At 68.2% G+C, this 51849-nt stretch carries 48 protein-coding genes and 1 pseudogene; 30 read left to right on the forward strand and 19 right to left on the reverse strand.

Annotation, left to right across the window (positions count from 1 at the left end; translation table 11 throughout):
• The first annotated feature begins 297 nt into the window (after window positions 1–297).
• From ABZ004_RS37670 to ABZ004_RS37695, 6 genes are all read left to right on the forward strand, one after another.
• Window positions 298–663 (forward strand): hypothetical protein, encoded by a 366-nt coding sequence (locus ABZ004_RS37670; protein WP_355686664.1) that lies wholly within the window; start codon window positions 298–300, stop codon window positions 661–663.
• A 56-nt stretch (window positions 664–719) separates the two neighbouring features.
• The gene (gene pgeF, locus ABZ004_RS37675) at window positions 720–1451 is read left to right on the forward strand and encodes a peptidoglycan editing factor PgeF (RefSeq protein WP_355686666.1); all 732 of its coding nucleotides are present in this window, start codon (window positions 720–722) and stop codon (window positions 1449–1451) included.
• Complete coding sequence (locus tag ABZ004_RS37680) at window positions 1448–2158, forward strand: YggS family pyridoxal phosphate-dependent enzyme (protein WP_355686668.1); 711 nt, start codon at window positions 1448–1450, stop codon at window positions 2156–2158. The genes pgeF and ABZ004_RS37680 overlap by 4 nt, the downstream gene beginning before the upstream one ends.
• Window positions 2159–2195: 37 nt before the next feature.
• A complete protein-coding gene (sepF, locus tag ABZ004_RS37685) occupies window positions 2196–2735 on the forward strand; it encodes a cell division protein SepF (protein ID WP_355686669.1) in 540 nt (179 codons plus the stop codon).
• Between the two features lie 38 nt (window positions 2736–2773).
• Window positions 2774–3079: a YggT family protein gene (locus ABZ004_RS37690; RefSeq protein WP_355686671.1), complete on the forward strand. Its 306-nt coding sequence runs from the start codon at window positions 2774–2776 to the stop codon at window positions 3077–3079.
• A gap of 177 nt (window positions 3080–3256) precedes the next feature.
• Complete coding sequence (locus ABZ004_RS37695) at window positions 3257–4027, forward strand: DivIVA domain-containing protein (RefSeq protein WP_185444573.1); 771 nt, start codon at window positions 3257–3259, stop codon at window positions 4025–4027.
• Window positions 4028–4183: 156 nt separating this feature from the next.
• Here the strand turns inward: ABZ004_RS37695 and ileS are convergent, their stop codons facing one another.
• Window positions 4184–7333 carry an isoleucine--tRNA ligase gene (gene ileS / locus ABZ004_RS37700; protein ID WP_355686737.1) on the reverse strand — a complete coding sequence of 1050 codons (3150 nt, stop codon included), beginning with the start codon at window positions 7331–7333 and terminating at the stop codon, window positions 4184–4186.
• Window positions 7334–7969: 636 nt separating this feature from the next.
• On the opposite strand from ileS, the gene ABZ004_RS37705 reads away from it, so the two are divergent.
• The 4 genes from ABZ004_RS37705 (at window position 7970) to ABZ004_RS37720 (ending at window position 10563) form a co-directional block, all read left to right on the forward strand.
• Window positions 7970–8425: a TraR/DksA C4-type zinc finger protein gene (locus tag ABZ004_RS37705; RefSeq protein ID WP_355686672.1), complete on the forward strand. Its 456-nt coding sequence runs from the start codon at window positions 7970–7972 to the stop codon at window positions 8423–8425.
• A 104-nt stretch (window positions 8426–8529) separates the two neighbouring features.
• Window positions 8530–9012 carry a signal peptidase II gene (lspA, locus tag ABZ004_RS37710; RefSeq protein WP_355686738.1) on the forward strand — a complete coding sequence of 161 codons (483 nt, stop codon included), beginning with the start codon at window positions 8530–8532 and terminating at the stop codon, window positions 9010–9012.
• Window positions 9013–9032: 20 nt separating this feature from the next.
• The gene (locus ABZ004_RS37715) at window positions 9033–9941 is read left to right on the forward strand and encodes an RluA family pseudouridine synthase (RefSeq protein ID WP_355686740.1); all 909 of its coding nucleotides are present in this window, start codon (window positions 9033–9035) and stop codon (window positions 9939–9941) included.
• Between the two features lie 4 nt (window positions 9942–9945).
• Window positions 9946–10563: a Type 1 glutamine amidotransferase-like domain-containing protein gene (locus ABZ004_RS37720; protein WP_355686674.1), complete on the forward strand. Its 618-nt coding sequence runs from the start codon at window positions 9946–9948 to the stop codon at window positions 10561–10563.
• Here ABZ004_RS37720 and ABZ004_RS37725 read toward each other — a convergent pair.
• Window positions 10556–11365 carry a class I SAM-dependent methyltransferase gene (locus ABZ004_RS37725; protein ID WP_355686676.1) on the reverse strand — a complete coding sequence of 270 codons (810 nt, stop codon included), beginning with the start codon at window positions 11363–11365 and terminating at the stop codon, window positions 10556–10558. The genes ABZ004_RS37720 and ABZ004_RS37725 overlap by 8 nt on opposite strands.
• A 111-nt stretch (window positions 11366–11476) precedes the next feature.
• Between ABZ004_RS37725 and ABZ004_RS37730 the strand changes: the two genes are divergently transcribed.
• Window positions 11477–12163, forward strand: coding sequence for a DUF998 domain-containing protein (locus ABZ004_RS37730; protein WP_355686677.1), 687 nt, complete (start codon window positions 11477–11479; stop codon window positions 12161–12163).
• Window positions 12164–12180: 17 nt separating this feature from the next.
• On the opposite strand, the gene ABZ004_RS37735 is transcribed toward ABZ004_RS37730, so the two are convergent.
• Window positions 12181–13773, reverse strand: a complete 1593-nt coding sequence (locus tag ABZ004_RS37735; protein ID WP_355686679.1) for an HD domain-containing phosphohydrolase — start codon at window positions 13771–13773, stop codon at window positions 12181–12183.
• Between the two features lie 80 nt (window positions 13774–13853).
• Between ABZ004_RS37735 and ABZ004_RS37740 the strand changes: the two genes are divergently transcribed.
• The 9 genes and pseudogenes from ABZ004_RS37740 to ABZ004_RS37780 all read left to right on the forward strand — a co-directional run bounded on the left by ABZ004_RS37740 (window position 13854) and on the right by ABZ004_RS37780 (window position 27631).
• Complete coding sequence (locus ABZ004_RS37740; RefSeq protein WP_355686681.1) at window positions 13854–16175, forward strand: LuxR C-terminal-related transcriptional regulator; 2322 nt, start codon at window positions 13854–13856, stop codon at window positions 16173–16175.
• A gap of 130 nt (window positions 16176–16305) precedes the next feature.
• A pseudogene (locus tag ABZ004_RS37745) lies at window positions 16306–16674 on the forward strand (alpha-amylase family glycosyl hydrolase); the annotation flags it as partial.
• Window positions 16675–17039: 365 nt separating this feature from the next.
• Window positions 17040–20588 (forward strand): DNA polymerase III subunit alpha, encoded by a 3549-nt coding sequence (gene dnaE / locus ABZ004_RS37750; RefSeq protein WP_355686683.1) that lies wholly within the window; start codon window positions 17040–17042, stop codon window positions 20586–20588.
• A 22-nt stretch (window positions 20589–20610) separates the two neighbouring features.
• Window positions 20611–21219: a hypothetical protein gene (locus ABZ004_RS37755; RefSeq protein WP_355686684.1), complete on the forward strand. Its 609-nt coding sequence runs from the start codon at window positions 20611–20613 to the stop codon at window positions 21217–21219.
• Window positions 21220–21266: 47 nt separating this feature from the next.
• Window positions 21267–22943 carry a DUF3352 domain-containing protein gene (locus ABZ004_RS37760; protein WP_355686686.1) on the forward strand — a complete coding sequence of 559 codons (1677 nt, stop codon included), beginning with the start codon at window positions 21267–21269 and terminating at the stop codon, window positions 22941–22943.
• Between the two features lie 373 nt (window positions 22944–23316).
• Window positions 23317–24399, forward strand: a complete 1083-nt coding sequence (locus ABZ004_RS37765; RefSeq protein ID WP_355686687.1) for a ThiF family adenylyltransferase — start codon at window positions 23317–23319, stop codon at window positions 24397–24399.
• Window positions 24396–25562 carry a hypothetical protein gene (locus tag ABZ004_RS37770; protein ID WP_355686689.1) on the forward strand — a complete coding sequence of 389 codons (1167 nt, stop codon included), beginning with the start codon at window positions 24396–24398 and terminating at the stop codon, window positions 25560–25562. The genes ABZ004_RS37765 and ABZ004_RS37770 overlap by 4 nt, the downstream gene beginning before the upstream one ends.
• A gap of 27 nt (window positions 25563–25589) precedes the next feature.
• A complete protein-coding gene (locus tag ABZ004_RS37775) occupies window positions 25590–26465 on the forward strand; it encodes a LysR substrate-binding domain-containing protein (RefSeq protein WP_355686691.1) in 876 nt (291 codons plus the stop codon).
• Complete coding sequence (locus tag ABZ004_RS37780) at window positions 26450–27631, forward strand: serine hydrolase domain-containing protein (RefSeq protein WP_355686692.1); 1182 nt, start codon at window positions 26450–26452, stop codon at window positions 27629–27631. The genes ABZ004_RS37775 and ABZ004_RS37780 overlap by 16 nt, the downstream gene beginning before the upstream one ends.
• Here ABZ004_RS37780 and recQ read toward each other — a convergent pair.
• Window positions 27620–29470: a DNA helicase RecQ gene (gene recQ / locus ABZ004_RS37785; protein WP_355686694.1), complete on the reverse strand. Its 1851-nt coding sequence runs from the start codon at window positions 29468–29470 to the stop codon at window positions 27620–27622. The genes ABZ004_RS37780 and recQ overlap by 12 nt on opposite strands.
• 67 nt (window positions 29471–29537) lie before the next feature.
• Window positions 29538–30374: a helix-turn-helix domain-containing protein gene (locus ABZ004_RS37790; RefSeq protein WP_355686696.1), complete on the reverse strand. Its 837-nt coding sequence runs from the start codon at window positions 30372–30374 to the stop codon at window positions 29538–29540.
• A 151-nt stretch (window positions 30375–30525) separates the two neighbouring features.
• Between ABZ004_RS37790 and ilvD the strand changes: the two genes are divergently transcribed.
• Window positions 30526–32376 (forward strand): dihydroxy-acid dehydratase, encoded by a 1851-nt coding sequence (gene ilvD, locus ABZ004_RS37795; protein ID WP_355686698.1) that lies wholly within the window; start codon window positions 30526–30528, stop codon window positions 32374–32376.
• A gap of 19 nt (window positions 32377–32395) precedes the next feature.
• Here ilvD and ABZ004_RS37800 read toward each other — a convergent pair whose 3' ends face one another.
• From ABZ004_RS37800 to ABZ004_RS37820, 5 genes are read right to left on the reverse strand one after another with little or no spacing between them, the layout of a single operon-like run.
• Window positions 32396–32707, reverse strand: coding sequence for a type II toxin-antitoxin system PemK/MazF family toxin (locus tag ABZ004_RS37800; protein WP_355686700.1), 312 nt, complete (start codon window positions 32705–32707; stop codon window positions 32396–32398).
• Window positions 32708–32944, reverse strand: coding sequence for a YlcI/YnfO family protein (locus ABZ004_RS37805; protein WP_355686701.1), 237 nt, complete (start codon window positions 32942–32944; stop codon window positions 32708–32710).
• Between the two features lie 27 nt (window positions 32945–32971).
• Window positions 32972–33361, reverse strand: coding sequence for a hypothetical protein (locus tag ABZ004_RS37810; RefSeq protein ID WP_355686703.1), 390 nt, complete (start codon window positions 33359–33361; stop codon window positions 32972–32974).
• Complete coding sequence (locus ABZ004_RS37815; RefSeq protein WP_355686704.1) at window positions 33361–33738, reverse strand: hypothetical protein; 378 nt, start codon at window positions 33736–33738, stop codon at window positions 33361–33363. The genes ABZ004_RS37810 and ABZ004_RS37815 overlap by 1 nt, the downstream gene beginning before the upstream one ends.
• A 17-nt stretch (window positions 33739–33755) precedes the next feature.
• Complete coding sequence (locus ABZ004_RS37820; RefSeq protein ID WP_355686706.1) at window positions 33756–34424, reverse strand: LON peptidase substrate-binding domain-containing protein; 669 nt, start codon at window positions 34422–34424, stop codon at window positions 33756–33758.
• A gap of 92 nt (window positions 34425–34516) precedes the next feature.
• On the opposite strand from ABZ004_RS37820, the gene hisD reads away from it, so the two are divergent.
• From hisD to ABZ004_RS37845, 5 genes are all read left to right on the forward strand, one after another.
• Window positions 34517–35863: a histidinol dehydrogenase gene (hisD, locus tag ABZ004_RS37825; RefSeq protein WP_355686708.1), complete on the forward strand. Its 1347-nt coding sequence runs from the start codon at window positions 34517–34519 to the stop codon at window positions 35861–35863.
• Window positions 35856–36974, forward strand: coding sequence for a histidinol-phosphate transaminase (locus tag ABZ004_RS37830; protein WP_355686710.1), 1119 nt, complete (start codon window positions 35856–35858; stop codon window positions 36972–36974). Before hisD ends, ABZ004_RS37830 begins: the two co-directional genes overlap by 8 nt.
• Window positions 36971–37570, forward strand: a complete 600-nt coding sequence (hisB, locus tag ABZ004_RS37835) for an imidazoleglycerol-phosphate dehydratase HisB (protein ID WP_344150957.1) — start codon at window positions 36971–36973, stop codon at window positions 37568–37570. The genes ABZ004_RS37830 and hisB overlap by 4 nt, the downstream gene beginning before the upstream one ends.
• On the forward strand, window positions 37567–38205 hold the full coding sequence (gene hisH / locus ABZ004_RS37840; protein ID WP_355686711.1) for an imidazole glycerol phosphate synthase subunit HisH: 639 nt from the start codon (window positions 37567–37569) through the stop codon (window positions 38203–38205). The genes hisB and hisH overlap by 4 nt, the downstream gene beginning before the upstream one ends.
• Window positions 38206–38328: 123 nt before the next feature.
• On the forward strand, window positions 38329–39726 hold the full coding sequence (locus tag ABZ004_RS37845) for an alkaline phosphatase PhoX (RefSeq protein ID WP_355686712.1): 1398 nt from the start codon (window positions 38329–38331) through the stop codon (window positions 39724–39726).
• Between the two features lie 67 nt (window positions 39727–39793).
• On the opposite strand, the gene ABZ004_RS37850 is transcribed toward ABZ004_RS37845, so the two are convergent.
• The 9 genes from ABZ004_RS37850 to ABZ004_RS37890 all read right to left on the reverse strand — a co-directional run bounded on the left by ABZ004_RS37850 (window position 39794) and on the right by ABZ004_RS37890 (window position 49378).
• Window positions 39794–41035 (reverse strand): ATP-grasp domain-containing protein, encoded by a 1242-nt coding sequence (locus ABZ004_RS37850; RefSeq protein WP_355686714.1) that lies wholly within the window; start codon window positions 41033–41035, stop codon window positions 39794–39796.
• A gap of 9 nt (window positions 41036–41044) precedes the next feature.
• The gene (locus ABZ004_RS37855; RefSeq protein WP_355686715.1) at window positions 41045–42319 is read right to left on the reverse strand and encodes an MFS transporter; all 1275 of its coding nucleotides are present in this window, start codon (window positions 42317–42319) and stop codon (window positions 41045–41047) included.
• Complete coding sequence (locus tag ABZ004_RS37860; RefSeq protein WP_355686717.1) at window positions 42316–43572, reverse strand: ATP-grasp domain-containing protein; 1257 nt, start codon at window positions 43570–43572, stop codon at window positions 42316–42318. Before ABZ004_RS37860 ends, ABZ004_RS37855 begins: the two co-directional genes overlap by 4 nt.
• Window position 43573: 1 nt before the next feature.
• Entirely contained in the window at window positions 43574–43960 is a 387-nt protein-coding gene (locus ABZ004_RS37865) for a hypothetical protein (RefSeq protein ID WP_355686719.1), read from the reverse strand.
• Window positions 43957–46338, reverse strand: a complete 2382-nt coding sequence (locus ABZ004_RS37870) for an FAD-dependent oxidoreductase (RefSeq protein ID WP_355686721.1) — start codon at window positions 46336–46338, stop codon at window positions 43957–43959. The genes ABZ004_RS37865 and ABZ004_RS37870 overlap by 4 nt, the downstream gene beginning before the upstream one ends.
• Window positions 46339–47694: a class I tRNA ligase family protein gene (locus ABZ004_RS37875; RefSeq protein WP_355686723.1), complete on the reverse strand. Its 1356-nt coding sequence runs from the start codon at window positions 47692–47694 to the stop codon at window positions 46339–46341. It abuts the gene before it with no gap.
• A complete protein-coding gene (locus tag ABZ004_RS37880; RefSeq protein WP_355686725.1) occupies window positions 47687–48073 on the reverse strand; it encodes a cupin domain-containing protein in 387 nt (128 codons plus the stop codon). Before ABZ004_RS37880 ends, ABZ004_RS37875 begins: the two co-directional genes overlap by 8 nt.
• A gap of 349 nt (window positions 48074–48422) precedes the next feature.
• Window positions 48423–48833, reverse strand: a complete 411-nt coding sequence (locus ABZ004_RS37885; protein ID WP_355686727.1) for a ferritin-like domain-containing protein — start codon at window positions 48831–48833, stop codon at window positions 48423–48425.
• Window positions 48830–49378 (reverse strand): cell division protein FtsK, encoded by a 549-nt coding sequence (locus tag ABZ004_RS37890; protein WP_355686729.1) that lies wholly within the window; start codon window positions 49376–49378, stop codon window positions 48830–48832. Before ABZ004_RS37890 ends, ABZ004_RS37885 begins: the two co-directional genes overlap by 4 nt.
• A gap of 132 nt (window positions 49379–49510) precedes the next feature.
• On the opposite strand from ABZ004_RS37890, the gene rimP reads away from it, so the two are divergent.
• From rimP to ABZ004_RS37910, 4 genes are all read left to right on the forward strand, one after another.
• Window positions 49511–50032, forward strand: coding sequence for a ribosome maturation factor RimP (gene rimP, locus ABZ004_RS37895; RefSeq protein ID WP_355686730.1), 522 nt, complete (start codon window positions 49511–49513; stop codon window positions 50030–50032).
• Window positions 50032–51024, forward strand: a complete 993-nt coding sequence (gene nusA / locus ABZ004_RS37900; protein WP_355686732.1) for a transcription termination factor NusA — start codon at window positions 50032–50034, stop codon at window positions 51022–51024. The genes rimP and nusA overlap by 1 nt, the downstream gene beginning before the upstream one ends.
• 24 nt (window positions 51025–51048) lie before the next feature.
• On the forward strand, window positions 51049–51312 hold the full coding sequence (locus ABZ004_RS37905) for a YlxR family protein (RefSeq protein WP_355686734.1): 264 nt from the start codon (window positions 51049–51051) through the stop codon (window positions 51310–51312).
• A 188-nt stretch (window positions 51313–51500) separates the two neighbouring features.
• Window positions 51501–51849 (forward strand): translation initiation factor IF-2 N-terminal domain-containing protein (locus tag ABZ004_RS37910; protein ID WP_355686735.1); only part of this gene is annotated, 349 nt, incomplete at its 3' end.

The raw sequence follows: 51849 nt of genomic DNA on the forward strand, positions 1-51849 counted from the left end.
GACCCAGCACAGCTGGCCGACGACGGGCCCGAGCAACTCGCCGGCCACCCACCAGCCGCCGCCCCCGCAGCGCCAGCCCCGCAAGCCGGAGAACGACGAAGACGACCTGGACATCCCAGACTTCTTGAAGTGATCACTACGGAAACGGGAGCCCTCGGGCTCCCGTTTTCTATTGCCCCGGCCGGTAGACGGCAGCAAGTACGCCGTACCGCGCCTCGCCCGGACCGGCGTCCTCGAGTGAGTCGAGCAGACCGTCGAGCTTCTCCATCAGCTCGGCCGCCTGGCCACCTGGACGAGGTGGTCGACGAGACCGATCCGGTCGCGGAGGAGGCGGCCTGGGCGGCGCGGGCCGAGCTGGCCGGTGGCGGGATGGCCCGGGTGGAGCGGTTGCCGGGCAATGTCGGGCTGCTCGAGATCCGGCCGCTGCTGTTCGATCCGATGCACGTCGGCGCCCGGGCGAGTGCGGCCATGTCATTGCTTTCGGCAACTGATGCACTGCTGATCGACCTGCGCCGCCGCCTGGGCGGATCACCGGACATGGTGCTGCAACAGCTCGGCCGGGCGACCGTAGTCGGTGAGTGCACCGGCGGAGGAGCGCATCCGCGCGCCGGGCGCTGGAGCACCTGGCGGCGCTGCCGGCCGGTCCGGAACGCCGGAGTGTGACCGACGAGGCGCGCGCGGAACTCGGTTCGACGGGGTTTGCTGGATAGCCTTCAGGGGTGTTCGGTTATGACGAGGTCCTCGAGGGTGTCCGCTTCGCCTTTACCGATCGCTTCGGGGGAGCGAGCCTGCCGCCGTACGGCGAACTGAATCTCGGCGCCCCGTCCGGCGAGGGCGAGGCACCGGTCAACGAGAACTACCGGTTGATCGGCGACGCGTACGGCGTCGGTCGCGACGGCGTCGTCCGGGTCAGCCAGGTGCACGGGCGTGACGTCCATGTGGTGCGGCCCGATGACGCCTTGCCGGTCTGGCCGCTGCCGACGGCCGATGCGCTGGTGACCACGCGAACCGACGTGACCCTGTGCGTCCGTGCGGCCGATTGCCTGCCGGTGCTGCTGGCCGACTCGGTCAACGGTGTCGTCGGCGCCGCCCATGCCGGACGACGCGGGATGTACGCCGGCGTCGTACCGGCCACGGTCGCGGCGATGCGCGAGCTCGGTGCGGGCCGGATCACCGCCGTCCTCGGGCCCTCGGCGTGTGGCAAGTGTTACGAGGTGCCGGCCGAGATGCGCGCCGAGGTCGCCGAGCAGGTGCCCGCGTCGTTCGCCGAGACGAGCTGGGGGACACCGTCGATCGACGTGGCCGCCGGGGTCGTCGCGCAGCTGGCGGAGCTGGACTGCGCGGTCATCGACGCGACCAGCTGCACGATCGAGTCCGAGAACCTCTATTCGTACCGGCGCGAAGGTGCGGTCAGTGGCCGGATGGCCGGACTGGTCAGGTTGCAGCCGTGAGCCGCGAGGACGAACTGCGGGCGAACCTGGCGTCGGTGCGTGAACGGATCCAGGCGGCCTGTCAGGCGGCCGGGAGGCCCGAGGGGTCCGTCACCCTGGTGGCGATCACCAAAACCTTCCCAGTCAGCGATGTACGGGCGCTGGCGGCCCTCGGCGTCACCGACGTGGGCGAGAACCGCGAGCAGGAGCTCAAGGCGAAGGCTCCCGAGTGCCCCGAGCTGGCCTGGCACTTCGTCGGCCAGCTCCAGTCGAACAAGGCCCGCTCGGTCGCGCGACTTGCCCGGGTCGTCCACTCGGTCGACAGAGTGTCGCTCGTCACGGCCTTGTCGAAGGCCGCGGTGGAAGAAGGCCGGGTACTGCGCTGCCTGCTGCAGGTGAGCCTGGCGTCGTACGGGCCTGCCGATGCGGCGACCGGGAGGAGCCGTGGTGGGATCGAGCCGGCCGACGTACCGGCGCTTGCCGCCGAGGTCGCGGCGGCGGACGGGCTCGAGCTCGGTGGAGTGATGGCGGTGGCCCCGCTGGGGTCTGACCCCGACGAGGCGTTCGCCGGGCTGGCCGGGGTAGCCTCCCGGTTACGCTCCGAACATCCGGCCGCCGACTGGATCTCGGCCGGGATGACCGGCGATCTGGACGCCGCGATCAGGCACGGAGCGACACACGTTCGCCTCGGGCGCGCATTACTCGGAACGCGTACTCCTCTGGGCTAGTGTCGACATCGATACTCGACAGAAGGGCTGGAGGGCCATGAGCGGCGCGTTGCGCAAGATGGGTGTGTACCTCGGCTTGGTCGAGGACGGCGAGCGCTACAACGCCCGCTACAACGCCCGCTACGACGACGAGTACGACGACGGTTACGACGAGTACGAGGACGAGGCCGTCGACGGGGAATCCCACGAGACCGAGCCGGAGCCCCGCGCCCGCGAGGCGGTGCGTGACGAGCAGGTCGGCACGGTCAGCAAGTTCCCAGATCGGCGTGGAGTCTCACCTTCCCCGGAGGTTACCGAGTTGGCCCGCATCACCACCGTGCACCCGCGCAGCTACAACGAGGCGCGCGTCATCGGTGAGCACTTCCGCGACGGCACGCCCGTCATCATGAACCTGACCGAGATGGACCACGCCGACGCCAAGCGGCTGGTGGACTTCGCGGCCGGCCTGATCTTCTGCTGCCGCGGATCGATCGAGCGGATCACCACCAAGGTGTTCCTGGTCTGCCCGCCGAACGTGACGGTGGCCGCGGAGGAGAAGGAAAAGATCGCCGCGGACGGGTTCTACAACCAGAGCTGACGCCCGGTTACCCCCGGTCTTCTACACTCTTCCCTGACATGGTTGCTCTCGGGTTCGTCCTCACAGTTCTGTACTGGGTGCTGCTCGCCTTCTTCCTGACGTTGGTGGCGCGCTTCGTGCTCAGTCTGATCGTCATGTTCGCGCCGCAGTGGCACCCGAAAGGGCCGCTCCTGCTGCTGTTCGAGCTGGTCTACTCCGTCACCGATCCGTTCCTGCGCCCGTTGCGGCGGATCCTGCCCCCGATCGGGGCCGGCGGCATCCGGATCGACCTGTCGATGCTGATGCTGTTCGTGCTCGTCTCGGTGGCGATGTCGATCAACGCGACCGCGATGAACTCGCTGTGAACCGAAGGGTGAGGACGATAGAACCTGGGTAGGACCTGACCCGGCGTCCAGGTGCCGGGAGCAGTTATCGCCCGCCCCGATTCCGCCAGAACACAACGAAGCGATAACGTGATCTACTGAGTCGCCGAGGTGCAGACCACGGGGACTCCGCCAAGACACAGACAAACGAGGTGAAAGATGCCGCTGACGCCGGATGACGTCCGCTCGAAGCAGTTCACGCCCGTCCGATTGCGGGAGGGCTACGACGTCACAGAGGTCGACTCCTTCCTCGACGAGGTGGAGGCCGAACTCGAGCGACTTCTCGCCGAGAACGAGGAGCTGCGGGCCAAGCTGGCCGCCGCTCAGCGCGCTGGATCGGGGCAGGAGCGCCCGGTGGTCGACCAGACCGCCGCGCTGCCGCCCGTGGTGCAGCAGCCCAAGCCCGCTCCCGTCGTGGTCGAGAAGCCCGAGGAGAAGCCACCGCCAGTCGTCGCTCCCGCTGTAGCGGCCGCGGGGGCTGCTGCGGCAGCAGGAACCGTCGGCGACGCCTCCAGCTCCGCCGTGCGGCTGCTGGAGATGGCCACCAAGCACTCCGACGACCTGGTCCAGGAGGCGAAGGACACCGCCGACAAGATCATCGGCGAGGCCCGCGCCAAGGCCGAGCGGCTGGAGAACGAGGCTCGCGGCAAGGCCGACCGGATGACCGGTGAGGCTCGCGCCCGCGCCGAGAAGCTGGACGGCGAGATCGCCGAGCGCCGCGCCCAGATGCTGGGCACGCTGGAGAAGCAGAAGGGTCAGCTCGAGCGCACCATCGACGACCTGCACGCTTACGAGCGCGAGTACCGCAGCCGGCTGAAGACGTACTTCACCGAGCAGCTGAAGGCACTCGGCAACGGCGACGACACGCTGAGCCCGCGCAACGGCTTCCGCCCGGAGGCCCGCGCCCAGGCTCACGGCCACGGCGTTTAAGAACATCTGACCCAGAGGCGGTGCTAATCCGGCAGCACCGCCTCTTCGTCATGTCTGGATACTTTTGACTGACGGTCGCCTCGCGGTGACGGTACGCAGTTCAGCCGGAGACAAGGAAAGCGGCACCCAAGTGGGTGCCGCTTCCTTTTTGCCTGCTCAGGCCTTGGCAAGCCAGTAGGTAAGGGCCAGGGCTTCGTCCGAGCCGGTTACCAGGTCGGTTGTTGCCGATGGCGCCGATTGGGTCAGCTCGGTGGCCAGCACCTCCTTGGCGATCTCCTCGGCATGCTTGCCCAGGGCACCGGCCAGCTCGGCGTCGGTGGTGGTGACCCAGACGGCGATCCGGTCCGAGACCTCCAGGCCGGCGTTCTTCCGGGCCTCCTGCAGCATCCGGACCACCTCGCGGGCGAGCCCGGCCTGCTTCAGTTCCGGGGTGATCTCGAGGTCGAGCGCGACGGTCTCGCCCTGCTCGTTCACCACCGACCAGCCCTCCCGTGGCCGCTCCGACAAGATCACCTCGGCCGCGCCGATCTCGACGTTCTCGCCGTCGACCAGCACGGTCGCAGTACCGGATGCCTTGATCGAGGCAGCCAGTCCGGCGGCGTCGGCTGCGGCGATCGCGGCCGCGACCACCGGTGTCTGCTTGGCGAACCGCTTGCCGAGCTCGCGGAAGTTGCCCTTCGCGGAGAACTCGACCAGGTCGGCGCCGGCCGACGACAGCGGCTCGACCGAGCCGACGTTCAGCTCCTCGGCGATCTCGGCCAGCAGTTCGTCGTCCAGGTCCGCGATCGCGGCCGAACCGACCAGCGCCCGGCTGAGCGGCTGCCGGGTCCGGACCTTCGCCTCGGCCCGGGCCGACCGGCCCAGCTCGACGACCCGCTTCGCCATCGACACGTGGGTCGCGAGCGCGTCGTCGATCAGCGCCTCGTCGTACTGCGGGAACGCGGTCAGGTGCACCGACTCGGCCAGCCCGGGCGTGACCGGGCGGAACACGTCCTGCCAGACCCGCTCGGTGACGAACGGGGTGAGCGGCGCCATCAGCCGGGTGAGCACCTCGAGCGTCTCGTGCAGGGTGGCCAGCGCGCCGGTGTCGCCCGCCCAGAACCGGCGCCGCGAGCGGCGTACATACCAGTTGGAGAGCACGTCGACGAACTGGCTGATCTGCACGCCGAGCTTCTGCGTGTCGTACGTCGCGTAGGCGACGTCGGTCTCCCGGACCAGCCGGTTCGTCTCGCTGACCAGCCAGCGGTCGAGCACCGACCGCTCGGCCACCGGCGGCACGTCGGTCGGTGACCAGTCGGCCAGCCGCGCATAGAGCGCGTGGAAGGCGACCGTGTTCCAGTAGGTCAGCAGCACCTTGCGGACGATCTCGTTCAGCACGTTCGGGCCGATGCCGCGGGCCTTCCACGGCGAGCCGGAGCAGGCCATGAACCAGCGCACCGCGTCCGCGCTGTGGTCGTCCATCAGCGGGATCGGTTCCAGGATGTTGCCCAGGTGCTTGGACATCTTCCGGCCGTCCTCGGCCATGATGTGCCCGAGGCAGACGACGTCCTTGTACGACGACTCGTCGAACACCAGCGTGCCGATCGCCATCAGCGTGTAGAACCAGCCCCGGGTCTGGTCGATCGCCTCGGCGATGAAGTCGGCCGGGTACGCCGTGGCGAACTTCTCCTTCGAGCCGTCCACCCACGGGTAGCCCCACTGCGCGAACGGCATCGAGCCCGAGTCGTACCAGGCGTCGATCACCTCGGCGACCCGGTGCGACTCCTCGCCACAGGTCGGGCAGGCGAAGGTGATGTCGTCGACGTACGGGCGGTGCGGGTCCGTCGCGGACAGGTCGCGGCCGGCCAGTTCGCCGAGCTCGGCCAGCGAGCCGACGCAGACCTGGTGGTCCTCGGCGCAACGCCAGATCGGCAGCGGCGTACCCCAGTAGCGGGAGCGGGAGACGGCCCAGTCGATGTTGTTGCGCAGCCAGTCGCCGTACCGGCCCCACTTGATCGAGTCGGGGTACCAGTTGGTCTTCTCGTTCTCGCGAAGCAGGGCGTCCTTCACCTGCGTCGTACGGATGTACCAGGACGGCAGTGCGTAGTACATGACTGGTGTGTGGCAGCGCCAGCAGTGCGGGTACGGGTGCTCGTAGGGGACGTGCTTGAAGAGCACACCGCGTTCCTGCAGATCCTTGACCAGGCCGGAGTCGGCCTTCTTGAAGAACTGACCACCGACCAGCGGCACGTCAGCCGCGAACTTGCCGTCGGATTCGACCGGGTTCACGACCGGCAGGTTGTAGGCCTTCGCGACCAGGAGGTCGTCGGCGCCGAACGCGGGGGACTGGTGGACCAGACCCGTGCCGTCCTCGGTGGTGACGTACTCCGCCAATGCGACGTAGTGGGCCGGCTCGGGGAACTCGACCAGCTCGAACGGACGCTGGTAGGTCCAGCGCTCCATGTCGCGCCCGCTGAACTGCTCGGTGACCGTCCAGCCCTCACCCAGCGCGGACAGCAACGGCTCGGCGACCACCAGCGACTCGTTGCCGTCGGTGGCGACCACGTAAGTGACGTCCGGGTGCACGGCGACGGCCGTGTTGGAGACCAGTGTCCAGGGGGTCGTCGTCCAGACCAGCAGAGAGGCTTTGCCTTCCAGCGGGCCCGAGGTCAGCGGGAAGCGGACGTAGACCGAGGGGTCGACGACCGTCTCGTAGCCCTGGGCGAGCTCGTGGTCGGACAGGCCGGTGCCACAGCGGGGGCAGTACGGCGTGATCCGGTAGTCCTCGACCAGCAGGCCCTTGTCGTGGATCTGCTTGAGCGACCACCAGACCGACTGGACGTATTCGGGGTCCATCGTCTTGTACGGGTGCTCGAGGTCGACCCAGTAGCCCATCCGGTTGGTCAACGCGTTGAACGCGTCGACGTTCCGCAGGACGGACTCGCGGCACTTCGCGTTGAACTCGGCGATCCCGTACGCCTCGATGTCCTTCTTGCCGTTGAAGCCGAGCTCCTTCTCGACCGCGACCTCGACCGGCAGGCCGTGGCAGTCCCAGCCCGCCTTGCGCTCGACCGAGAAGCCCTTCATCGTCCGGTAGCGCGGGAAGACGTCCTTGAAGACGCGGGCCTCGATGTGGTGCGTGCCGGGCATGCCGTTCGCCGTCGGCGGGCCCTCGTAGAAGGTCCAGGGCTGCCCGTCCGCGCTCTGCGCGAGACTCTTGGCGAAGGTGTCCTGCTCGGCCCAGTGCGCGAGCACGTCCCGCTCGATCGCCGGCAGGTCGACCTGGGCCGGGACCTGCTGCCATCCGGTGGTGGGGTGTTCCGCCATCTCTTCGTCCTTCGTCACGAGCCTGCTGCTTCGGCGACGAAGGGACGAGGCCTCGGCGCTGTCGCCGGGCTCCGCGGTACCACCCTTCTTGGTGACACTGGGTCACCCACTTCATTCGCTTCATCGCTGCCGGTTCTAATGAGCCCGGGTGGGCCGTTCTTCCGGCGGCTCCGGGGTGATGGCCCCATCACTGCCTTGCGGTGACGCGTCTGCAGTGTACGACTCCGGACCACTCCGCTACGAATCGTTAATGGGTGGTCAGCGGGGACTTCTTCTATGACAATCCTGTTGCGGTGGTGGCCGGAATGAAGCAATTGCTTGCCTGAACGCGTGTCCGGGATGTGGTTGTGACGCGCGGAACATCGAGCGGGCTTGAAGAACCGACTACCGTATGTCCACGGTCTGCGCGTCGGGCTGGTACGTGACCGTCACGTGCCCTACTGTCTTGCGACCAGTCCGCTTCAGTCTCCGACGAAGGCAGGGGGTAGTCGAACCATGGCTACATCGGCTCCGAAGAAGTCCGCCCCCCAACGCAAGTCCGCGGTCAAGCAGAACGCCGCGAAAACCACCGAACCGGCCGCGAGCGCTCCGGCCAAGAAAACCCCTGCCAAGCAGACGCCTACGAAGAGGGTGGCTATGAAGACCAACGAGAACAGGACGCCGGCGACGGCGCCGGCGAAGTCGCCCATCAAGTCCGCCACCACGTTCAAGGTCAAGGACGGCGAGGACCCGTGGACCGCGGCCGAGGTCGAGGAACTGCGCGGTGAGCTGGAGGCCGACGCGATCCACCTCAAGGAGGAGATCCGCGACGCCGAGCAGGAGATCGTCGGACTGCTCCGCGACGGCGGCGACGGGGCCGGCAACGACCAGGCCGACGTCGGGTCGACGACCCTCGAGCGGGACCACGAGATGTCGCTGGCGAACAACGCCCGGGACATGCTGGACCAGATCGAGCGGGCGCTGTCCCGGATCGACGACGGAACCTACGGCGTCTGCGAGAGCTGCGGCCAGGCGATCGGCAAAGGTCGGTTGCAGGCGTTCCCCCGTGCGACACTGTGCGTGTCATGCAAAGAACGCGAAGAACGCCGCTGAGCGAAGAGCACCCGTCCACCCCACCGGCGGACGTAACAGCTGAAGACTCCACAGAGTCGGCCGACGTCGAGTCGGCCGGCTCTGTTTCGCGCCCGCGCCACCGAATGATCGTGTTGTTCGGGGTGGTTGGGCTGGTGGTGCTTGGGCTTGACCAGCTGACCAAGGTGCTGGCGTTGCGGCATTTGACGCCGGGGGAGCCGGTCAACGTGATCGGGTCGTTGCTGAAGTTCAACCTGATCCGGAACCCGGGAGCGGCGTTCAGCCTCGGGACCAGCTACACACCGGTGATCAGCGCGATCCAGATCATCGTGGCGGTCGGCGTCGTGTGGTTGTCGCGCCGGCTCGGCTCGATCGGCTGGGCGATCGCGTTCGGGTTCCTGTTCGGCGGCGCGGTCGGCAACATCATGGACCGGATCTTCCGCGCGCCGTCGCCGTTCCACGGGCACGTGGTCGACTTCCTGCAGACCCCGCACTGGGCGATCTTCAACGTCGCCGACATGGCCGTCACCTCCGCCGCGATCCTGCTGGTCATCCAGACCCTGCGCGGCGTGAAGCTGGACGGCACGAAGGACGTGGCTAAGAAGTGAGTGGCGATTCACGCACGGTGATGGTGCCGGACGGGCTCGCGGGGGAGCGGCTCGATGCTGCGCTGTCCCGGCTGTTCGGTGTCTCCCGGACCAAAGCCGCCGAGCTGATCGAGTCCGGCCTGGTGCAGGTCGACGGTGCGGCGGCGATGAAGTCCACCCGGGTCGCGGCCGGCGTGATGCTCGACGTCGAACTGCCGCCACCGCCGGGCGAGATCACCGTCGTCCCGGAAACCGTCGAGAACCTGAGAATCGTTCATGACGACGACGAGATCGTGGTCGTCGACAAGCCGGTCGGCGTCGCGGCCCACCCGTCCCCGGGCTGGACGGGACCGACCGTGATCGGTCACCTGGCCGGGGCCGGCTTCAACATCTCCACCAGCGGCGCCGCCGAGCGCAAGGGCATCGTGCATCGCCTCGACGTCGGCACCTCGGGGCTGATGGTGGTCGCGAAGACGGAGTACAGCTACACCGTCCTCAAGCGCGCCTTCAAGGAGCGCACGGTCAAAAAGATCTACCACGCGCTGGTCCAGGGCCACCCGGATCCGTTCACCGGAACCATCGACGCCCCGATCGACCGGCACCCGCACCACGACTACAAGTTCGGTGTGATCGCGGGCGGCAAGCCGAGCATCACGCACTACGAGACGCTCGAGGCCTTCCGGTTCGCCACCCTCCTCGAGATCACCCTGGAGACCGGCCGGACGCACCAGATCCGGGTCCACATGGCCGCGATCGGTCATCCGTGCTGCGGCGACACGACGTACGGCGCCGACCCGGTCCTCGCCGAACGCCTCCAACTCAAACGCCAATGGCTGCACGCCATGCGCCTGGGCTTCACCCACCCCTGCTCCGGCGAATACGTCGAGTACACCTCGGCCTACCCCGAAGACCTCGACAGCGCCCTCGACCAGCTGGCCGACCCCCAGTAGTCCGATGAAGCTCTACCTCTCGTCCTTCCGGCTCGGCGACCACCCCGAACGGCTGGTCGCCTTGCTGCCACCGGCCGGTCGCCTCGCGGTGATCTGCAACGCGATCGACAGCGAGGATCCCGCCGTACGCCGGGAGAAGGTGGCGGCCGAGATCACCTGGCTCACCGAGCTGGGTCTGACGGCGGAAGAGCTCGATCTCCGCACCGTGTCCGACCTGGGCACCCGGCTCACGGCGTACGACGGAGTGTGGGTCCGCGGCGGGAACGTGTTCGTACTGCGGGCCGCGATGGCGCGCAGTGGGGCGGACAAGATCCTGCCCGAGCTGATCCGCTCGGAGAAACTCGTCTATGCCGGCTACAGTGCAGGGCCTTGTGTGCTCGCGCCCAGCCTGCGGGGACTCGAGTTCTGTGACGATCCGGACGCCGTCGACGGCGAGGTGATCTGGGACGGGCTCGGCCTCCTCGATCACGCGATCGTCCCGCACCTGGACTCGCCCGGGCATCCCGAGACGGAGCTGCTGGCGGAAGTGCGGGCGCACTACGACGTGGACGGTATGCCGTACGTGGCGATGCGGGACGGACAGGTGCTGGTGATCGACAGCGATACCCGCGTTCTCACCTGACAGGCTTGCGGCCCTGGACGACCAGATACTCTGCGGGCGCGCCGCTGACGTAGAGATCAGCCAGCTCCGCTCGAGCCTGTTCCCATCGGCCCTGCTGTTCCAGCATGCCGCGCAGCATGATCAGCGGTCCGAAATGACTCGAGGTCCAGTCGATCGCCGCATCCGGTGAGTCGAACGGCGCCAGCGGCACGGACTCGCGGGCGAACTCCAGTGTCACTCCGGTTCCGGCGAAGACCTGCCGGACGTGGCCCTCGTCGCCCCATAGCAGCGGCGGCTGGGCGAACGGCGGTGGTGGTGGGGCGTATGACCCCAGCTTCTTGAAGAACATGCCCTGTAGCCCATCGGGCGTCCAGGCGGTGCAACCGAACCGGCCGCCTGGCCGTAGTACCCGGACGAGCTCGTGCGCGGCGACCTCGTGCCGTGGCGCGAACATCAGGCCGAACGTGGACAGCGCCACGTCGAAGGTCTCATCGGCACACGGCAGGTCCTCGGCATCGCCCTCGATCCACTCGATCTCCACGCCGGCCTCGGCGGCCAGCGCTCGACCGGCGACGAACAGCTCCGGCGTCAGGTCCACCCCGACCACCCGGCCCCCGGCCGAGGCAGCTCTCAGGGCGGCGTTCCCGGTGCCGCAGGCGATGTCGAGTACATCCTCGCCGCTGCCGATTCCGACCCGGCGAACGAGCTGCTCGCCGACCTCCCACAGTTGCAGCTTCGCCACGGCGGGGAAGTCCCCGGCCGCCCAGCTCGCTCGAGCATGCTGCTTGATCTCCGCCAGTCCTGGCACCACCTGCGTGGTCATGTCCGTCCCCTGTCGATTGGTTCCTGTCCTGCCAACGTAGGAATTCCAGCCGTCGAGGGCATGAGGCGAACACCTCATGACGGTGCGGCTGTTGCGGATCACGCTCGGGGTATGACAGATAACTCCGTACGGCGTACGACCGGACTCGCGGGTGCCGCCATCGCTGGTCAGCTGCTGTTCATCGCAGGCTGGCTGGTGCTCGGGATGGTTGAGGGGCACGGCTACTCGGCGGGACGGCACGACGTGAGCGACCTGGGCGCTCTCACCGCCCACTATGCGACTGCCTCCCGCCTCACTGAGGGGATCGGCGGCGCGCTGACGATCGCTTTCGCAGTCTTCGTACTACGGCCCTCCCTGCGATCCGCCGCCGGCGCATGGTTGGTCGCTGCCTCGTTGCCCGCGTTCGACACGATGAGCGATGCCTTCTTCCGGCTCGACTGCCGGGCGGCCGATTCCGGCTGTACTACGGCGGAGGCGGCCGCGTCCTGGCAGGGCAAGGCGCACTTCCTCTGCTTCGGTGTCGCGGCGCTGGCAACCGTCGTGGCGCCGTTCGTCCTCTCTCGGGCGATGCGAAAGGTCGAAGGCTGGCATGACCTCGCCAGACCGACTTGGATCTTCGGGATCGTACTGATCGCGGCCTTGGTGGTGACGGGTGCGACCACGGGTACGGCGGTCCAGGGATGGACGCAGCGGGGAGCCATCGTCCTGGTCGCGCTGGGCGTCTCGTCGCTCGCCTGGCGGGTCCTGCGACTCGAGAGCCGGCCGGTGCGAACAGCCGGACTACTAGCCGGGCGCTAGTGCCCCGTGTCGGGGCACTAGGTTCGCGGCGCGGGCTGCTGGGGCGCGGGCTCGAAGCTGCCGACCAAGCCGTGCTGGGTTGCGAACAGCGTCGCGGCGGCGCGGCTGCCGACACCGAGTTTGGTGTAGACGTGCTCGATGTGGTTCGACACTGTCTTCGGCGTGACGCCGAGCTGACGGGCGATCTGCTTGTTCGCCTGGCCGCGGGCCAGCAGCGCGAGCACCTCGACCTCCCGGGCGGTGAGACCGGCAGGGTGTTCGGGCCGGTTGGCTGTGCGATGGCCGGCCGCCTGAAGCACGGCACTCGCCGCGTCGCCGTCAAGGCGGCCGCTGCGTACTTCGGCGCGAAGCCGGGCCACGGCCACTTCGCCGGCGAGTGCGGGCCGCTGCGGGCGGGGCTCGGTCATCGCGTGGTAGACATCGGCGGCCGCGAGAAGTCGATCGGCCGGCGTCAGCGAGACCGCGGTCAGACCTCGCGGATAGCCTGACCCGTCGAGCCGCTCGTGATGACGTACGGCGATCTCGCGGCTGCGAGCGAGCGCCGGGATCCGGAGCAGCATCTTGTCGGTGAGATAGGGGTGCTGCTCGATCCGCTCCCGCTCCACATCGCTCAGCGGTCCCGCCTTCTCCCAGATTGCGTTGGAGACTCCGAGCCGGCCGAGGTCGTGCAGCAGCCCGGCCCGGCGCAATGTCTGTCGCTCCGCCTCCGGCAGACCGGTGATCCGCGCCGCCTCGGCCGCCAGGTTGGCCACTCCGCGCGAGTGACCCGCGTGGTACGGCGATTTGAGGTCGACCAGGTCGGCCATCGCCTCGAGGACGTCGTCGAGCTCGGCGCCCGACACGCTTCTGGCCAGCCGGGGCTCGGCGGCCAGCACGGTCTCCCAACTCGCCGCGGTGGAGATGCCGTCGAGCACCTCGGCCGCGTGCTGGATGAACAAGTCGGCGAGCGCAGGGTCGAAGTACGAGCCGGAGTGCTTCCGTGCGATCGACGCTGCTGCCTGGGCTCCGTGGCGCCTCGCCATCACCTCGATCGGTCCGGCGAACTGGACGAGTCGCGACGGCAGGCAGATCGCAGGCCCGCGGAGGTGGCTCGGGATTCCTTTGCCGTCCCACTGCTCGTACGCCTGCCGGATCGCGGTGACGGTCGCCTCGCCGAGGCTGATCCGGTCGGCGAACTCCGAGCCGAGGGCCGAGTGCGTGTCCAGCCACGACTCGATGGTCCGCTGACCGGTGAGGGGGAAGGCCGCCAGGCGGCGTACCCGATCCAGTGCGGTGCCGTGCGAACTGAGCCGGCGGAGGAGGAAGGCGGCGGTCTGCACAGTGTTCATCGAGAGCATTTCGTAGCTGTCGCTTTTGAACGAGATCTCGTCGGCGAACCATCGAGCCTGCTCAGTGGCGTCGGCGTGGCAGTAGGTGTTCATCAGCAGGCCGAGGTAGTAGGTCGCTTCGCGCTCGCCCTCGTCGGCCTCGGCCAGATCGGCGAGCCGCAGAGCGATCACGGTCTGCCGCAGGCAGTGGTCCATCGGCTGGCCGAGGCCGAGGTCGGCAGCGTACGAGAGGGTCGCCACGAGCTCGGCGATCCGCACACTTCCGTCGTGCTGCCCCGTCATAGCCCGAGTCTGCGCCCTCTGCGGCCCCTACTGGAATATCCGGCCTACGCTGAGGGATACACCGAAGGCGGGCGATCGGCATGGCTGAGACGAAGCCCATGGCAACGACTCGCGGAAAGCTACCGGCCGAGTTGACCAGTTTCGTGGGCCGGCGCCGCGAGCTGGCCGGTATCAGGCGGCTGCTGGCCGGCACCCGGTTGCTGACCCTGACCGGGGTGGGTGGGGTCGGCAAGACCCGGCTGGCGATGCGGCTGGGCGCCGAGGTACGGCGTACGTTCGCGGACGGCGTCTGGTTCGTCGAGCTCGCCGCCTTGCACGACTCCGCCCTGCTGGGGCACACGCTGGCAGGAGCACTCGAACTGAGCCAGGTCTCGGCAAACCCCACCGCGGACCTCGCGGAGTATCTGGAGGACAAGCATCTGCTGCTGGTGCTCGACAACTGTGAGCACCTGGCGGACGCATGCGCCGTGCTGGTGAGCAAGCTGCTCGCAGCGGCCCCGCAGCTGCGGATCATCGCCACCAGCCGCCATGTGCTCGGAGTCGAGGGGGAGCAGATCTTCCCGGTGCCGCCGCTGTCCACTCCGCCGGAGACCACGATGACTGCGGGCGACGCCGCGCGGTACGAGTCGATCGAGCTGTTCGCGGATCGCGCCCGGTCCGTGTCGCCGGAGTTCGAGCTGGACGCGGCCGGCCGGCCGCTGGTGATCGAGCTGTGCCGGCGTCTCGACGGCATCCCGCTGGCCATCGAGCTGGCGGCTGTCTGGATGCGGACACTGTCGCCGGCCCAGATCCTCGACCGGCTCGAGGACCGCTTCCGGCTGCTGGCGACGGGTAAACCGGCCGCGCCGGCCAGACAGCAGGCACTGGATGCGGCGATCGGCTGGAGCTACGACCTCTGTTCGCCGGCCGAGCAGGCGCTGTGGGCGCGACTGTCGGTATTCGCCGGCGGATTCGACCTCGAAGGCGCTGAGGAGGTCTGCTCGGGAGACGGCATCGACCGCGCCGAGGTGCTCGACCTGCTCGCCGGCCTGATGAACAAGTCGATCATCACCAGGAAGGCGATGACGGATCACACCGTCGCCTGGTACGACCTGCTCGGCATCATCGGCCAGTACGGCGTGGATCGGCTCACGGCGGCGGGCCGGGCGCGGGAGCTCCGGATGAGACACCGCGACTACTACCGGCGGATGGCCGCGGAGTGGGAGACGGACAGCTTCAGCCCCCGCCAGGCCGACTGGTTCATCCGGCTGCGCCGCGAGCACGACAACTTCCGGGCCGCGCTGGACTTCTGCTTGTCCGAACCCGCCGAGGCACCGGCCGCACTGGAGATTGCCGCGCCGATCTGGAACTTCTGGTTCGCCGGGTTCCTCCGCGAAGGCCACCGTTATCTGGTCCGGGCCCTCGAGCTCGCCGAGGAGCCGACGCCGGCCCGCGCCAAGGCGCTGTGGGCGGGCAGCTACCTGGCGATGTTCCTCGGTGAGCCGGAACAGATGAGCCAACTGCTGGCCGAGTGTGAAGTGCTGGCCGAGCGGTTCGGCGACGACCTGCTGCGGGCGAGGATCGCGGAGGTCTCCGGTCATGCCCTGAACTACGCAGGCGAACTCCCGGCCGCGGTCGCCCGCCTGGAGGAGGGCCTGGCGGGATTCCGGGCCGTCGGCAACCTTCTCGGCGAGTTCGACGTTCTCATCCTGCTGGCGGCGGCCACCTTCTTCCTCGGTGATCCACGGGTCGGGCAATTCAGCCGGCAGGCGTTCGAACTCGCCGACAGCCACGGCGCGGCGTCGTCGAAGGCCTATGCGCTCTGGACGCTGGGCATCGTGCAATGGCGTGATCACCACGATGCCGAGCAGGCCTGTCGATCCTTCCGCGAAGCGATCCGGCTGTGGCTGCCGCTGAACGACCGGACCGGGATCGGGTTCTGTGTTCAGGCGCTGTCCTGGTGCGCGAGTACGGCGGCGCCGAACGAACTCGCTGCCCGGCTGATGGGCGGGTCCCGAGCGGTCTGGCGTTCGAGCGGCGCGCACGTCGACGAGACCACGCCGTACAGCCAGTTCGACGAGCAGTCGCGGCAGCGGGTCCGGGCCGCGCTCGGCGATGCCGCCTTCGAGCAGGCCTTCGAGGAGGGCGCGGCGTACTCGTTCGAGCAGGCGGTGTCGCTGGCCCTCGGCAAGGAGACGGAGCGGGGCAGCACCGTGAGCCCGGGCCGGGCCGGCGGCCTGACCCGCCGCGAGCAGGAGATCGCAGTACTGCTCAGCGAGGGGCTGAGTAACAAGGAGATCGCTGCCCGGCTCGTGATCGGCCAGCGGACCGTCGAGACCCACGTTGAGCACGTTCTCGGCAAGCTCGGGTTCACTTCCCGGGCGCAGGTCGCGCGCTGGATCGCCGAGACACGCACGGACTGAGCTCGCCTCCGGCGGCGTGGGCACGCTCCCATGTCCGTACACAAACCCGTAGGTCTACGGATGCCCAGGACGGCCGGCAACCGGGATCGTTGCGCTGACAACGACGGATACATCGTGACGAGGCTTCTTCATGCACACCGAACCGAGCGCCGGGCCAGGATGGTGGCGAACCGCGGTGATCTATCAGGTCTACGTGTGCAGCCTCGGTGTCGACGGCCTCTGGCTCAATCCCTTCTACCCGTCGCCGCAGCACGATCACGGGTACGACGTGTCCGACTACTGCGCGGTGCACCCGGACTACGGAACCATCGACACCTTCGACCGGTACGGCGAGTTGCCACCGAACAACTGGCGCTCCATCTTCGGCGGGTCCGCCTGGCAGCGCGTGCCGGACGGACAGTGGTATCTGCACACGTTCGCCGCCGAGCAGGCCGACTTCAACTGGCGCGATCCGGACGTCGCGACGTACTTCGAGCAGGTACTGCGGTTCTGGTTCGACGTCAACTGCTCCTCGAAGCCGGTCTGTACTCCGGTCGACGGCGAGCTGGTGATCGCCAGCGATCCGGAAGTGGGGGAGAAGCTCCCACCCGACAGCGCCGGCTGGTTCCTGCTGCGGAACCACTGAAGACCGGCGGGCCTGGCCGTGAAACCCCCCTGCTCCGGCCCCGGGCCCGCCGCTCCACTCTCTCCGCCTCCTCCGGGCGGAGAGAGTGGAGCATCCAACTGGTGTGCCGGTGGTCTCGTCCACGACCGGATAGCGGGCGGCCCCGCACGTCGTCGGAGCGCCGATTCAAAGACTGTCCATGGGCCCGCATAGTCTGTCTTCGACCCGCTCACTCACGCCTCTGGGAGGTCTGCGAAGACATGGCGTCCAGCGACAGTTTCGTGCATCTACACGTGCACACCGAGTACTCCATGCTGGACGGCGCCGCGCGGATCGACGAGTTGTTCAAAACGGCCCAGGAGATGGGCCAGCCGGCCATCGCGACCACCGACCACGGGTATGTGTTCGGGGCGTACGAGTTCTGGAAGACGGCCAAGAAGTACGACGTCAAGCCGATCATCGGCGTCGAGGCGTACCTGACGCCGCACACCCACCGCAGTGAGCGGAAGCGGGTCAAGTGGGGCGACGCGAACAGCGGCCGCGACGACGTCTCCGGTAGCGGTGCGTACACGCACATCACGCTGCTGGCGAAGAACACGTCCGGCATGCACAACCTGTTCAAGATGTCGTCGCTGGCGAGCCTGGAGGGCTACTACTTCAAGCCGCGGATGGACCGCGAGCTGCTGCAGACCTACGGCAAGGGCCTGATCGCGACCACCGGCTGCCCGTCCGGTGAGGTGCAGACCCGGCTCCGGCTCGGGCAGTACAAGGAGGCCGTCGAGGCGGCCGCCGAGTTCCGCGACATCTTCGGCGCGGAGAACTACTACTGCGAGCTGATGGACCACGGGCTCGGCATCGAGCGGAACGTCCAGGGCGACCTGCTGAAGCTGGCCAAGGAGCTCGGCCTTCCGCTGGTCGCCACCAACGACCTGCACTACACCAAGCCCGAGGACGCGGTCGCGCACGCGGCGCTGCTCTGTGTGCAGTCCGGCTCGACCCTGTCCGACCCGAACCGGTTCAAGTTCGACGCGGACGAGTTCTACGTCAAGACCGCCGCCGAGATGCGCGAGGTCTGGAAGGACTACCCGGAGGCCTGTGACAACACGCTGCTGATCGCGGAGCAGTGCGACGTGAGCTTCACCGAGGGCGAGGGCCGGTTCATGCCGCGCTTCCCCTGCCCGGAGGGGGAGAACGAGGAGTCCTGGTTCGTCAAGGAGGTCGAGGCCGGGCTGCACCACCGCTACCCGGGCGGGATCACCGACGAGATCCGCAAGCGGGCCGACTACGAGATGGAGATCGTCGTCTCGAAGGGCTACGCCGGCTACTTCCTGGTGGTCGCGGACTTCATCAACTGGGCCAAGAAGCAGGGCATCCGGGTCGGTCCGGGCCGTGGTTCCGGCGCCGGCTCGATCTGTGCGTACGCGATGCGGATCACCGACCTCGAGCCGCTGCGGCACGGGCTGATCTTCGAGCGGTTCCTGAATCCCGAGCGGATGTCGATGCCCGACTTCGACATCGACTTCGACGACCGCCGCCGCCCGGAGGTGATCCGGTACGTCACCGAGAAGTACGGCGACGACCGGGTCGCGATGATCGTCACCTACGGCACGATCAAGGCCAAGCAGGCGATCAAGGACGCCGGCCGGGTGCTCGACTACCCGTTCGCGATGGGCGACCGGATCACCAAGGCGATGCCGCCGTCGGTGATGGGCAAGGACGTGCCGCTGTCCGGCATCTTCGACCCGCAGCACAAGCGGTACTCCGAGGCCGGCGAGTTCCGCCAGCTGTACGAGGCCGACTCCGACGTCCGCAAGATCGTCGACACCGCGCGCGGGCTGGAGAACCTGAAGCGCCAGTGGGGTGTGCACGCGGCCGGCGTGATCATGTCCAGCGAGCCGCTGATCGACCTGATCCCGATCATGCGCCGCGAGCAGGACGGCCAGATCATCACCCAGTTCGACTATCCGAGCTGCGAGACGCTCGGCCTGGTCAAGATGGACTTCCTGGGTCTGCGGAACCTGACGATCATGGACGACGCGGTCAAGAACATCGAGGCCGCGCACGGCTTCACCGTCGACCTCGACGCGCTCAGCCACACCCTCGACGACGGCCCGACCTTCGAGCTGCTCGGCCGCGGTGACACCCTCGGCGTCTTCCAGTTCGACGGTGGCCCAATGCGGGCGCTGCTGCGGCTGATGAAGCCGGACAACTTCGAGGACATCTCCGCGGTCGGCGCGCTCTACCGGCCCGGCCCGATGGGCGCGAACTCGCACACCAATTACGCCCTCCGCAAGAACGGGCAGCAGGAGATCAGCTACCTGCACCCGGAGCTGGAAGAGGCGCTGAAGCCGATCCTCGGCCCGACGTACGGCCTGATCGTCTATCAGGAGCAGGTGATGCGGATCGCCCAGGAGCTGGCCGGCTACAGCCTGGGCAAAGCGGATCTGCTCCGCAAGGCGATGGGCAAGAAGAAGCGCGAGGTGCTGGACGCGGAGTACGTCGGCTTCGAGGCTGGCATGAAGGAGAGCGGCTTCAGTGCCGCCGCGATCAAGACGCTGTGGGACATCCTCGTCCCGTTCTCCGACTACGCGTTCAACAAGGCGCACTCCGCGGCGTACGGGCTGGTCTCGTACTGGACGGCGTACCTGAAGGCGAACTACCCGGCGGAGTACATGGCTGCCGTCCTGACGTCGGTGAAGGACGACAAGGACAAGATGGCCATCTACCTGAACGAGTGCCGCCGGATGGGCATCAAGGTGCTGCCGCCGGACGTGAACGAGTCCGACTCGAACTTCACCCCGGTCGGCACCGACATCCGGTTCGGTATGTCCGGGATCCGTAACGTCGGCGTCAACGTGGTGGCCGAGATCGTCGCCGCCCGCGAGTCCCAAGGCCGGTTCACCGACTTCGTCGACTTCATCGACAAGGTGCCGCTGCCGGTCTGCAACAAGCGCGTGATCGAGTCGCTGGCCAAGGCCGGCTCGTTCGACTCGATGAACCACGCCCGGCGCGCGGTCGTCGCGGTGCACGAGCAGGCCGTCGACGAGGCGATCGACCTCAAGCGGAACGAGGCACACGGCCAGTTCGACCTGTTCAGCATGGGCGACGACGAGGCGGACGATGCCGACGGCAACAGCCGGCTGACCGTGCGGGTGCCGGAGATCGAGGAGTGGGACAAGGCGACCAAGCTCGCGCACGAGCGGGACATGCTCGGTCTGTACGTCTCGGACCACCCGCTGTTCGGGGTCGAGCACGTGCTCACCAACAACACCGACTGCACGATCGGCCAGCTGCTCGCCGACGAGGACCGGCCGGACGGCACCCGGGTGACGATCGGCGGACTGGTCACCGCGGTCCAGCGCAAGGTGAACAAGCGCGGTGACATCTACGCGATCGTCACGATCGAGGACCTGGAAGGTTCGATCGAGGTGATGATGTTCTCCTCGGCGTACCAGCTGCACGCGCACCTGCTGAGCAACGACGCCATCATCATGATGAAGGGCCGGATCCGGCGCCGCGAGGACCGGGTCGAGCTGAGCGGTGACGAGGTCACGGTGCCCGACCTGACCGAAGGCCCGAGCGGGCCGGTGGTGATCACGATGCCGATCAACCGGTGTACGCCGCCGGTGGTCGACCAGTTGCGCGACGTGCTGAAGTCGCACCCGGGGATGACCGAGGTGCAGCTCCGGCTGCAGGCCAGCCGGAAGACGACGGTGATGCGGATCGGCGACAAGTTCCGGGTCACCCCGACCTCGTCGCTGATGGCGGACCTCAAAGCGCTGCTCGGCCCCTCCTGCCTGGCGAGCTGACCGGGTGAGCAACACTGGGGCCGTGAGCCAGACAGGTCAGCCGCAGCCGTATCAGTCGTTCGGTACTCCGTTCGGGGTGCCGCCGGAGCCCGAGCCGGGACTGCCCTGGGCGAAGGCGATCGCGGTCACCGTCGCGGTGTTCCTGGTCGCCGGGTCGATCGCGGGCTGGGCCTGGCAGCAGTTCTCGCCGCTCGCGCAGTACACGGTGGACGAGCGCGGTGGATCGCTCGGCGAGGAACAGATGACGAAGGTCTTCGGCCCCGACGGCACATTCACCGCGATCGGGTTCCTGACCGCGCTGGTGCTCGGCGCCGCGCTGTTCTGGTGGCTGCGCAACTACGGTCCGTGGACGGTCGGCATCGTCGCGCTCGGCTCGGTGCTGGGCGGCGGGGTTGCGTGGGGCGTCGGAATGCTGCTCGGTCACGACCCGTTGCAGCCGCGGCTCGAAGCTGCAAAGCCCGGTGATCTGCTGGATGCACCTTTGGAGCTGCACACATGGACGCCATTGGCGGCCTGGCTGGTCGGGGGAGCGTTGGCGGCCGCGATTCTGGCCGCCGCGAACTGGCGCAGCGAACCAGTTGCAACCGCATCGTTGCCTGCCGCGTCAGAGGGATCGCCGCAGGTGCATTAACCTGTCTCGGCCCGGTGGTGAGGCCACCGGCGACGTGAGGGGGATCCATGACTGACAACACCAACCCGTACGGCGGACCGCAGGGTCAGCCGGGCACCACCCCGCAAGGCCAGCCGGGTCAGCTTTGGCCGCAGCAGGGGGCTCCGGACTACCCGCAAGGGCAGCACTACGGGCAGGGCCAACCGCAGTACGGGCAAGGCCAGCCGCAGTACGGGCAACCGCCGTACGGGCAGGGGGGCCAGCCGCCGTTCGGTGGGCAGCCGCATGTGCAGCAGTGGCAGCCGGAGCCGAAGAAGCGCGGCAAGCTGATCCCGCTCGTCGCCGTCCTGGCGGTGCTCGCCGTGATCAGCGGAGGCGGCATCTTCGCCTACGCCAAGCTCAACGGCGGCGGTCACCAGCCGGCCAGTGTGCTGCCGGCGAACTCGGTCGCCTACGCGCGGATCGACCTGAACCCGTCGGCCGGCCAGCGGGTCGCCGCGCTGCGGTTCCTGATGAAGTTCCCCTCCGCCAAGGAGAAGATCGGACTCACCAGCGACAACGACGACCTGCGGCAGAAGCTGTTCGACCTGATCAAGAAGGACGCCGGCGACGACCTGGCCGACGTCGACTTCGACAAGGACATCAAGCCGTGGCTCGGCGATCGCGCCGGCGTGGCCGCTGTACCGTCCGGTGACAAGGTCGAGCCCGTGGTCGCCGTCCAGGTGAAGGACGAGGGCAAGGCCACCAAGGGCCTGGACAAGTTGTTCGCCAAGGAGGACGAGCCCCCGAAGCGCGCGTTCGCGGACGGCTATGTGCTGCTGTCCGACGAGCAGACCGCGCTCGACTCGGCTGTTGCCGCGAGCAAGGGTTCGTCGCTGGAGGACAACGACAAGTTCGACAAGGACATGTCCGCGCTCGGCGAGCAGGGCTTCGCGTCCTTCTGGGCCGACACGAAGGGCCTCGCGCTCGCGGCCGGCAAGCGACTGACCGACCAGCAGCGCGCCGCGTTGCCGGAGGGTAGCGCTGCCGCAGTGCTGCGGTTCGACTCGCAGTACGTCGAGCTGAAGGGCGTCGTGCACGGCGACCAGACCCTGAAGGTGAACAGCAAGACCGCGGGCGACATGATCGGCAAACTGCCGGACACCACCGCCGGTGCGATTTCGCTGTCCGACGGCGAGAACCTGGTCAGCACGGCGTGGAGCCAGATCGAGAAGTCGTCCGGGCAGGCCGGGATCAACCTCGGCGACCTGACGAAGAACTTCGCCGACGAGTACGGCCTCTCGCTGCCGGACGACCTGAAGCCGTTGCTGGGCAAGAACCTGGCGATCGCGATCGACAAGGACAGCGCCGAGAGGCCGAAGATCGCGGCCAAGATGGAGACCGACCCGGCGAAGGCCGAAGCGGTCGTCGACAAGCTGACCGATCTGCTGCGCAACCGGACGTCGACGGAGATCCCGATCGAGAAGGCCAAGGACGGCAGCAACCTGGTGATCGCGACCGACAAGGGGTACGCCGAGCAGGTGCTCAAGGGCGGCAACCTCGGCCAGACCGAAGCCTTCCAGCAGGCCGTGCCGGACACCAAGAACGCGGTGATGGTCGGCTACGTCGACTTCCAGGCGATCGGATCCCTGAGCAGCAAGGTCAATCGGGACAAGGACTACGCCGCCCTCCGCTCCGCCGGCATCAGCACCCGCGTCACCGGCGACGGCGAAGGCGAGTTCACCCTCCGGGTCGTCGCCAACTAGCAGCTCCCCCTGAGAAAGCCCGGCCGACCTGGCCGGGCTTTTCTTCTGCCCCACCACGCAGCCGCGGGCCGGTCGGGCAACCCGTTGGTGCGCTGCCGATGAGCGAACGAGCAGGGTCCACTGCAACCGCTCCCGTGCGGCGGATTCAGGTCGTAGCGTTCCGGATCTGTCGTCAGTGAGACGGCGCCGGAGCGAGGTGAACAAGGGGGTGAGTTCATGAAGATCACCGTGACCAAGGTCGAGCGCATCGAGGCAACGTTCATCCACCAGCGCGAAGAGGATCTCGCGTGATGCGGGGCCGTCCCCGGAGCCGTCGAGGTCCCGGGGACGGCCGCCTCGTCGGACAGCTGATGGATCGGACCGAGGGAGAGTCATGACGGTCGCGCGGTTGAAGTCGGTGGGGATCGAGACCCCACCTGGCGCGGTGACGGTGCATCGCCGCGCGCTGGAGCGGGTGCACCTGGACGATCCGGAAGGATCCATCACGGCCTTGCTGAGGCTGTTGCGGGAGGGGACCCGGACGGAGCCCCAGCTGGTCGAAGCCTTGACGCAGGCCGGCTACTCCGTGACCGGCGACGAGCTGGCCGCAGTACTGGCGCAGTTCGACGCCTGGCAGTTGCTGGAACGAGTCGATGCTGACGACGCCCTGGATCCGGCGGTCCGGGAACGCCATCAGAGCAACCTGCGGTTCTACGACGTGACGTCGAACCTGGAGTACAGCAGCGCCGACCAGCACCAGGCGGTGGCCGGCTCGACCATCCTGCTGCTCGGCGCCGGCGGGCTGGGGTCGGGCATCCTGCAGTCCCTGGTCGGTCTCGGCGTCGGCCGGATCACCGTCGTCGACTGCGACACGATCGAGCCGAAGAACCTGAACCGGCAGTTCACCTACGACCTGGCGTCGATCGGCCGGCGCAAGGTCGATGCGGCGAAGGCCTGGGCCGAGGCGTACTCCGGCGGTACGACGGTGACCGCGGTCCATCGGCGGATCACCGATGCCGCCACGATCGAGGAACTCGCGACCGGCGCGGATCTGGTGGTCGGCGCGATCGACAGCCCGGCCGACGTCCAGTTGCTGATCAACGAGGCCTGCTGTGCGCTCGGGATTCCCTTCGTAGTGGGCGGTCTGGCGTACTCGACGCTGTGCTACTGGTCTGTCGAGCCCGGAAGTTCGCCATGCCGCCAGTGCCTGGAGCTGCAGCGCGCCGACGATCCAGAAGGGCCGGGCCTGTTGTTCGAGCGGCGGTCGGTCAACCGGGCAGCCGGACCAGCCGTGCAACTGTTGTCCGGCCTGATGACGATGGAGGTACTGCGGTACCTCCGGCCGACCGAGACGCCGCTGGCCCGGGCCCGCTACCACCTGCTCGAACTCGCCGACGAGCTGAACGTCGCCTTCGATCCGTGGCAACGGCATCCGGACTGTAAGTACTGCGCCTCGCGGCCGGCCGCGCAGGGATGAACCGCTACCGGTCCGTCACCGTCGTCAGCGACGGCGACGGTTATGTCCTCGGCAGGCGGGAGTCGGCCGAGTTCGTCTCGGTGCCGGAGATCGGCGGCCAGGTCATGCTCTGGCTCCAGCAGGGCCACCCGATCGACGACGTGGCGGCCAGGGCCGGCGAACTGGCCGGCCAGGACGTCGACGTACTGGATTTCCTGGCCACGCTGGAAGATGCCGGCGTCCTGGTCGCCGGTGAGGACGACGATGCGGGGCCGGACGGCAAGCCGTTCGGCCAGAGCTTCGGGCGAATCGTGTTCGGGCCGGCGGGGATGCTGGTCCAGCTCGCGATCGTGCTCGCCGGGTCGGTGCTGCTCGTACGCCGGCCCGAGTTGCGCCCGACGTACCACGACTATGTGCCGTTCTCGGCGCCGCTGGCCAGTCTTCTCACGACAATGCTGCTGTCGCTGTCGCTGGCCGTCATCCACGAAATGGCGCACAAGCTCGGTGCGGCCCGGCTCGGGTTGTCCGCCCGCATCTCCTTCGGGCGGCGATTGTTCTTCATCGTCGCGCAGACCGACCTCACCGGACTGTGGGCGTTGCCTCGCCGGCAGCGCTTCCTGCCGCTGGCGGCCGGCATGCTGAGCAACCTCGCGATCGCCGCACTGGTCGTGTTCGTGCAGGTCTGGTGGGGTGACTCGCTGGGTGCGACGGCGACCGCGATCGCGCGGGCCGTGGTGATGATCAATGTCGGCTCGATCATCGCGCAGAGCGCCGTCTACCTGCGGACCGACTTCTACGCGATCCTGCTGGTGATCAGCGGCAGCCGGAACCTCTGGGCGCTGAAGGGTGCCCTCGCCCGGCAGCTGATCCGGCGTCCGACGCCTGACGACAGCGCGCTGATCGAAAACTCCCGCCGGGCGGAGATCTGGTGGGCGCGCTGCTACCTGGTGCTCTATCTGCCCGGGATCGCGATGGCCGTCTGGTTCTATCTCCGCTTCAGCCTGCGGGCCACCCTCAAGGTGATCCGGATGGCTTGGGATGCGCTCACCCAGTCCGGGATCTCGCCGACCGCGGCAGGCGCTGCTGTCGCGCTGCTGCTGATCGTCATCCCGACCTCGATCGGGTTGTTCGGTGCGGCCCGGTCGGGCGTTGCCGTCCTGCGCCGGGCCGCCCGGCCGGCGTAATACCCTGGGGGTATCAGGAGGTGGGGCGTGGATCTGGATCTGCGGAAGGTGCGGTACTTCGTGGCGGTGGCCGAGGAGCTGCATTTCGGGCGGGCGGCGGAGCGGTTGCATATCGCTCAGCCGGTGTTGTCGCGGCAGATCCGGGCGCTCGAGGACGAGCTGAAGGTGCAGTTGTTCGTCCGGGACAAAAGGGCCACCGAGTTGACTTCGAGTGGCCGGCAACTGCTGGAGGACGCGCGGCCGTTGCTGGCTTCGGCCGGGGCGGCCCAGCGGCGGGCGACGCAGGCGGCCCGGGGATCGCGGACGTTCACGATCGGCTTCATGCCGGGGATCACAGTGACCCCGGCGGTCCGGGCGCTGACCGCGCAGTACCCGGACCTGACGGTCGAGCTGCTGCGGACCTCCTGGGTGGATCAGACCGACGTACTGCGTGACGGGCGCGCGGACGTCAGCATCGTCCGGTTGCCGATCGACCAGCAGGGGCTGACCGTGCGGCCGTTGTTCGACGAGCAGCGGGTCGCGATGCTGCCCGCGGATCACCGGCTGGCGGGCAAGCCGGTGATCCGGATTGCCGACCTGGCCGGCGACCACCTGCTGCAGCCGCCGGACGCCGTACCGGAGTGGCGGGACGTGGCGATCGAGTTGCGCGAGGGGATGACCGGCCGGCTGCCGGTCTTCCACAGTGTGGAGGAGAAACTCGAACACGTTGCCATCGGCAATGGAGTCTCGGTGCTTCCGTTGACCACGGCCTCCTTCTACAGCCGGCCGGATGTCGTCGCGGTCCCGATCGAGGACATCGGCCCGAACCACGTCTGCCTGGCCTGGTCCGCAGCCCGGCGTTCCCGCACCATCCACACCTTCGCCGAGATAGCCGCGGAGCTCTGGGCATGCGACACCAAATGATCAAGGCTGCAGCCGCGGTGCTGGTGATATCAGCCTTGGCGGCATGTTCCTCGGGCAGTGGCCCGGTGGCGCCGCTTGCGACGACGCCGGCGGTGCTGACCGCGCCGGATCCCGGTACGACGCCGCTCGACCCCGCCAAAGCAGCCATCCTCCAGGCCGTGCTGACGAAGGTCGTCAGCCAGTACGCCGCGACGCCGGACAGCGAGTCGGCGGCCCGGGGGATCACCGCTGCTGTGGTGACCGACCAGTGGACCTGGTCGGGCGCAGCCGGCCAGGACGCGGTCGGAACAGACCTGCTGCCGAACACCTCGATGGCCGTCGCCAGCATCACGAAGACGTTCATCGCGGCCGAGGTGCTCCTGCTCGCAAAGGCTCGCAAGGTCGACCTGGACAAGCCGCTGTCGGCGTACGTGAAGCACAAGCTGACGGCGAACGAGGCGACCGTTCGGCAGCACCTGAGCATGACGTCCGGCGTACCGGACTTCAGGCCCGACGACTACACCCGGCTCGACAAGGCGATCGCGGCCGCACCGGCCAAGCATTGGACCGCTGAGCAGGCGCTGACCTATGACACGGCTCAACCCGGTCAGCCCGGCAGCCCCTACAACTACAGCAATCCCAGCTACATCCTGCTCGGCCTGCTCATCGACAAGATCACCGGCGAACCCTTCCAGTCCGTACTACGGCGCGACCTCGCGACCCCGGCCGGCCTCGAGCGCGCGGCCTTCCAGGACGCCGAGAAGCCGCAACCGCCGGTCGCCAAGGACCGCACCGGGAGCAGTTGCGGCGCCGCCTTCGACGGGTACATCCCGTGCCGTGCGATCGCGAGCCTGACTGCGGCGAACGCCGGGCTGGCAGCGGACGCTCCGACCGTCGCCCGCTGGGGCTATCAGCTGTACGGCGACCGCGTAGTACCGGCTGAGCTGGTCAGGCAGATGACGGCGGGGGATGGGCAGTACGGACTCGGCACGATGCGCTACTCGCAGCAGTTCGGCCTCGGCGACGCCTTCGGGCACGGGGGCAACGATCCTGGCTACTCCAGTCTGATGGTCGCCATTCCCGGTCACCACGTCGCGCTCTCGATCCTGCTGGCCAACGGCAACAAGGATGCCGGGCGGATCGCCGAGGAACTGGTCACCGCGATCCAGCCGCTGCTAGGCCACTAGCGCTTCCAGCACTCCTTCGCCGTACTTCGCGAGCTTGTTCTCGCCGACACCACTGATCTTGCCGAGCTCGGTCAGCGTGCCGGGCAGCTCTGTCGCGATCTGGCGCAGCGTCGCGTCGTGGAAGATCACGTACGCCGGTACGCCCTGCTCCTTGGCGGTCGCGGCGCGCCACGTCCGGAGCCGCTCGAAGACCTCGACGGCCTCGGGTGCCAGGTCGGCGACGGCCGCCTTCTTCTTGTCCCTCCCCGAAGAGCGCGAGGCGCGGCCGGTGCGTTCCGGCTCGCGGCGCATCATCACCTCGCGCCGGCGACCGAGCACCTCGGCACTGTCCTCGGTCAGCAGCAGCGTGCCGTAATCGCCTTCGACCGTGAGCAGCCGCTGCGCGAGGAGCTGGCGGATCACCCCGCGCCACTCGGTGTCCTTCAACTCGGTGCCGATGCCGAAGACGGTCAGCTCGTCGTGGCGGAACTGCTTCACCTTCTCGGTGGTCTTGCCGAGCAGGATGTCGACCACCTGGCCCGCGCCGAACTTCTGGTTTCGCTCATGCTGTAGGCGATAGACGGTCGAGAGCAGCTTCTGCGCCGGGATCGTGCCGTCCCAGGACTCGGGTGGCGTCAGACAGGTGTCGCAGTTCCCGCAGGTCTCACCTGACTGGCCGAAGTACGCAAGCAACTGCACCCGCCGGCATTGAACGGTCTCGCACAGCGCAAGCATCGCGTCGAGGTGTGTACCGAGCCGGCGCCGGTGCGCCGCATCGCCTTCGGAGGTGTCGATCATCTTGCGTTGCTGGACCACGTCCTGCAGTCCATAAGCCAGCCAGGCGGTGGACGGCAGCCCGTCACGGCCCGCGCGACCGGTCTCCTGGTAGTAGCCCTCGACCGACTTCGGCAGATCCAGATGCGCGACGAAACGCACGTCCGGCTTGTCGATGCCCATCCCGAAGGCGATCGTCGCGACCACGACCAGGCCGTCCTCGCGGAGGAAGCGGGACTGGTTCTTGGCTCGAGTCCGGCTGTCCAAGCCCGCGTGGTACGGAACGGCCTCGATGCCGTTCTGGGTCAGGAAGGTCGCGGTCTTCTCGACGCTGTTGCGGGACAGGCAGTAGACGATGCCCGCGTCGCCGGTGTGCTCGGTGCGGAGCAGGTCGAGCAGTTGGCGTTGCGGGTTGTCCTTGGCGACGATCCGGTACTGGATGTTCGGCCGGTCGAAGCTGGCGACGAAATGCTTGGCCTCGGTGAGGTTCAGCCGGGTGGCGATCTCCTGGTGGGTGGCCTCGGTCGCGGTGGCGGTCAACGCGATCCGCGGTACGTCGGGCCAGCGCTCGTGCAGCTGCGACAGCATCAGGTAGTCGGGCCGGAAGTCGTGTCCCCATTGCGAAACACAGTGCGCTTCGTCGATCGCGAACAGCGAGATCTTGCCCTGGTCGAGCAGTCGCGTGGTCGCCTCGACCCGGAGCCGCTCCGGCGCCAGGTACAGCAGGTCGAGATCGCCGGACAGGAACGCCTGCTCGACCTCCCGCCGCTGCTCGTAGTCCTGGGTCGAGTTGAGGAATCCGGCCCGTACGCCGAGCGCCGTCAACGCGTCGACCTGGTCCTGCATCAACGCGATCAGCGGCGAGATCACCACTCCCACACCGGACCGGACGAGGGCCGGGATCTGGTAGCACAGCGACTTGCCGCCACCGGTCGGCATCAGAACCAGCGCGTCGCCACCGGCCACGACGGTCTCGATGATCTCCTGCTGCTGCCCACGAAACGTGTCGTAACCGAACACCCGGTGCAGCACCTGCGCTGCCTCACTCGCCTGGGCAGGGTCTTCCGGAAACTCAGCAGCAGCCACCCGCCAATCCTACGGAAGTCACCACGTCATTGCTGGGCGCCTGTGGACAACTCGCCGCGAAGGCTTTCTAGTTCGCGGTGGAAGCCAATTGCGCGTCGTGAATGTAGGGAAGTTCTTCCGAGATCCACTGGCGGGGGGAGCAGCCGGCGATTGCGTGCCACTCGCGGGTGAGGTGTGCCTGGTCGGCGTACCCGATGTCGGCTGCGAGCTGCGCGAGCCTGGTCGTCGGTCGCTGCCTCAGTCGGCGGACGGCCTGCTCGAAGCGCAGCACTCGAGCCGCAACCTTCGGGGCCAGCCCGAACTCCGCGCGGAACTGCTCGCTCAGATGGCGACGGCTCCAGCCGACCTCTGTTGCCAGCGTCTGCACGCCGACGCCGCCGCTGGTCTCGCACAACCGCCGCCAGGCCCAGCTGAGCTCGGCGCGTGGCTCAGGCGCGGGCTCGTCGCGCCACGCCCTGAGGAAGTAGTTCTCCAGAGCGTCGAAGCGCCCCTCCCAGCTGGACTCGGACCGGATGCGCTCGGACAGCTCGCGTACCGGCGTACCGAGCAAGTCCTCGAGGTGGATCACCAGCGAGCCGAGCTCACCAGGCGGGACCCCGAGCAGCGCGCGGGCGCCGGCCGGGGTGAGCGAAACCTGGAGGCCGGCCCTGTTCGGGGAGTCGCCGATCCGGACCGCGGTCGAGTGCAGCCCGCCGACGAGGGTGTCGAACTTCTCCACCGGCTCACCCGGCCAGGCCAGCCCGAGCGGCTCGTCCAGGCTCACCACGATCGTCAGGTAGCGCGACGGCAAGCCGCGATGCAGGTCCAGCGGCATCCCGCGGTACGCATAGCCGATCAGATCGCCCAGGTACGGACGCAGCGCGGGATCGACCGTGCGCTGGTGATACTCGAACGAGTCCGCCATCTCCCCAGGCTAGAACGCCCCGCCGACAATCACGCCGCTCGGCTGAGAACCGCGGAGGTCACCTCCAGCATCCGGGACCGGCGTTTCGGCATCCGGACGTCCAGTGGCACGATGTCAGGGAGCTTTCGCACAAGAACCTGGAGAGATCGCCGTGCCCGAACTGAGGTCCCGTACCGTCACCCATGGCCGCAACATGGCGGGCGCCCGCGCCCTCATGCAGGCTTCCGGCGTCGCCAGAGAGGACTTCGGCAAGCCGATCATCGCGGTTGCGAACAGCTTCACCGAGTTCGTACCGGGGCACACCCACCTGCAGCCGGTCGGCCGGATCGTGTCCGAGGCGGTCCACGCGGCCGGCGGGATCCCGCGCGAGTTCAACACGATCGCGGTCGACGACGGCATCGCGATGGGCCACGGCGGGATGCTCTACAGCCTGCCGTCGCGCGACCTGATCGCCGACTCGGTCGAGTACATGGTCCAGGCGCACTGCGCCGACGCGCTGGTCTGCATCTCGAACTGCGACAAGATCACCCCGGGCATGCTGATGGCCGCGCTCCGGCTGAACATCCCGACCGTCTTCGTCTCCGGCGGCCCGATGGAGGCCGGCCGGGCGACCCTGGTCGACGGGACGGTGCGCAAGCTCGACCTGATCGACGCGATGTCCGAGGCAGTCAACGAGAACGTCTCCGATGCCGACATCCTGCGGATCGAGGAGAACGCCTGCCCGACCTGCGGTTCGTGTTCGGGGATGTTCACCGCGAACTCGATGAACTGCCTGGCCGAGGCGATCGGCCTGGCGCTGCCCGGCAACGGCTCGGTGCTCGCCACCCACACCGCGCGCAAGGCGCTCTACCAGAACGCCGGTCGGACGGTCGTCGACATCACCAAGCGGTACTACGAACAGGACGACGCGACCGTGCTGCCCCGGACGGTCGCCTCGCGCGCCGCCTTCGAGAACGCGATGGCGCTCGACATCGCGATGGGCGGCTCGACGAACACGATCCTGCACCTGCTGGCCGCGGCCCAGGAGGCCGAGGTCGACTTCGACCTGGACGACATCAACGCCGTCTCCCGGCGGGTGCCGTGCCTGGCGAAGGTCGCACCGAACGTGGCTCCGGGCGGCACCTACTACATGGAGGACGTCCACCGCGCAGGCGGCATCCCGGCGATCCTGGGCGAGCTGTACCGGGCCGGGTTGCTGAACGAGGACATCCACACCGTGCACAGCGCCTCGATCGACGAGTGGCTGAAGAACTGGGATCTGCGCGGCGGCTCGCCGTCGGCCGAAGCTGTCGAGCTCTGGCATGCGGCGCCCGGCTGTCAGCGGTCGGCGACCGCGTTCTCGCAGTCCGAGCGCTGGGAGACCCTCGACACGGACGCGGCCGGCGGTTGCATCCGCGACCTCGAGCACGCGTACTCCGTGGACGGCGGTCTCGCGGTGCTCAAGGGCAACCTGGCGGTCGACGGGTGTGTGGTGAAGACCGCCGGCGTCGACGAGTCCATCTGGACCTTCGAAGGACCGGCCGTGGTCTGCGAGTCGCAGGAAGAGGCGGTGGAGAAGATCCTCGCCAAGCAGATCACGCCGGGCGACGTCGTGGTGATCCGCTACGAGGGCCCGAAGGGCGGGCCGGGTATGCAGGAGATGCTCTACCCGACCTCCTTCCTGAAGGGCCGCGGCCTCGGCAAGGTCTGCGCCCTGGTCACCGACGGCCGCTTCTCCGGCGGTACTTCGGGCCTCTCCATCGGCCACGCTTCCCCGGAAGCTGCCTCCGGTGGCACCATCGCCCTCGTCGAGGACGGCGACCGCATCCGCATCGACATCCCGGGTCGCTCGATCGAGCTGCTCGTCTCCGAGGAGGAGTTGGCGGTACGGCGTACTGCGCTGGACGGCGTCTACAAGCCGAAGGCCCGCGACCGCCAGGTCTCCCAAGCCCTCCGCGCCTACGCTGCCATGGCCACCAGCGCCGACAAGGGCGCAGTACGGGACGTCAGCCTGCTCGGCTGACCCGCGGGACCGGCGGTGATCAGAGAAGCTCGCCTTCGAGGTCGAAGGCGAGGGTGATGGCTTCGGTCAGGGCGGGTTCCTGGTCGGGGAAGAGGTAGCCGATGAGGCGGCCGAGTTGGAGCTTCGGGATGGTCTGGATGTTGTCGCAGCTGATCGCGCTGGGGTGGTCCAGGCCGTTGCGTTGGCCGACCAGGACCTCGGTCGACAGCCCGCGGATGGTGCTGGTGATCGGCGCGACCGTCACGTTGGTGAGGCGCGGGCGGATCAGCTCGCGGGTGAGGACGACCACCGGGCGCGGCTTGTCCAGCCGGGCGATGTGGATCGGTCGCATCTAGTCGAGATCGGACAGCACGGTCCCGGCGGCGGCCCCGGCCAGGCCGTCCAGATCCGGGTAGTCACCGTGCTCGGACAGGATCGCCAGGTCGCGCGCGGCCAGCTCCCGGCGCCGCTCGCGCTCCATCGCCCGTGCGACCACCGACGCCCGACTGGCCGCCTTGTTGTCCCCGACGAGCTGATCCATGAAATCCACCAGTTCGTCCGGCAACCGCACCGTGATCTGCTTACTCATACCAAGACCATACCACCCTGGGATTCACTACCCGAGCGGCAGGAATTCGCCCTTCACCAAACTCCAGCCCAGCTTGCGCCACGGACTCTCGTCGTTGGACCGCGGCCGCGGCTCCCAGACAGACGCGGCGGTCACGAGCTGCCGGATCGGGTCGGTGAGGTCGGCGGCGAGCGCGGCATCGAAGACCTCGCGGACCGACCGATGGATGATCGCGACATCGGTCATCACTTCCAGCCCGTGCTGCCAGATTTCGTAGCAGTAGGCGTTGAACTCACCCGACAGATCGACGTACGAGCTCAGCGTCCAGAGGACCTCGCCCAGCGCTCGTTGATCGGCCTCGGTGGGCTCCCATCCGCCGGCTTGGGCCGCCCGGACCTGCTCGATCGCCTGCTGCAGTTCCGCGGGCTCGGTGTCCATCAGTACGGGCTCTCGGAGAGGACGTCGAGGGCGGCGTTCTTCCACGGGGTCTGGTGGGACTCCGGTTGGGGTTCCCACTTGCGGGCCTCGGTGAGGAGGTCGCGGACCAGTGGGGAGAGGTCGGCGGCGAAGGCGCGCTCGAAGGCGGTGTTGACGACGTCGTTGATGGTCGGTACGTCGCTGTACATCGGGAGACCGTGTTGCCAGACCTCGAAATGGGCGGTGGTCCAGACGCCTTCCAGATCGAGGTAGGAGCCGAGTGCGACCAGCACCTGACCCAGATGCCACTCGTCGGTGTCGGTCAGCACGAATCCGCGCTTGACGGCCCGGGTCAACTCACCGGACGCCACTCGGAGCTCCAGGGGTTCTTCACTCATCCAGCTGCTCCAGAGCGTCAGTTGGGGGACATGTCGGACCAGTTGAGGTCGGTGGCGGGGAGGGAGGGGAGGGCTCGGATGGCGGCCATTTCCAGGTCCAGGAGGCCGACGAGTTGGGCGAGGCGGGTGGTGGTGTCGAGTGCTTCGAGGAGTTTCTGGCGGTCCGGGGTCATCAGGGTCATCGCGGCCGACATCAGGTACGACAGGGTGCTCGGGTCGTCGGGGAGCGCGCCGATGTGCAGGCCGGGCTGGGAGATCTCGGTAACGGCCGCGGCGTACCGGCGGAACCGCTGCACCGCCACGTTCGCCGTACCGAGGGGGTCGTCGCCCGGGTCCTCGGCGAGCCATTCGACGTCGGCGACCAGGTAGTCGCCCTCGGTGTCCAGTTCGGCGACCTTGAACCGCCGGTTGCCGGTGAGGGTGACCTCGACCGGGCCGTCGTCGCCGGCCTCCAGGCTGATCTCGGAGATGGTCGCGGCGCAGCCGGTGCCGTAGAGCGAGCGGAACACCCGGTCGCCGAGCTCGTAACCGTCCCGTACGGCGACGGCGCCGCAGACCAGTTCGCCCCCGTTCTCGACCAGGTCGCGGATCACCGAGCGGCCCTGGACGTCGGTCACGGGGATGGGAAGCACCAGCCCGGGAAAGATCACCGTGTCGACGGTGAGGAGGGGCAGGCGGGAATCCATACCGCGAGCCTAGTGGTTGCTGCCGACGACCGTGGTCCGAGCAATCGACGGCGCGCGGGGGAGGGGATGGGGCGACCACTAGACTGGCGCTCATGATTCGCCGCGTCGACCTGCGGGGCCGAGTGGCAGCCGGAGAGGTTCTTGACCTCCAAGCCGTCCATGAGCTAGTCCCCCGAGCCCTACTGGACGTCGAGGCCGCCCTCGACGTCGTCCGACCGATCTGCCTGGACGTCCGTCATCGGGGTCTGGAAGCGATCAAGGAGTACGGCGAGAAGTTCGACCATGTCCGGGTCCAGGACCTCCGGGTCCCGGCCGAGGCGCTGAAGACCGCCCTGGAAGAGCTCGATCCGGCCGTCCGGTCCGCGTTCGAGGAGTCGATCCGCCGGGTCCGCGAGGTCAGCGAGGACGAGCGCGGCGCCGATGTCGCGTCGGAGCCGGCGCCGGGTGGCCGCGTCACGCAGCGGTTGGTGCCGGTGCAGCGCGTCGGGCTCTACGTGCCGGGTGGCCGCGCGCCGCTGGCTTCGAGCGTGGTGATGAACGTCGTGCCGGCGCAGGTGGCCGGGGTCGCATCGCTGGCCGTTGCCTCGCCTCCCCAGAAGGAGTTCGGCGGGCTTCCGCACCCGACGGTGCTGGCGGTCTGCGCGATGCTCGGGATCGAGGAGGTGTACGCGATGGGTGGGTCGCAGGCGATCGCCGGGTTCGCGTACGGCTTCGAGGGCTGCAAGAAGGTCAACCTGATCACCGGCCCCGGCAACATCTATGTCGTCGCGGCCAAGCGGTTCGTGCAGAGCGAGGTCGGGATCGACTCCGAGGCGGGTCCGACCGAGATCGCCGTACTGGCCGACGACACTGCCGATCCGGTGCACGTTGCTGCCGACCTGATCAGCCAGGCCGAGCACGACCCGATGGCTGCGAGCGTGCTGGTGACTCCTAGCGAAGCGCTGGCAGCGGCCGTCGAGGCGGAGCTTCCGAAACAAGTTGCCAAGACCAAGCACAGGGAGCGCGTCGAGGAGGCACTCGGTGGGCAGCAGTCGGCCGTCGTACTGGTCGATGATCTGGACCAGGGCACGGCCGTGGTGGATGCGTATGCCGCCGAGCACCTCGAGATCCAGACGGCGGACGCCGAGGAGCGGGCGCTACTGATCAACAACGCCGGCGCGATCTTCGTCGGCGCCTGGTCGCCGGTTTCACTGGGCGACTACTGCGCGGGATCGAACCACGTGTTACCCACTGCGGGCTGCGCCTGCCACTCGTCGGGACTTTCTGTCCGTAGCTTCCTGAAGGCTGTGCACGTGATCAACTACAGCCAGCAGGCGCTCGCCGATGTCGCCCAGCACGTCGTCAACCTCGCGCACGCCGAGGATCTGCCGGGGCACGCCGCGGCCGTGACCGCGCGCTTCCCGGGTATCGCGACCGAGCCGGAGTCTGCCAATGGCTGACTTCGACGGCCTGCCGATCCGCGACGAGCTGAAGAACTTCGAGCCGTACGGCGCACCGCAACTCGACGTACCCATCCTGCTCAACGTCAACGAGAACCCGTACCCGCCGAGCGAGGCGACCGTCGCGGACATCACCGCGTCGGTGGCCGAGGCGGCCCGCGGGCTGAACCGCTACCCGGATCGCGAGTTCCTCGACCTGCGCGCCGACCTGGCGGCGTACCTGAACCAGGAGTCCGGTGCGCACCTGGTCGCCGAGCAGGTCTGGGCGGCCAACGGCTCCAACGAGGTGATGCTGCACCTGCTGCAGGCCTTCGGCGGACCGGGCCGTACGGCGCTGTCGTTCGCGCCCACCTACTCGATGTATCCGGAGTACGCGCGGGACACGAACACCGGATGGGTCGTCGGCCGCCGGTCACATGACTTCACCCTCGACCCGAGCAAGGCCCTCGCGGCGATCTCGCGCCACCGGCCCTCCGTCGTCCTGCTTGCCTCGCCCAACAACCCCACGGGCACCGCGTTGCCGATCGACCTGGTGGAGGCGGTTGCCGCCCGCACCAAGGCGATCGGAGCCGTGCTGGTGGTGGACGAGGCGTACGCGGAGTTCCGCCGAGCCGGTACGCCGAGCGCGGTGACCCTGCTCCCGGCGTACGGGAACCTGGCCGTCGCCCGGACGATGTCGAAGGCGTTCGCGCTCGCCGGCGGCCGGGTCGGTTATCTTGCCGCTAGCAAGCAACTCGTGGATGCGCTGCGGATCGTGCGGTTGCCGTACCACCTGTCCGCGGTGACCCAGGCGGTCGCGCGGGCGGCGTTGCGGCACTCCGACGAGCTGCTCGGCCGGGTCGACCAGCTCAGGGTCGAACGCGACGAGACGGTGGAATGGCTGCGGGCACAGGGTCTGCGCGCGGTCGACTCCGACGCGAACTTCGTCCTGTTCGGCACCTTCGCCGACCGGCACGCGGTCTGGCAGTCACTGCTGGCCGACGGCGTGCTGATCCGCGAGACCGGACCGGACGGCTGGCTGCGGGTCTCGATCGGCACCGGCGCCGAGATGGCCGCGTTCCGGGCCTCGCTCGAGCGGGTCCTCAAGACAGAGGTAGGTAGGTTCTCATGACGCGTAGTGCCCGGATCGATCGGGAGACGAGCGAGTCGAAGGTGCTCGTCGAGCTCGACCTGGACGGCACCGGCCGCGCCGACATCAGTACCGGCGTCGGCTTCTACGACCACATGCTCAACGCGCTGGCCAAGCACGCGCTGCTCGACCTGCACGTGAACACCGTCGGCGACCTCGAGATCGACGCCCACCACACCGTCGAGGACACCGCGATCGGTATCGGCCAGGCGTTGAAGGAAGCCCTTGGCGACAAGCGCGGGATCCGGCGCTTCGGCGACGCGACCGTGCCGCTGGACGAGGCGCTCGTGCACTGCACCGTCGACCTGTCCGGGCGTCCGTACTGCGTGCACACGGGTGAGCCCGACGGTCAGGTATACGCGATCATCGGCGGCGACTACGCGGGATCGCTGACCCAGCACGTGTTCGAGACGCTGGCGTTCAACGCGGCGATCTGCATCCACATCCGGGTGCTCTCCGGGCGGGACCCGCACCACATCGTCGAGGCGCAGTTCAAGGCCTTCGCGCGGGCGCTGCGGGACGCGGCCGAGCTGGATCCCCGGCAGCCGGGGATCCCGTCGACCAAGGGCGCTCTGTGAAAACTGTTGTTCTGCTCGACTACGGCTCGGGCAACATCCGCTCCGGCGAGCGCGCCCTGCAGCGGGTCGGCGCCGACGTGACGGTGACCTCGTCGTTCGACGACGCGCTGAACGCCGACGGCCTGCTCGTCCCCGGCGTCGGCGCGTTCGAGGCCTGTATGACGGGACTTCGGGCGGTCCGCGGTGATGTCGTGGTCGACCGTCGTCTGGCCGCGTCGCGCCCGGTGCTCGGGATCTGTGTCGGGATGCAGATCCTGTTCGCCCGGGGGATCGAGCACGGCGTCGAGTCCGAGGGCTGCGACCAGTGGCCGGGTGTCGTCGAGCGCCTCCAGCCGCTGGGTGGAGAGCCTGTGCCGCACATGGGCTGGAACACCGTGGAGGTGCCGTCGGGATCCGTGCTTTTCGACGGGATCGAGAAGGAACGGTTCTACTTCGTCCACTCGTACGGCGTACGGTCCTGGGAACTCAAGGAGACCCGTGCCTCGGTGACTCCTGCTGTCACTTGGACCGAGTACGGCGGCGACCGCTTCGTCGCGGCCGTCGAGAACGGGCCGCTGACGGCGACCCAGTTCCACCCGGAGAAGTCCGGCGACGCGGGCGCGGAACTGCTGGCGAACTGGGTTCGCTCGCTCTGACTCCGGTGGGCCGCCCGCGGAACGGCGTACGGGCGGTTCCTGACACTCGTTCTCTTGCCGTTGGGTTGTTGTTTACCGTACGTTCACTGGTCACAACTGCTTGTGCTGACAAGGAGACCGCCCGTGAGCGTTGAGAATGCCCTGTCCAGACGCCAGTTCGTCGCCCGTGCCGCAGCGGCCGGGGTCGCGGTCAGTGTGGTGGGGTCCGTCGAGGCCCTGTACACCGCTGAGCCCGCGCTCGGGACGTCCGGCCCGAAGGTCGGCTACGGCCCGATGATCCCCGACCCGGCCGGGATGCTCGACCTGCCGCACGGGTTCAAGTACCAGATCCTGTCGCGGGAGGGCACCGTCCGGCCGGACGGGCTGCCGACGCCGTCCCGGTTCGACGGGATGGGCACCTTCCCCGACCGCGACGGCGGCAACCGCCTGGTCCGCAACCACGAGTGCAGCCCGACCGCGAAGATCAAGGTGGTCGCGCCGCCCGAGCGCACCTACGACCCGGCCGGCGCCGGTGGCACCAGCACGCTCATCGTCGACCGGCACAACAACAAGATCAGTGAACACATCAGTCTCGGCGGCTCGGCGATAAACTGCTCCGGCGGCATCACGCCGTGGCGCACCTGGCTGACCTGCGAGGAGACCGAACTGCGGGCCGGCGACTCCGGCTACACCAAGGACCACGGCTTCATCTTCGAGGTCGACCCGTACGACGACCGTCGCAACAACCATCCCTTCCCGCTGAAGGAGATGGGGCGGTTCCAGCACGAGGCGGTCGCGATCGATCCGTCGACGGGCATCGTCTACGAGACCGAGGACGCGTTCGTCGCCCCGCTCGGGGGGTTCTACCGGTTCCTCCCTCGGCGACCACGTGGAGGCTGGGGGAGTCTGAGGGCCGGCGGTGAACTCCAGGCGATGCGGATCCCTGACCTGCCGGACCTCTCGGTGGTGCAGGAGGCCGGGACGGTGTTCCACGGTGTCGAATGGGTGAAGGTGCCCGATCCGCTGGCGACGACCGAGTCGGTCCGGGCGCAGGACTACGCCAAGCCGACAACGGGTGGCTACAAGCTCGAAGGCTGCTGGTGGGGCCAGCTGGATCGCTGCGTGTACTTCGTGTCGTCGTTCGCGCGCACCGAACTGGGGCCGAAGGTCGACCACGACGGCCAGGTCTGGCGCTACGACCCGCGCAAGAAGACCCTCAAGCTGATGGTGATCTTCACCCGTCCTTCGCCGGGGTCGGACGATCCCGAGTTCGATGCCCCCGACAACATCACCATGTCGCCGTACGGCGGCCTGATGATGTGCGAGGACGGCCTCGGCGAACAACACATCCTCGGCACCACCGAGGACGGCCAGGTCTTCAAGTTCGCCCACAACCGGGTCAACATCGGCACACCCGACAAGCCCGAGTACGGCGAACTGGCCGGCGTCGGCTTCTCCGCCGACGGCCGCACCATGTTCTTCAACGTCTACACCCCCGGCATCACCTACGCCATCACCGGCCCCTGGCGCCGCCGCCGGTGATGCCTTCGTACTGGCCTGGATGAGGGCCGGGCACGGGCGTCTGGGGGGACGTCCGTGCCCGGGGGACTCAGGGGGTTTCGATGACTATGGCGGCCTCCATTTCGAGGACCTTCTGGTAGTCGTCGTCGAGGGTGGCCGCGTCGCTGTGGATGAGGATCACCCAGGCGAGGCAGGTGAAGAGGTCGACGGTCTCGGGGACGAGGGCGTCCTCGTCGTACAGGATCTTCATCCAGTGGAAGGACTTCAGGTCCTCGGCCGGAGCGAGTACTTCGCGGTTGCGGAAGTAGCCTTCGCGGACCGCGGAGATGAAGATGCCGCGCAGGTGCTGCACCAGGTCGAAGCTGGAGCGCACCTCGCCCCGGACCCGGTGCGCCACGGTCCGCTTGATGTGGTTGTCACCGGTGGCCAGGTCGCTGACCATCTGGTGACCGCCACCCGCGGGCCGCGCCGCCACCTCGATCAGCCGTGGCCCGTCGGGCGTCAGCATGATCTCGGAGTGCCCGCAGCCGACCCGGATGCCGACGGCGTCCAGAACCTGTTGCGTATAAGGCCAAACAGCCAGTACTTCGGGATCGTCGGCGGCGAGGAAGTCGATCCGGTGGTAGATGCCGATCTTGTCCCCGCGACTGACCTTGGTGTAGCGGCACACGTCGACCAGTGAGTGGACCCCGTCCACCGAGTAGCTGTCCACCAGATACTCCGTGCCCTCGGCGTACTCCTGGATCAGCACCGCCTCGTTCGTGAGCCCCATCTTGTTGGTCCGCCCCAGCACCCGGTCGAACCGTTCGCGCCAGTCACCGTCCTCGAAGACGACGTAGACCTCGTCGCCGGCGGCGCTCTTCGGCGGTTTGATCACGAGCCGCTTGCCGAGCAGGTCGTTCTCCTTCAGCCAGTTCTCGGCCTCGACCGGATCGGACGTCAGGAACTGCCTGAGCCGCGGAACCCCTGCAGCAGAAAGCGCCTGAGCCATCTGCCACTTGTCCCGCCGAGCCGCAGCCAGCTCCGGCACGTTGCCCGTGCCCGGCACCAGGATCTCGGTGAGCTGGTCGCAGAGCTCGACCCCACTCTCCGCCCCCGGCACCAGGTACTCCGGCTCGTAGACCCGCAACTCATCGGCCAGCGCGGAGACGTCACCCGTGAGGTAGTGCACGTGCTCGAAGTCGTCCGGATGCCAGCTAGTCGTGTACGCCGGCGGCGGCTCCGACCCACTCAGTACTGCGACCGGGATCTGCCCGGCTTCTTTGAAGGCCGCCGGATACTCCTGACCGGTGGACAACGGGTCCACGATGATCGTGTATTGCGAAGACATGTCGCCCTCCTATGCGCTCTCGCTCGGCAATGGCTCGGACGCCGGGGTGATGTCCAGAGCTGGTTCTTCGGTGGCAGTGCCGGACATCCCCAGGTAGGCGAGGACGATGCCGATCGCGCCGGCCACGCCGCACCAGACCCAGACCCGGGTGCCGGCGTTGTTCCAGACCCACACGCCGAGGAACGGACCGAGGGCGGAGCCCAGGCCGAACATGGCGTGCGCCGACCCGACGTACCGGCCGAGGAGTTTCGGCGGCGCGGCCATCCCCGGGTAGGCGAACATGGTCGGGCCGGCGATGATCTCGGCCAGCGTCCAGAGCAGGGTGCCGATCACGAAGATCGCGATCCCGCCCGGCAGGGCGTAGAACGCGAGTCCGCCGCCGAGCAGGACGAAACCGATCATGGCGACGATCCTGGCCGGCCAGTGCTGGACCACCTTGGTCACCAGCAACTCGCAAGTGATCACGATGAACCCGTTCAGCGCGACGACCGCGCTGAACCACCAGGTCGACAACCCCTCCGACTTCATGTGCAGCGGAAGGACGGCCAGGTACTGCATGTAGATCGCCGCATTGATGAACATGCAGACGAGGAACAGCACGTACTTGTAGTCCCGCAGTACGGCGAGGTAGCCACTCTTCGGCTCGACAGCAGCCGGGTCAGCAGCGACCGTGTCCGTGAGCTCCGCCGGCTTCCGGCCCGGCAGCGCGATGATCGCGACAGCTGCATAGGCCAAGGCGGCAAGGGCTTCACCGATGAACAGCAGGTTCCAGGAGATCGCGACCAGGGCAGCACCGATCAGCGGAGCTGCCGTCGTACCGACGTTCATCGCCAGCCGGTACAGCGCGAACGTCATCACCTGCCGGCTCTTGGGAGTCAGCTCGGTCAGCAGCGCCGCCGAGGCCGGCCGGTAGAACTGGCCGACCGCTCCGGCCAGCGCGACGACGATCAGGATCGCCGGATAGCTGGGCACGTAGGCGATCCCGAGGACGAAGGCCGCCATCCCGAACATCGAGATCATCACCGCTGCCCGCGGCCCGACCTTGTCCGACAGCGAGCCGCCGATGATCAGGCCGATCACCGAACCGCCGCCGTAGATGCCCAGCGCCGTACCGGCCTGGACGTCGCTGAAACCCTTCGAGGTGGTCAGGAACAGCACCAGGAAGACCTGCAGGAACCAGCCGAGCTTGTTCACGAAGACGCCGACGAGCAGCGCCTTCACCGGCGCGGGGGCCTCCCGGATGGTCGCCCAGATGCCGGTGCTCTCTTCAGCCGTGGCACTCATGGCGAGGGCTCCCCAGCTTCCTTAGGATGTCCGGACCACTGCAGAGCCTTCTCAGCGGCGTCCAACGCGGCTCGGCAGTCGTCCAGCGAAGTCGCCACCGCGGTCGCATACGCGATCCGTCCCCAGAGCGTGCCTTCCGGCGGGGGACTGGTGGTCGCACCGGCTTCCATCAGTACGACGAGTTGGTCGATGGTCGCCGGTAAAGCAGATGAGTCGAACGCGACCGAGTCCAGCACGGTGTCGTTCTCGTCCACGTAGAAGAACCGGACGCCTCCGACCATCGTCCGATCCGGGACGAGCGAAGGCGCCTGGCCACACGCGACCGCGGCAGCCGCGAGCCCCGGATCGGCCCCGGTCGCCTGCAACCCGAGGTACGGGATCATGTCGCCGCCGATCCGGGCGTTGATCTCGATCACCTTCGGCCCGGCCGCGGTGATCATGATCTCGGTGTGCGTGATGCCGTCGCTGAACCCGACTGCCGCGTGCGCGTCGACCAGGACCTGCATCAGCTCCTGGTCGGCGAGCAGCGGGTCGGCCGCGTCGACGTAGTGACCGATCTCCTCGGCGTACGGCGGGTAGCCGATCTCCTTGCGGGCAAGGCAGAACGGCGTCACCTGGCCGTGGAAGATCGCCGAGTCGATGCTGATCTCGTACCCGTCGGCGAACTCCTCGACCAGCACCTTGACGTCGTAGTGCGGCGCCTCGGGGACGGTCGTGTCGTGCGCGAACTCCCAGTTGTCCTTCAGCTCGTCGGCCGAGTTCACCTTCACCACGCCGAGGCTGGCCGCCATCGCGCGTGGCTTGAGGATCGCCGGGTAGCCCACCTTCTCGGCGGCTGCCAGGGCGTCGTCGACGGTGTCGACCAGGATCGACTCCGGCTGCGGGACACCCCGCTCGGCGAGCGCCGTACGGGTCAGGTGCTTGTCCCGGCAGCGGTTGATCATCTCGACGTCACCGCCCGGCAGACCGAGCGCCTCGGCGATGTGCGCGGTCGGCAGGATGCGGGCCTCGTCCCAGCAGAGCACGCCGTCGATCGGCTGGTCCGCGTGCAGCTTGCGGGCCGCGGCGACGAGTGCCTCGGCATCGAGCGTGCTCTCCAGCACGGTCCAGGCCTCGATGTACTCCTTCTCCCAGGTCGGCTCCGCATGCAGGAACATGTGGATCCGGTACTGCGGGGCGATCGAGCGCAGGATGTACTCGCGGAACAACCGCATCCCGGTCGCCACCACCAGCAGGTGCGGTCTCGTGGTCATCTCAGACCTCCCTGATCGGAGCGGGGATCTGCTCGATGTACGAGACTCCCCGGGTGCCGTCGCTACGGCGGAAGTGGTCGGTGATCCGGATGTTGCCGCGGACGTCGTACTCCGGGATGCTGCGGCACTCGCCGCTGACCAGCTCACCGTCAGCGGTCAGCAGGCAGTAGGCGCCCCGGATCGAACCGTCCGGCTGGAGGCGGCCGACGAGCCGGCCGCTGCGCAGCGTCCCGCCGGCGTAGAACTCGGCCCAGACCAGGTCGTCCTCGCGGTGGTACTGCCCGTACGGCGTACTCGCGCCCTCCTCGGCGACGAGCTGGAACCAGACGCCGTCGACATCCGGCACCTGGGTCCCGAAGGCCTCGGGTTCCGGTGCTGCGGCGGTCACCACTGCACCGCGCAGAGTTCGTCGGAGATCGGGTAGATCTCCCGGTCGAACATGGAGTTGAGCACGATCGCGGCCCGGACCGGTAGTTGCGTCAGGCCCGCATTGGTCAGGCCGTGGCTGTACCGGCTCGCGTTGAACGAGAAGATCCGGTGGCCGTTCATGCCCTTCCAGCGAACCGAGTAGTCCGGCTCGACCAGCATCTCGCCGTCGTCGTCGTAGTCGATCCGCTCCCGCAGGTCGTCGTCGAACGGCGCCTGCACGTGCTCGCGGCCGGCGGCGATCACCAGGTGCTTCACCTCGTGCTCCTCGGGCGTCTCCGGCGTGGTGCAGCGCAGCCGGACGGTGCCGTCGGCAAGTTGTTCGGCCGAGGTGACGTCGCGGCCGGGCAGCAGCGTGACCGGGAACCGGCCGAGCGTCAGCAGCCCGTCGTAGTTGCCCTGGTAGAGCGCCTTCAGGCCGCCCGGGGTGATCGCGTCGCCGGAGTAGCGGGAGTCCACGATCATCTCCCGGCGCTTGGACCGGTTCAGCCCCTGCAGGAACTCGATGTGCGACGGCCGGTACAGCTCGTTGGCCATCGGGGAGTCGTCGATGCTGCGGAACCACTGGTTCCGGCCGATCCAGCGGATGTCGGTGAAGCCGGAGCCGAGCAACCGTAGTACGCATTCCAGCCCGGTCTGGCCGCCACCGATCACCGCGATCGGCTCGGCCTTGTCCGTGTCCAGGCTCGGCAGCCGGGCGCCGAGCTCGTCGGCGATGAAGGCCCGCTCGGGGTCCAGCTCGCGGGCGTAGCCGGGCCACACCGGCCGGGTACCGAGGCCGAGGACGAGGTGCTCGGACAGCGCGACGGGCGAACCGTCGACGCAGACCTGGAAGCCTTCGTCGGTGATCGAGATCGCGTCCACCCGGCAGTCGAAGTTGACCACACCGAGCCGCTCGGTGGCCCAGGCGAGATAACGCTCGTACTCGATCCGGGGCAGGGCATCGAACTGGGAGTTGATCAGCGCGTAGAGCCGCCCGGACGTGACCAGGTAGTTCAGGAACGTCAGTTCGTGCCGTGGGTCGACCAGCGAGACCAGGTCCTTCATCCAGCCGGTCTGCATCCGGACCCCCGGGTAGAGCAGCGGCGTGTGCCAGCCGGCTACCGGGCGGGAGTCGAACAGGGCCAGTTTCTCCGTGGTGACGTTCTTGTACAGGGCCGCCAGTGACAGGTTGGAAGGACCGGCTCCGATACCGATCGTGTGGTACCTGGGCGGGTGGCCGTTGCCTCGTTCCGACATCGTCATGCGCTTGTTCTCCGTCCGCGAAGTGGTGGTGCGCGTGGTTCCCCCGGTGACGAGCGGCCCGAGCAGGTCGCTCGCTGCCGTCCGGCTCGCGGCCAGCGCGGTTTTCACGCTGCCGCCGGACCCACCGGTGAAAGTGAAGAGCCGATGCGTGCTGCCGAGTACCGACCAGAGGGTCAGTACCGGCGGATCGGCATAGCAGTCGGCGTTGGAGACCGTGTTCCTGGTCTCCAGCAGCCTGAGGTGTGGCAGTCGCTGCCCGGCGATCCGGACGGCCTCGGCGGCCAGATCGGAGGTCGGTGCGCTGCTGCCGGGTGGTACCGACCAGTGGTGGGTGTCGACGCCGAGGAGGAGTCCTCCGTCGGCGGTCGGCCGCCCGTACAGATCACTGGTCTCGTCGACGAACATGGTCGGCAGAGCCCCGTCCACGTCGTACACGGCGACCTGGATCGCCTTGGTCCGGTACGGCTCGGCCGGCAACGCATTGCCGGCGAGCAGTCCGGGTGTCCAGGGGCCGGCGGCGACCACCACCACGTCGTACCGGTTGCTCTCGCCTGGGGTGCGACAGCTGACCGATCCGTCGGGGTGGGGGACCAGCCCGAGTACGGGGCCGGTGACGACCCGGCTGTGTGAGCCGCGGGTGAGCTCCTCGATCACCAGCGAGCGCAGGTGGTCCGGCCTGATGAAACCGGCCCGCTTCTCGAGTACGCCGACGGTGCCGGCCGGGAGCCCGTGCCAGCCGCTGCCCCGCAGAGCGCTCTCGTCGACGACCTCGGTGGATCCCGGGTGCAGGTGCTCCACCTCGGCGACGGCCGCTTCCAAACCGGCGTACGGCGTGAGCAGGTAAGTGCAGCCGGTCTCGACGTAGCCGGACTGCTCCAGCAGACCGGGGGTCTCGAACAGCTCGAAGAGGCTCTCGACGGCCAGCCGGCGTTGCTCGGGATGGGTCTCGAAGCCCCGCACGCCGCCACCGGATGCGGCGGTCGCATCCGTTCCCGGTACGCCGGTGACGAGGTCGACCTCGACGGCGGCGTACTCCGTCAGCCGGCGGGCCAGCAGCGTGCCCGCGATCCCCGCGCCGATCACGCAGATCCGCATCTAACCGCCCGCCCCGGTCAGCGCCGCGCGCAGCGAACCGGTGTCCCGGACCCCACCGGCGAGCAGGTCGATCAGGATCCGGGTCGCCAACGCGGGGTCGAACCCGGACGGCCGCAACGCGTGCTCGGCCCGGGCGAGGTCGATCTCGGCGAGCGCCGGATGGAGCGTCTCGGTCGGGATCCGGGAGCCGTCCAGCAATGGGCCGACCCGCTCGGCGAATGCCCGGAACGCTTTCCAGGTGAAGTCGCTGCGATAGCGGTCCGGACGGTCCCAGGCCAGGTAAAGCCGGACCATTGCCGGGTCCTCCGACCGGAGCATTTCATTGGCCGCCACGACGTGATTCCGGCTGGTCGAGAACTTGCTCCCGTCGAGCGTGTAGAACTCATTCACGACTAGACCGGAAAGGGGCAATGGATTCACCCCGGCGGCCGCCCAGATTGCCTGCCAGTACAGGGCGAACCAGTACGCGTTGTCGAGCCCGAGGAAGTGCCAGAGATTGTCCACCCGGCCGAGTGCGGCCAGATATCCGGACAGGTCGTTCGCGGCCGGATCGATTGCCGTCGCGACGTTGTAGAGATCGGTCAGCGCGACCTCGGTGTAGGGCCCGATCCGCAAGCCGGCCAGTGGTCCCTCGCCCTCGATGCCCCAGTTGGTCGGGTACGCCAGGGCGATCTCGGGCAGCCCGTCGGCCAGTTGCCGGTCGATCAGCGCGCGCACGGCCGGCGGCAGCTCGGCCCGCAACCACATCGCGGTCATCGCCTCGCGGTGGTCCTCCATCCGCAGCACCGGAACCGTGGCCTGGAAGGCCCGTGGTTCGCCACCGCAGCGGCCGCAGACCGGGTCGATCATCGTTTCCACGTAGGTGAAAGCGCCACACTGCTCGCAGGCACCACCCGCGGCCGGCGCCTCGCAACCACGGCATCGGCCCGTCAGATAGGACTCGTGCAGGGTCCGCGAGCAGTCCCGGCAGGCGTACAGGGTGACTTCACGCAGAGGAGCGGCACCGCTGGCGACGAGCTCGTTCATGAGCTGCCGGATGACCGGCGCGTGCTCGTCGGTGAGGGGATCGCTGAACCGGTCGTAGCCGATCCGGGCGAGTTCGTAGGTTTCCTTGATGTCCGCACGGAAGTCCGCGGTCATCACGCCGACCTCGATGCCTTCGCGTTCGGCCCTGGTGAGCACATAGTTCTGGTGCACGTCGAGACCGGTGGTGACGACTACCTGCTCACCGCGGGCGCGTGCTGCCCGGGCGGCGATGTCGGCAGCCAGGTAGGGGCCGGCGAGGTGCCCGACATGCAGGGGACCGTTGACGGTCGGCTGCGGGAAGGTGAAGACCGTGACCGGCGGCTCAGACATGGCCGGCCGCTACTGCCTCGGTCGGTCTTTCACCCTCGTCGGCGCCCGCGATGGGCATCCAGTAGGCGCTGAAGACGGTCAGCAGTTCGTCATCCGACCGGTTCTGTACGACGTGCGCTTCGGTGCTGCTGAGCAGGAAGGCGTTGCCGTGCGTGATCTCGTGCACCTCGCCGCCCACCAGCACGTGCGCCGTACCGGCGACGACGATCGAGAGTTCGAGTTCGGGGTGCTGGTCGATCGGGCTCTCCGAGCCTGGCGGAACGGAGTACCACATGGCCTGGAAAGGCATTTGCCCGCCGAGCTCGTATTGCTCCCAGCGAACCACTCGGAGATCTTTCACCAATAGGCTTTCGCCGGTGATCAGGTCGAATGTACGCATGCTTCGCTACCCTCCGTAGCCGATCCGCGACGCGGCTCAAGAAGTTGTTGGAAAACGCAATGAAGGCACGGTCAGACGCTTTTGATTCAGCCTTGGATCAATCGCCACGCGCCGCACTGACACCCGACCACCATCGGGACAGAACTCGTTGCTGCGTTGGTGATTGCCCGGCGACCCCCCAGTCTCCGTGGCCGAAAATATAGGGAAGGTCGCGCTCCGAGTAAAGGGGAGTACGCAACGAATTCCGGATCACCCGTAACTGATGCGGAAATTCTTCGTTATCGGACCGTTTTGTCAGCGATGCGTGGTCGAACGCACACGCACGGCGATCAGCTCTGGCCGGGGAAGGTCAGCTCTGGCCGGGGAAGGCCTGCGCGGTGCCGCCCCAGGTGAGCTGGGCACGCGAGGTGTCGATCAGGGCCTGGATCGCGAGTGTGCGGACCGGCACCTGCTCGGCGGCCTCGACCAGGTCGGCGTACACGACCGACAGCCGTCGCTCGATCAGCAGCACCAGGGCCGCCGCGGTCGCCGCGTCGGTGACAGCCTGCGGCAGGTCGTACGCCGGTTCCGCGGCGACCGGGGTCTCACCGCCCTGGATCACCAGCTCGGCGAGCTGGTCCCGGCGGCGGCGGTGCTCCTCGAAGGCGGCGGTGGCCTGAGCGAAGCGTGCGCCGGAGAGCTTGCCGCCGGCCACGCCCACGCCGTACATCGCCGCGTGCTCGCCGGCGAGGGCGGCCTGCAGAGCGTCCTTCTCGGTCAACTTGCCGCCTTCTTCCTGGGCGTCAGAAGGGCAGCGAGCTGGCTCTCGCCGGCCGCGAGCATCGCGAGCACCCGGGCCGCCTCGCCGGACACCTTCGCGGCGGCGGTGGCGTGACTGACCGACAACTTCTGCTCGCGGCTCGCCAGGTCGGCCAGCGCCGCGACGGCGTTGCCGGGGAGAGCTGGGAGCTTGCCTGGCTGCGGCGGCTCGAAACCGCCGATCTCCTTGAGCCCGGCGAGCTGGGTGGCGTGGTTCTTCACCCCGGCCGCGAGCTGGGCGCGCAGCTTCGGGTAGGCCTGGCCGACCTCGCTGTAGCGCAGGGACAGCTGCTCGACCTGGGTGGCGGCCACCGTCAGCGCCGCGACCACAGCCGGGTCGGTGCTCGGCGGCGGAGGCGTGGCGCTTCCCGGCCCCTCGGAAGTGCCCGGGGTACCGCTCTTGTCTTTCTCGTCTTCGCAGCCGGTGAGCAGAGTCGCGGTGGCCGCAAGGGCGGCGGCACTCCGCAGAACAGCACGACGCGGCAGTCGAGGGGGCTCGGTCTGCACGGCCCGAACGATATCCCGGATGGAGGCGCATGGCCGGACCACTCGGCGGGCCGGATAAGGTGGACTACTGCTCTCGGCCGGATCGCCGGGAGCTGCAACGGGTGACACAACTGGAGAGAGGCAGGTCTACCTGTGAGCCGAAAGACTGACCACACGGACCCTACGAGCCTCGAGAACTTTCTGCGGCCGATCGTCGAGCAGTTCGGCTGCGACGTCGAAGAGGTCGACATCATCTCGGCCGGCAAGCGGCGCCAGCTGCGGGTCCTGGTGGACCGCGACGGCGGCATCAGCCTGGACGACGTCGCCGAGGTGACCCGGGCGATCTCCAAGGCGCTGGACGCCGACGACGTGATGGGCGACGGCGCCTACACGCTGGAGGTCTCCAGCCCTGGTGTCGACCGGCCGCTCACGCTGCCCCGGCACTGGCGCCGCAACCTCACCCGGCTGGTCGCCGTCACGCTGACGGGCGGCCACAAGGTGACCGGGCGGATCACCTCCGTCACCGACGAGGCCGCCCTGCTGGACGTCCGCGGCCAGCACCGCACCATCGCCTTCGCCGACGTGGAGAAGGCCAAGATCCAGATCGAGTTCAACCGGCCAGCCGGCACCGACGACACTGATTCCGCCGCTGACGGCGCGGCAGAGGAGAACTGATGGATATCGACATGGCCGTCCTGCGGTCCCTGGAACGCGAGAAGGACATCGCGTTCGAGATCGTCGTGGAGGCGATCGAGCAGGCCCTGCTGGTGGCCTACCACCGCACCGAGGGCGCTCAGCAGCAGGCCCGGGTGGAGCTGGACCGCAAGACCGGGCACGTCACCGTGCTGGCGCGGGAGCTGGCCGAGGACGGCACGGTCGCGCGCGAGTTCGACGACACGCCCGCCGACTTCGGCCGGATCGCGGCGACCACGGCCAAGCAGGTCATCCTGCAGCGGCTGCGCGACGCCGAGGACGATGTCCGGTACGGCGAGTTCTCCGGTAAGGAGGGCGACATCTTGTCCGGCATCGTCCAGCAGGGCCGCGACCCGCGCTCGGTGATGGTCGACCTGGGCAAGATCGAGGCCGTGCTGCCGGCCCCGGAGCAGGTGCCGGGGGAGAAGTACGAGCACGGTTCCCGGCTGCGGGTCTACGTGGTCGGCGTCCGCAAGGGCTTCAAGGGCCCGCAGATCACCGTCTCCCGGACGCACCCGAACCTGGTCAAGAAGCTGTTCGCGCTCGAGGTACCGGAGATCGCCGACGGCACCGTCGAGATCACCGCGATCGCGCGCGAGGCCGGGCACCGGACCAAGATCGCGGTCCGCACCCTGAACCCGTCCGTGAACGGCAAGGGCGCCTGTATCGGCCCGATGGGCCAGCGGGTGCGCAACATCATGCACGAGCTGCACGGTGAGAAGATCGACATCATCGACCACAGCGACGACCCGGCGACCTTCGTGGGGAATGCGCTGTCACCGGCGCAGGTTTCCTCTGTAGAGGTCGTGGACGCCGCGGCGCGCGCTGCGCGGGTGGTCGTTCCCGACTATCAGCTCTCGCTCGCGATCGGCAAGGAAGGGCAGAATGCCCGCCTCGCAGCCCGGCTCACCGGCTGGCGGATCGACATCCGGCCGGATACCGATGTGACTCGTGAGGACGAGAAGGTAGACTGATCGTCTGTGACAGCTGGTGCAGTCGTGCGCTCTGGGAAAATTCAGAAGCGGACCTGCATCGGATGCCGGAAGCGGGACAGTCCTACCAGGCTGCTGCGGATGACGGTGTCGGAAGGATTCGTCCTTCCGGACGCCGCTCGCCGGGCACCCGGGCGTGGGGCGCACCTGCACCCGGTCGTCGGCTGTCTCGATCTCGCTGAGCGACGCAAAGCGTTCCCGCGGGCCTTCAAGGTCGCGGGTCCGCTGGACGTGTCACTCGTTCGGGAAGCAGTGAGTAGTACGCAGTAATCAAGTGCGGCCATCCGGCCGCTCGCGGCGCCTCGACCGGGGTGCGGCGACGACATGAAGGCGGGTCATCGACTCATGACTACTCGATGAGTGTCCAAAAGTGATGGATACACAGCGATGAGTGCACTGCGATGAGCATGTACGTCAACTAACGGTCCGCGCCCCAGGCTCGGACCAGAGGGAGAGTAGTGGCAAAGGTCCGGGTCTACGAGCTCGCGAAAGAGCTCGGAGTTACCAGCAAGGTCGTTCTGACCAGGCTGAACGACATGGGAGAGTTCGTCCGATCGGCGTCCTCGACGATCGAGGCACCCGTCGTACGACGGTTGGCGGAGGAGTTCGAGAAGAACCCGCCGAAGAAGCGCGCGGCCAAGAAGGCCGCCGCCAGTACTTCGCCTGCGCCCGCGCAGGCAACAGCGCCGGTGACTCCGGCGGACAACGCACCTGAGGTCGCCGCGGCGACTCCGGCCGCGCCGGTGGCGGAGGTGCTCGGCACCAGCTGGATGGCAGCCGTCTACCAGCAATACCTGAAGGAGGCGG

The sequence above is a fragment of the Kribbella sp. NPDC006257 genome (genome assembly GCF_040613535.1).
In the GTDB taxonomy this organism is placed as follows: Bacteria; Actinomycetota; Actinomycetes; order Propionibacteriales; family Kribbellaceae; genus Kribbella.

Bases quoted from the DNA above. Each gene is read 5' to 3' on its own strand.
- sepF (WP_355686669.1), top strand. From the start codon at position 2,196: ATGAGCGGCGCGTTGCGCAAGATGGGTGTGTACCTCGGCTTGGTCGAG.
- ABZ004_RS37690 (WP_355686671.1), top strand. From the start codon at position 2,774: ATGGTTGCTCTCGGGTTCGTCCTCACAGTTCTGTACTGGGTGCTGCTC.
- ABZ004_RS37695 (WP_185444573.1), top strand. From the start codon at position 3,257: ATGCCGCTGACGCCGGATGACGTCCGCTCGAAGCAGTTCACGCCCGTC.
- ileS (WP_355686737.1), bottom strand. From the start codon at position 7,333: ATGGCGGAACACCCCACCACCGGATGGCAGCAGGTCCCGGCCCAGGTC.
- ABZ004_RS37705 (WP_355686672.1), top strand. From the start codon at position 7,970: ATGAAGACCAACGAGAACAGGACGCCGGCGACGGCGCCGGCGAAGTCG.
- lspA (WP_355686738.1), top strand. From the start codon at position 8,530: ATGATCGTGTTGTTCGGGGTGGTTGGGCTGGTGGTGCTTGGGCTTGAC.
- ABZ004_RS37715 (WP_355686740.1), top strand. From the start codon at position 9,033: ATGGTGCCGGACGGGCTCGCGGGGGAGCGGCTCGATGCTGCGCTGTCC.
- ABZ004_RS37720 (WP_355686674.1), top strand. From the start codon at position 9,946: ATGAAGCTCTACCTCTCGTCCTTCCGGCTCGGCGACCACCCCGAACGG.
- ABZ004_RS37725 (WP_355686676.1), bottom strand. From the start codon at position 11,365: ATGACCACGCAGGTGGTGCCAGGACTGGCGGAGATCAAGCAGCATGCT.
- ABZ004_RS37730 (WP_355686677.1), top strand. From the start codon at position 11,477: ATGACAGATAACTCCGTACGGCGTACGACCGGACTCGCGGGTGCCGCC.
- ABZ004_RS37735 (WP_355686679.1), bottom strand. From the start codon at position 13,773: ATGACGGGGCAGCACGACGGAAGTGTGCGGATCGCCGAGCTCGTGGCG.
- ABZ004_RS37740 (WP_355686681.1), top strand. From the start codon at position 13,854: ATGGCTGAGACGAAGCCCATGGCAACGACTCGCGGAAAGCTACCGGCC.
- dnaE (WP_355686683.1), top strand. From the start codon at position 17,040: ATGGCGTCCAGCGACAGTTTCGTGCATCTACACGTGCACACCGAGTAC.
- ABZ004_RS37760 (WP_355686686.1), top strand. From the start codon at position 21,267: ATGACTGACAACACCAACCCGTACGGCGGACCGCAGGGTCAGCCGGGC.
- ABZ004_RS37765 (WP_355686687.1), top strand. From the start codon at position 23,317: ATGACGGTCGCGCGGTTGAAGTCGGTGGGGATCGAGACCCCACCTGGC.
- ABZ004_RS37770 (WP_355686689.1), top strand. From the start codon at position 24,396: ATGAACCGCTACCGGTCCGTCACCGTCGTCAGCGACGGCGACGGTTAT.
- ABZ004_RS37780 (WP_355686692.1), top strand. From the start codon at position 26,450: ATGCGACACCAAATGATCAAGGCTGCAGCCGCGGTGCTGGTGATATCA.
- ABZ004_RS37790 (WP_355686696.1), bottom strand. From the start codon at position 30,374: ATGGCGGACTCGTTCGAGTATCACCAGCGCACGGTCGATCCCGCGCTG.
- ABZ004_RS37800 (WP_355686700.1), bottom strand. From the start codon at position 32,707: ATGCGACCGATCCACATCGCCCGGCTGGACAAGCCGCGCCCGGTGGTC.
- ABZ004_RS37805 (WP_355686701.1), bottom strand. From the start codon at position 32,944: ATGAGTAAGCAGATCACGGTGCGGTTGCCGGACGAACTGGTGGATTTC.
- ABZ004_RS37810 (WP_355686703.1), bottom strand. From the start codon at position 33,361: ATGGACACCGAGCCCGCGGAACTGCAGCAGGCGATCGAGCAGGTCCGG.
- ABZ004_RS37815 (WP_355686704.1), bottom strand. From the start codon at position 33,738: ATGAGTGAAGAACCCCTGGAGCTCCGAGTGGCGTCCGGTGAGTTGACC.
- ABZ004_RS37820 (WP_355686706.1), bottom strand. From the start codon at position 34,424: ATGGATTCCCGCCTGCCCCTCCTCACCGTCGACACGGTGATCTTTCCC.
- hisD (WP_355686708.1), top strand. From the start codon at position 34,517: ATGATTCGCCGCGTCGACCTGCGGGGCCGAGTGGCAGCCGGAGAGGTT.
- ABZ004_RS37830 (WP_355686710.1), top strand. From the start codon at position 35,856: ATGGCTGACTTCGACGGCCTGCCGATCCGCGACGAGCTGAAGAACTTC.
- hisB (WP_344150957.1), top strand. From the start codon at position 36,971: ATGACGCGTAGTGCCCGGATCGATCGGGAGACGAGCGAGTCGAAGGTG.
- ABZ004_RS37850 (WP_355686714.1), bottom strand. From the start codon at position 41,035: ATGTCTTCGCAATACACGATCATCGTGGACCCGTTGTCCACCGGTCAG.
- ABZ004_RS37855 (WP_355686715.1), bottom strand. From the start codon at position 42,319: ATGAGTGCCACGGCTGAAGAGAGCACCGGCATCTGGGCGACCATCCGG.
- ABZ004_RS37860 (WP_355686717.1), bottom strand. From the start codon at position 43,572: ATGACCACGAGACCGCACCTGCTGGTGGTGGCGACCGGGATGCGGTTG.
- ABZ004_RS37870 (WP_355686721.1), bottom strand. From the start codon at position 46,338: ATGCGGATCTGCGTGATCGGCGCGGGGATCGCGGGCACGCTGCTGGCC.
- ABZ004_RS37875 (WP_355686723.1), bottom strand. From the start codon at position 47,694: ATGTCTGAGCCGCCGGTCACGGTCTTCACCTTCCCGCAGCCGACCGTC.
- ABZ004_RS37880 (WP_355686725.1), bottom strand. From the start codon at position 48,073: ATGCGTACATTCGACCTGATCACCGGCGAAAGCCTATTGGTGAAAGAT.
- nusA (WP_355686732.1), top strand. From the start codon at position 50,032: ATGGATATCGACATGGCCGTCCTGCGGTCCCTGGAACGCGAGAAGGAC.